This is a genomic window from Mycobacterium sp. E1214, assembly GCF_001666755.1.
In the GTDB taxonomy this organism is placed as follows: Bacteria; Actinomycetota; Actinomycetes; order Mycobacteriales; family Mycobacteriaceae; genus Mycobacterium.
In genome coordinates this window covers 57,672-114,441 of record NZ_LZJC01000165.1, presented here as the reverse complement: position 1 = coordinate 114,441, position 56,770 = coordinate 57,672, and the positions used below count along the sequence as shown (strand labels likewise).

Annotated in this window: 55 protein-coding genes and 3 pseudogenes (2 of these 58 only partly in view); 39 read left to right on the top strand and 19 right to left on the bottom strand. The window is 70.7% G+C overall.

Going from position 1 to position 56,770, the window contains the following annotated elements:
• Positions 1-2,466 carry the 3' portion of a fumarate reductase/succinate dehydrogenase flavoprotein subunit gene (locus tag A5700_RS23755; RefSeq protein ID WP_068064773.1) on the top strand. 231 nt of this gene lie to the left of the window's left edge, so 2,466 of the gene's 2,697 nt are visible here — the last part of the coding sequence; its start codon lies off the left edge, out of view; it ends in the stop codon at positions 2,464-2,466.
• Between the two features lies 1 nt (position 2,467).
• Here A5700_RS23755 and A5700_RS23750 read toward each other — a convergent pair whose 3' ends face one another.
• Genes A5700_RS23750 through A5700_RS23735 form a run of 4 tightly spaced genes read right to left on the bottom strand, consistent with a single transcriptional unit; the run spans position 2,468 to position 5,958 of the window.
• Positions 2,468-3,007 (bottom strand): GNAT family N-acetyltransferase, encoded by a 540-nt coding sequence (locus tag A5700_RS23750; protein ID WP_068064776.1) that lies wholly within the window; start codon positions 3,005-3,007, stop codon positions 2,468-2,470.
• 2 nt (positions 3,008-3,009) lie between these two features.
• Positions 3,010-4,215, bottom strand: coding sequence for a serine hydrolase (locus A5700_RS23745; RefSeq protein WP_068064779.1), 1,206 nt, complete (start codon positions 4,213-4,215; stop codon positions 3,010-3,012).
• A 42-nt stretch (positions 4,216-4,257) separates the two neighbouring features.
• Entirely contained in the window at positions 4,258-5,445 is a 1,188-nt protein-coding gene (locus A5700_RS23740; RefSeq protein WP_068064782.1) for a zinc-dependent alcohol dehydrogenase, read from the bottom strand.
• A gap of 12 nt (positions 5,446-5,457) precedes the next feature.
• On the bottom strand, positions 5,458-5,958 hold the full coding sequence (locus tag A5700_RS23735) for a hypothetical protein (RefSeq protein WP_068205069.1): 501 nt from the start codon (positions 5,956-5,958) through the stop codon (positions 5,458-5,460).
• A 334-nt stretch (positions 5,959-6,292) separates the two neighbouring features.
• Between A5700_RS23735 and A5700_RS26685 the strand changes: the two genes are divergently transcribed.
• Complete coding sequence (locus tag A5700_RS26685) at positions 6,293-6,547, top strand: hypothetical protein (RefSeq protein ID WP_197504171.1); 255 nt, start codon at positions 6,293-6,295, stop codon at positions 6,545-6,547.
• A 73-nt stretch (positions 6,548-6,620) separates the two neighbouring features.
• Here A5700_RS26685 and A5700_RS23730 read toward each other — a convergent pair.
• Positions 6,621-7,276 (bottom strand): annotated as a pseudogene (locus A5700_RS23730) (HNH endonuclease signature motif containing protein); the annotation flags it as partial.
• Positions 7,277-7,506: 230 nt separating this feature from the next.
• Here A5700_RS23730 and A5700_RS26395 point away from each other — a divergent pair.
• Positions 7,507-8,376 (top strand): hypothetical protein, encoded by an 870-nt coding sequence (locus A5700_RS26395; RefSeq protein ID WP_156671410.1) that lies wholly within the window; start codon positions 7,507-7,509, stop codon positions 8,374-8,376.
• Positions 8,377-8,520: 144 nt separating this feature from the next.
• On the opposite strand, the pseudogene A5700_RS26390 reads toward A5700_RS26395, so the two are convergent.
• A pseudogene (locus A5700_RS26390) lies at positions 8,521-8,825 on the bottom strand (hypothetical protein); the annotation flags it as partial.
• Between the two features lie 75 nt (positions 8,826-8,900).
• Between A5700_RS26390 and A5700_RS23715 the strand changes: the two are divergent.
• The 15 genes from A5700_RS23715 to metK all read left to right on the top strand — a co-directional run bounded on the left by A5700_RS23715 (position 8,901) and on the right by metK (position 23,682).
• Positions 8,901-9,611 carry a GntR family transcriptional regulator gene (locus tag A5700_RS23715; RefSeq protein WP_082959769.1) on the top strand — a complete coding sequence of 237 codons (711 nt, stop codon included), beginning with the start codon at positions 8,901-8,903 and terminating at the stop codon, positions 9,609-9,611.
• Entirely contained in the window at positions 9,608-9,850 is a 243-nt protein-coding gene (locus A5700_RS23710; RefSeq protein WP_068065998.1) for a sigma factor-like helix-turn-helix DNA-binding protein, read from the top strand. Before A5700_RS23715 ends, A5700_RS23710 begins: the two co-directional genes overlap by 4 nt.
• Positions 9,851-9,946: 96 nt before the next feature.
• Positions 9,947-10,372 (top strand): cellulose-binding domain-containing protein, encoded by a 426-nt coding sequence (locus A5700_RS23705; protein WP_068066000.1) that lies wholly within the window; start codon positions 9,947-9,949, stop codon positions 10,370-10,372.
• 129 nt (positions 10,373-10,501) lie between these two features.
• A complete protein-coding gene (pyrR, locus tag A5700_RS23700; RefSeq protein WP_068205065.1) occupies positions 10,502-11,086 on the top strand; it encodes a bifunctional pyr operon transcriptional regulator/uracil phosphoribosyltransferase PyrR in 585 nt (194 codons plus the stop codon).
• On the top strand, positions 11,083-12,042 hold the full coding sequence (locus A5700_RS23695) for an aspartate carbamoyltransferase catalytic subunit (RefSeq protein WP_068067144.1): 960 nt from the start codon (positions 11,083-11,085) through the stop codon (positions 12,040-12,042). The genes pyrR and A5700_RS23695 overlap by 4 nt, the downstream gene beginning before the upstream one ends.
• Positions 12,039-13,343, top strand: a complete 1,305-nt coding sequence (locus tag A5700_RS23690; RefSeq protein ID WP_068205063.1) for a dihydroorotase — start codon at positions 12,039-12,041, stop codon at positions 13,341-13,343. Before A5700_RS23695 ends, A5700_RS23690 begins: the two co-directional genes overlap by 4 nt.
• The gene (locus A5700_RS23685; protein ID WP_068067337.1) at positions 13,340-13,861 is read left to right on the top strand and encodes a transporter; all 522 of its coding nucleotides are present in this window, start codon (positions 13,340-13,342) and stop codon (positions 13,859-13,861) included. The genes A5700_RS23690 and A5700_RS23685 overlap by 4 nt, the downstream gene beginning before the upstream one ends.
• Positions 13,858-14,991: a glutamine-hydrolyzing carbamoyl-phosphate synthase small subunit gene (carA, locus tag A5700_RS23680; protein WP_068067150.1), complete on the top strand. Its 1,134-nt coding sequence runs from the start codon at positions 13,858-13,860 to the stop codon at positions 14,989-14,991. Before A5700_RS23685 ends, carA begins: the two co-directional genes overlap by 4 nt.
• Positions 14,991-18,368 (top strand): carbamoyl-phosphate synthase large subunit, encoded by a 3,378-nt coding sequence (carB, locus tag A5700_RS23675; RefSeq protein WP_068067152.1) that lies wholly within the window; start codon positions 14,991-14,993, stop codon positions 18,366-18,368. The genes carA and carB overlap by 1 nt, the downstream gene beginning before the upstream one ends.
• The gene (gene pyrF, locus A5700_RS23670; protein WP_068067155.1) at positions 18,365-19,192 is read left to right on the top strand and encodes an orotidine-5'-phosphate decarboxylase; all 828 of its coding nucleotides are present in this window, start codon (positions 18,365-18,367) and stop codon (positions 19,190-19,192) included. Before carB ends, pyrF begins: the two co-directional genes overlap by 4 nt.
• Before the next feature lie 452 nt (positions 19,193-19,644).
• Complete coding sequence (mihF, locus tag A5700_RS23665; protein ID WP_003872557.1) at positions 19,645-19,959, top strand: integration host factor, actinobacterial type; 315 nt, start codon at positions 19,645-19,647, stop codon at positions 19,957-19,959.
• An 88-nt stretch (positions 19,960-20,047) separates the two neighbouring features.
• Complete coding sequence (gmk, locus tag A5700_RS23660; RefSeq protein ID WP_082960378.1) at positions 20,048-20,719, top strand: guanylate kinase; 672 nt, start codon at positions 20,048-20,050, stop codon at positions 20,717-20,719.
• 66 nt (positions 20,720-20,785) lie between these two features.
• A complete protein-coding gene (rpoZ, locus tag A5700_RS23655) occupies positions 20,786-21,112 on the top strand; it encodes a DNA-directed RNA polymerase subunit omega (protein ID WP_068067161.1) in 327 nt (108 codons plus the stop codon).
• A 15-nt stretch (positions 21,113-21,127) separates the two neighbouring features.
• The gene (gene coaBC / locus A5700_RS23650) at positions 21,128-22,378 is read left to right on the top strand and encodes a bifunctional phosphopantothenoylcysteine decarboxylase/phosphopantothenate--cysteine ligase CoaBC (protein ID WP_068067163.1); all 1,251 of its coding nucleotides are present in this window, start codon (positions 21,128-21,130) and stop codon (positions 22,376-22,378) included.
• A 92-nt stretch (positions 22,379-22,470) separates the two neighbouring features.
• Positions 22,471-23,682: a methionine adenosyltransferase gene (metK, locus tag A5700_RS23645; protein WP_068067340.1), complete on the top strand. Its 1,212-nt coding sequence runs from the start codon at positions 22,471-22,473 to the stop codon at positions 23,680-23,682.
• A gap of 1 nt (position 23,683) precedes the next feature.
• On the opposite strand, the gene A5700_RS23640 is transcribed toward metK, so the two are convergent.
• From A5700_RS23640 to A5700_RS23625, 4 genes and pseudogenes are all read right to left on the bottom strand, one after another.
• Entirely contained in the window at positions 23,684-24,247 is a 564-nt protein-coding gene (locus tag A5700_RS23640; protein ID WP_068067170.1) for a pyridoxamine 5'-phosphate oxidase family protein, read from the bottom strand.
• An 8-nt stretch (positions 24,248-24,255) separates the two neighbouring features.
• Positions 24,256-25,752: an NAD(P)/FAD-dependent oxidoreductase gene (locus A5700_RS23635; RefSeq protein WP_068067173.1), complete on the bottom strand. Its 1,497-nt coding sequence runs from the start codon at positions 25,750-25,752 to the stop codon at positions 24,256-24,258.
• Between the two features lie 9 nt (positions 25,753-25,761).
• Positions 25,762-26,728 (bottom strand): annotated as a pseudogene (locus A5700_RS23630) (alpha/beta hydrolase).
• Positions 26,729-26,750: 22 nt separating this feature from the next.
• Complete coding sequence (locus A5700_RS23625) at positions 26,751-27,713, bottom strand: alpha/beta hydrolase (protein WP_068067176.1); 963 nt, start codon at positions 27,711-27,713, stop codon at positions 26,751-26,753.
• Between A5700_RS23625 and A5700_RS23620 the strand changes: the two genes are divergently transcribed.
• The 3 genes from A5700_RS23620 to A5700_RS23610 all read left to right on the top strand — a co-directional run bounded on the left by A5700_RS23620 (position 27,712) and on the right by A5700_RS23610 (position 31,126).
• Positions 27,712-28,434 carry a lysoplasmalogenase gene (locus tag A5700_RS23620; RefSeq protein WP_068067178.1) on the top strand — a complete coding sequence of 241 codons (723 nt, stop codon included), beginning with the start codon at positions 27,712-27,714 and terminating at the stop codon, positions 28,432-28,434. The two genes, A5700_RS23625 and A5700_RS23620, sit on opposite strands and share 2 nt — an antisense overlap.
• 134 nt (positions 28,435-28,568) lie before the next feature.
• The gene (locus A5700_RS23615; protein WP_068067342.1) at positions 28,569-30,512 is read left to right on the top strand and encodes a primosomal protein N'; all 1,944 of its coding nucleotides are present in this window, start codon (positions 28,569-28,571) and stop codon (positions 30,510-30,512) included.
• 125 nt (positions 30,513-30,637) lie between these two features.
• A complete protein-coding gene (locus A5700_RS23610) occupies positions 30,638-31,126 on the top strand; it encodes a MarR family winged helix-turn-helix transcriptional regulator (protein WP_068067184.1) in 489 nt (162 codons plus the stop codon).
• Positions 31,127-31,131: 5 nt separating this feature from the next.
• Here A5700_RS23610 and A5700_RS23605 read toward each other — a convergent pair whose 3' ends face one another.
• Positions 31,132-31,929, bottom strand: coding sequence for a class I SAM-dependent methyltransferase (locus A5700_RS23605; RefSeq protein ID WP_068067185.1), 798 nt, complete (start codon positions 31,927-31,929; stop codon positions 31,132-31,134).
• Between the two features lie 155 nt (positions 31,930-32,084).
• Here A5700_RS23605 and fmt point away from each other — a divergent pair, with 155 nt between their 5' ends.
• From fmt to ribD, 4 genes are read left to right on the top strand one after another with little or no spacing between them, the layout of a single operon-like run.
• Positions 32,085-33,014 carry a methionyl-tRNA formyltransferase gene (fmt, locus tag A5700_RS23600; protein WP_068067347.1) on the top strand — a complete coding sequence of 310 codons (930 nt, stop codon included), beginning with the start codon at positions 32,085-32,087 and terminating at the stop codon, positions 33,012-33,014.
• Positions 33,011-34,378: an RsmB/NOP family class I SAM-dependent RNA methyltransferase gene (locus A5700_RS23595; RefSeq protein ID WP_068067186.1), complete on the top strand. Its 1,368-nt coding sequence runs from the start codon at positions 33,011-33,013 to the stop codon at positions 34,376-34,378. The genes fmt and A5700_RS23595 overlap by 4 nt, the downstream gene beginning before the upstream one ends.
• A 23-nt stretch (positions 34,379-34,401) precedes the next feature.
• On the top strand, positions 34,402-35,100 hold the full coding sequence (gene rpe / locus A5700_RS23590) for a ribulose-phosphate 3-epimerase (protein ID WP_156671409.1): 699 nt from the start codon (positions 34,402-34,404) through the stop codon (positions 35,098-35,100).
• Positions 35,097-36,122: a bifunctional diaminohydroxyphosphoribosylaminopyrimidine deaminase/5-amino-6-(5-phosphoribosylamino)uracil reductase RibD gene (ribD, locus tag A5700_RS23585; protein ID WP_068205062.1), complete on the top strand. Its 1,026-nt coding sequence runs from the start codon at positions 35,097-35,099 to the stop codon at positions 36,120-36,122. Before rpe ends, ribD begins: the two co-directional genes overlap by 4 nt.
• Before the next feature lie 13 nt (positions 36,123-36,135).
• Here the strand turns inward: ribD and A5700_RS23580 are convergent, their stop codons facing one another.
• Complete coding sequence (locus A5700_RS23580; RefSeq protein ID WP_068067191.1) at positions 36,136-37,692, bottom strand: MFS transporter; 1,557 nt, start codon at positions 37,690-37,692, stop codon at positions 36,136-36,138.
• Positions 37,689-38,396 carry an LppX_LprAFG lipoprotein gene (locus tag A5700_RS23575; protein ID WP_068067194.1) on the bottom strand — a complete coding sequence of 236 codons (708 nt, stop codon included), beginning with the start codon at positions 38,394-38,396 and terminating at the stop codon, positions 37,689-37,691. The genes A5700_RS23580 and A5700_RS23575 overlap by 4 nt, the downstream gene beginning before the upstream one ends.
• Positions 38,397-38,513: 117 nt before the next feature.
• Between A5700_RS23575 and A5700_RS23570 the strand changes: the two genes are divergently transcribed.
• Positions 38,514-39,116 (top strand): riboflavin synthase, encoded by a 603-nt coding sequence (locus A5700_RS23570; protein WP_068205060.1) that lies wholly within the window; start codon positions 38,514-38,516, stop codon positions 39,114-39,116.
• A gap of 18 nt (positions 39,117-39,134) precedes the next feature.
• Here A5700_RS23570 and A5700_RS23565 read toward each other — a convergent pair whose 3' ends face one another.
• Positions 39,135-39,503 carry a hypothetical protein gene (locus A5700_RS23565; protein WP_068205058.1) on the bottom strand — a complete coding sequence of 123 codons (369 nt, stop codon included), beginning with the start codon at positions 39,501-39,503 and terminating at the stop codon, positions 39,135-39,137.
• Positions 39,504-39,650: 147 nt separating this feature from the next.
• Positions 39,651-40,277, bottom strand: coding sequence for a hypothetical protein (locus tag A5700_RS23560; protein WP_068067198.1), 627 nt, complete (start codon positions 40,275-40,277; stop codon positions 39,651-39,653).
• A gap of 242 nt (positions 40,278-40,519) precedes the next feature.
• Between A5700_RS23560 and A5700_RS23555 the strand changes: the two genes are divergently transcribed.
• The 4 genes from A5700_RS23555 to A5700_RS23540 are packed head-to-tail and all read left to right on the top strand — an operon-like array spanning position 40,520 to position 43,442.
• The gene (locus tag A5700_RS23555; RefSeq protein ID WP_068067207.1) at positions 40,520-41,797 is read left to right on the top strand and encodes a bifunctional 3,4-dihydroxy-2-butanone-4-phosphate synthase/GTP cyclohydrolase II; all 1,278 of its coding nucleotides are present in this window, start codon (positions 40,520-40,522) and stop codon (positions 41,795-41,797) included.
• Positions 41,794-42,276 (top strand): 6,7-dimethyl-8-ribityllumazine synthase, encoded by a 483-nt coding sequence (gene ribH / locus A5700_RS23550; RefSeq protein ID WP_068067209.1) that lies wholly within the window; start codon positions 41,794-41,796, stop codon positions 42,274-42,276. The genes A5700_RS23555 and ribH overlap by 4 nt, the downstream gene beginning before the upstream one ends.
• A complete protein-coding gene (locus A5700_RS23545; protein ID WP_068067211.1) occupies positions 42,273-42,740 on the top strand; it encodes a PH domain-containing protein in 468 nt (155 codons plus the stop codon). The genes ribH and A5700_RS23545 overlap by 4 nt, the downstream gene beginning before the upstream one ends.
• A gap of 18 nt (positions 42,741-42,758) precedes the next feature.
• Positions 42,759-43,442 carry a hypothetical protein gene (locus A5700_RS23540; protein ID WP_068067213.1) on the top strand — a complete coding sequence of 228 codons (684 nt, stop codon included), beginning with the start codon at positions 42,759-42,761 and terminating at the stop codon, positions 43,440-43,442.
• A 25-nt stretch (positions 43,443-43,467) separates the two neighbouring features.
• Here the strand turns inward: A5700_RS23540 and A5700_RS23535 are convergent, their stop codons facing one another.
• Entirely contained in the window at positions 43,468-43,806 is a 339-nt protein-coding gene (locus tag A5700_RS23535; protein WP_068067221.1) for a hemophore-related protein, read from the bottom strand.
• A gap of 110 nt (positions 43,807-43,916) precedes the next feature.
• Here A5700_RS23535 and uvrC point away from each other — a divergent pair, with 110 nt between their 5' ends.
• The 9 genes from uvrC to A5700_RS23490 all read left to right on the top strand — a co-directional run bounded on the left by uvrC (position 43,917) and on the right by A5700_RS23490 (position 55,047).
• On the top strand, positions 43,917-45,860 hold the full coding sequence (gene uvrC, locus A5700_RS23530) for an excinuclease ABC subunit UvrC (RefSeq protein ID WP_068067224.1): 1,944 nt from the start codon (positions 43,917-43,919) through the stop codon (positions 45,858-45,860).
• Complete coding sequence (gene rapZ, locus A5700_RS23525) at positions 45,857-46,768, top strand: RNase adapter RapZ (protein WP_068067227.1); 912 nt, start codon at positions 45,857-45,859, stop codon at positions 46,766-46,768. Before uvrC ends, rapZ begins: the two co-directional genes overlap by 4 nt.
• A complete protein-coding gene (yvcK, locus tag A5700_RS23520) occupies positions 46,765-47,835 on the top strand; it encodes a uridine diphosphate-N-acetylglucosamine-binding protein YvcK (RefSeq protein WP_068067231.1) in 1,071 nt (356 codons plus the stop codon). Before rapZ ends, yvcK begins: the two co-directional genes overlap by 4 nt.
• Entirely contained in the window at positions 47,832-48,809 is a 978-nt protein-coding gene (whiA, locus tag A5700_RS23515; RefSeq protein ID WP_068205076.1) for a DNA-binding protein WhiA, read from the top strand. The genes yvcK and whiA overlap by 4 nt, the downstream gene beginning before the upstream one ends.
• A gap of 748 nt (positions 48,810-49,557) precedes the next feature.
• The gene (locus A5700_RS23510) at positions 49,558-50,823 is read left to right on the top strand and encodes a PPE family protein (protein ID WP_068067234.1); all 1,266 of its coding nucleotides are present in this window, start codon (positions 49,558-49,560) and stop codon (positions 50,821-50,823) included.
• 11 nt (positions 50,824-50,834) lie between these two features.
• Positions 50,835-52,187, top strand: coding sequence for a PPE family protein (locus tag A5700_RS23505; RefSeq protein WP_068067237.1), 1,353 nt, complete (start codon positions 50,835-50,837; stop codon positions 52,185-52,187).
• A 31-nt stretch (positions 52,188-52,218) separates the two neighbouring features.
• Positions 52,219-52,581 (top strand): DUF732 domain-containing protein, encoded by a 363-nt coding sequence (locus A5700_RS23500; RefSeq protein ID WP_068067240.1) that lies wholly within the window; start codon positions 52,219-52,221, stop codon positions 52,579-52,581.
• Between the two features lie 4 nt (positions 52,582-52,585).
• Positions 52,586-53,545, top strand: a complete 960-nt coding sequence (locus tag A5700_RS23495) for a PPE family protein (protein ID WP_068067243.1) — start codon at positions 52,586-52,588, stop codon at positions 53,543-53,545.
• Positions 53,546-53,652: 107 nt separating this feature from the next.
• Positions 53,653-55,047, top strand: a complete 1,395-nt coding sequence (locus A5700_RS23490) for a wax ester/triacylglycerol synthase family O-acyltransferase (RefSeq protein WP_068067246.1) — start codon at positions 53,653-53,655, stop codon at positions 55,045-55,047.
• A 102-nt stretch (positions 55,048-55,149) separates the two neighbouring features.
• On the opposite strand, the gene A5700_RS23485 is transcribed toward A5700_RS23490, so the two are convergent.
• The 3 genes from A5700_RS23485 to A5700_RS23475 all read right to left on the bottom strand — a co-directional run.
• Positions 55,150-55,374, bottom strand: coding sequence for a hypothetical protein (locus A5700_RS23485; protein WP_068067357.1), 225 nt, complete (start codon positions 55,372-55,374; stop codon positions 55,150-55,152).
• Positions 55,375-55,385: 11 nt separating this feature from the next.
• Positions 55,386-55,862, bottom strand: coding sequence for a hypothetical protein (locus tag A5700_RS23480; protein WP_068067248.1), 477 nt, complete (start codon positions 55,860-55,862; stop codon positions 55,386-55,388).
• Between the two features lie 155 nt (positions 55,863-56,017).
• Positions 56,018-56,770: the 3' portion of an alpha/beta hydrolase gene (locus A5700_RS23475; RefSeq protein WP_068067250.1), read on the bottom strand. 537 nt of this gene lie beyond the right edge of the window; 753 of the gene's 1,290 nt are visible here — the last part of the coding sequence; its start codon lies beyond the right edge, outside the window; the stop codon is at positions 56,018-56,020.

The window sequence follows — 56,770 nt, the reverse complement described above, 5'->3', positions numbered from 1 at the left end:
GAGATCACCCGCGCCAACGACGGAATCGTCAACCAGCGCACCATCTACCAGACCGCGACCCGCGGGTTCGCGATGGTGCAGCGGCTCGAGCGTTACGGCGTGAAGTTCGAAAAGGACGAGCACGGCGAGTATGCGGTGCGCCGGGTACACCGCTCGGGCTCCTACGTGCTGCCCATGCCCGAAGGCAAGGACGTCAAAAAGGCGCTGTACCGAGTGCTGCGGCAACGCTCGATGCGGGAGAAGATCCAGATCGAAAACCGGCTGATGCCGGTGCGGGTGCTGGTCGACGGAGGCCGGGCCGTGGGCGCCGCGGCGCTGAACACGCGCACCGGCGAGTTCGTCACGGTGGGCGCCAAGGCGGTGATCCTGGCGACGGGGGCGTGCGGTCGGTTGGGCCTGCCCGCGTCGGGTTACCTGTACGGCACGTACGAGAACCCGACCAACGCCGGCGACGGGTATTCGATGGCCTACCACGCCGGGGCGGAGCTGTCGGGAATCGAGTGTTTCCAGGTCAATCCGCTGATCAAGGACTACAACGGGCCCGCCTGCGCCTACGTGGCCAACCCGTTCGGCGGGTATCAGGTCAACGCGGTGGGTGAGCGGTTCGTCGACTCCGACTACTGGTCGGGGCAGATGATGGCCGAGGTCAAGAGCGAGATCGACTCGGCCCGCGGGCCCATCTACCTGAAGGTCTCGCACCTGTCGGACGAGACGCTGACGTCGCTGGAAAACATCCTGCACACCACCGAGCGGCCCACCCGCGGCACGTTCCACGCCAACCGCGGCCATGACTACCGCACCCACGACATCGAGATGCACATCTCCGAGATCGGCCTGTGCAGTGGGCATTCGGCGTCGGGGGTGTGGGTCGACGAACACGCCCGCACCACGGTTCCCGGGCTGTACGCGGCGGGGGATTTGGCGTGCGTCCCGCACAACTACATGATCGGGGCGTTCGTCTTCGGTGACCTCGCCGGCACCCACGCCGCGGGCACGCTTGCCGAAGTGGCTGCGCCGCAACGCCTTCCGGAGGATCAGCTGCGCGCCGCGCACGAGCTGATCTACGCTCCGTTGCGGCATCCCGACGGCCCGCCGCAGCCGCAGGTCGAGTACAAGCTGCGCCGCTTCGTCAACGACTATGTGGCCCCGCCGAAGACGGCGGCCAAGCTGTCCATCGCGGTGCGCACGTTCGAGCGGATGCGCGCCGAAATCGACGAGATGGGCGCCCGCACGCCACACGAGTTGATGCGCGCGGTGGAAGTGTCGTTCATCCGGGACTGCGCCGAGATGGCGGCCCGTTCGTCGTTGACCCGCACCGAGTCTCGCTGGGGCCTTTACCATGACCGCGCCGATTTGCCCGGCCGCGACGACGTTCAGTGGGGCTACCACCTGAACCTGCGCAAGGGTGAGGGCGGCGACATGGTGTTCCTCAAGCGGCCGGTGGCGCCGTACCTGGTGTCGGTGCCGGAGTTCGACGGCCTGCCGCCGGTCGACCGGACGGTGCACCAGGTGGAGCAGCCGCCGCTGATCGGCGGCCAGGCGCCCGCAGGGTCGCCGATCGTCTCGCGCGCCCCGGCCGTCGAGCCGCCGTCGCCACGCATCGCCGAGGTGCTGGCGCTCGAGGAACCGTCGATCGACCAGCTGCGGCCGTACCTGGCCGACGAGGATCCGGGGGTGCGGCGTACCGCGGTGGCCACGCTCACCGAGCACATCCCCGACGGGTACGCACCCGCCCTGTTCGCGGCGCTGGACGACCCCGACGCCGCGGTCCGCCGCACCAGCGCCGAGGGCATCCGCGAGCTGGTCGAGGTGCTGCCCGATCCCGGCGGGGCGCAACCTTATCTGGAGTCCGCGGACACGGTGGTCCGCGCGGCCGCGGTGTATCTGTTGGCCGCGCGACGCGCCGGCGATAACGCCCAATACCGCCGGGCCGTGACCGATTCCGATCACCGGGTGCGGATCGAGGCGGTGCGGGCGCTGGTCTCGGTCGACGACGTCGACGGCGTGGTCGCGGCGGCCCGCGACGAGAACCGCGAGGTGCGGATCGCGGCCGCGGCCGGGTTGGCGACGCTGGGCGGCGGCGCCGACGCCGTGCGCGCTCTGATCACCGACCCGGACCCCCTGGTGCGCGCGGCGGCGCTCGCCGCGCTGGGCGCATTGGGTTGTGGCGACGGCGATGTCGCGGCGATCAAGCAGGCGCTGCGGGCGCCGGCCTGGCAGATCCGGGAGGGCGCGGCGCGGGCGCTGGCCGGCGCCGCGGCGGACGTGGCGGTGCCGCTGCTGGCCGAGTCGCTGGTCGACGCGCACCTCGACGTGCGCAAGGCCTCGGTGCTCAGCCTGACCAAGTGGGCCGGCGAGCCCGCGGCGCGCGACGCGCTCGGGATCGCGCTCAAGGACAGCGATGCCGACGTGCGCGCCTACGCGCGCCGGGCGCTCGACGAGGCCGCGTTCGCCGACAACCGGTGAGTCAGCGCAGGATCTTGGCGTAGAGCAGGCTGTCCTGCGGTTCGGGCCCCATGGTGGGGTAGACGGCGTGCCGGGCCAGCCGGCCCTCGAGGAAGAAGCCGGCGCGCTCGAGCAGCCGCGCGGAGCGCGTGTTATCGACGCTGCAGGTGGCCCAGACGCGGTACACGTCGCGGTCGGCGTCCAGGGCGGTGAGAAGCATGTCCAGCACCTCGGCCATCAGCCCCTTGCCCCACCAGCGGCGGCCCAGGCAATACCCGATCTCGACGGAGTGCGCGGCGCTGCGCCGGCAGCTCGCCAGCCCGACGACCTCGCCGCGGTGCCGCGACTCGATGACCCAGGTCCGCTCGTCCGCGCTGGCGTTGAGCTTCTCGGTGATCACCCGCCGGGTCGCCGCGACGTCGGGGTGCGGGGCCCAGAGCAGGTACTTGGTGACCTGCGGGTCGCGGGCCACCCGCTGAAACAGCGCGCCGGCGTCTTCGAGCGTGGGCGGCCGCAGCAGCAGCCGCGGCCCGGTGATGCGTTCCGGCGGGTAGTCGGGCACGGCTACAGGCCGAGCGCTTGGTAGGTGCGGCGGACAAATTTCGGTTGAGCCGTGCGCAGTTTCGCCAGTGACGTATTGCCCGCGACGGCCGTGGCCGCGTCGACGGTCAGGTCGGGAAGGTTCTGGATCAGATACAGCAGGATCAGGTCCGCGCCCGGATCGGCCTGCCACCACGTCCCGTAGGCGCCGGGCCAGCTGAACGTTCCCAGGCCGCCCGGCCCGAACAGCGGCCCGCTCTTGACGGGGTCGGTGACCACCGAGAGGTTCAGCCCGAAGCCGCGGCCCACCCAGTACGGGGCGCCCAGGAAGTTGTGCCGCTTCTGCTCGTCGGTGAGGCGGTCGGTGCGCATCAGGCGGACGGATTCTTCGGACAGCACCCGCACGCCGTCGACGGTCCCGCCGCCGAGGAGCATCCGGACGAATCGCAGATAGTCGTCGGCGGTCGACCACAGGCCGCCGCCGGCGTTGCAGAACGCCGGCGGGGTGATGTGGGGCGGCCCCATGACGCCGTGGTGCAGGCGGCTCTGCTCGTCCAACGAATACATGGTCGCCGCGCGGCGGCGCGCCTCGGGGGAGACGTAGAAGCCGGTGTCGGGCATGCCGGCCGGACCCAGGACCCGCTCGTCGAGGACTTCGTGGAACGGCTTGCCCTCGATGCGGGACGCGATGACACCCAGCAGGTCGATGGAGTGGCTGTAGGTGACGCGCTCGCCCGGTTGATGCACCAGCGGCAGCCGGGCCAGCTCGGCCACCCAGGCGTCGGGGCCCTGGTTGAACGGCAGCCGCAGGTAGGCCTTGGAGATCGGGCCGGACACCGAGAAGCCGTAGGCCAGCCCGCTGGTATGGGTGAGCAGGTCCTCGATCAGGATGGTGCGCGCCGCGGGATGGGTGCGGTCCAGCGGACCGAGCGGGTCGTCGAGCACGCGCAGGTCGGCCAGTTCCGGCGCCCAGCGTGTCACCGGGTCCTTCAGCGTCAGTTTGCCGTCGTCGACCAGGCTCATCACCACCGCCACGGTGATCGGCTTCGTCATCGACGCGATCCGGAACAGCGTGTCCCGCTGCATCGGCAGCCCCGCTTCGACGTCGCGGTAGCCGATCTCGTTGACCTGCAGCATTTCTCCGCGCTGCCAGACCGCCGTCACCGCTCCGGCGAGGAAGCCGGCGTCGCACACTTCGCGGATGGACGCCTGGTTGAGGTCCAGATTCACCCGGTTCAGGTTAGTGGGCGTCCCGGACGGGGCGGCGGGGAGTCAACGGGTGGCGCGGGCGCCGGGCCGCATCGCGACCCGGATGCAGTTGTCCTCTTTGTTCTTGAACAGGTCGTACGCACGCACACCGTCCTCGAGCGAAAGGTCGTGGGTGATCAGCTTGGCGGGGTCGAGGTCGCCCTGCTCGACGTAGTCGAAGAGCCGCTGCATGTAGCGCTGACCGTGCTGCTGCGCGGTTTTCATCGTCAGGCCCTTGTTGGTCAGCACTCCCATGGGGAACTTGTCGGTCAGCCCATACACCCCGAGCACCGACACCACCCCGCCCTTGCGGCACGCCAGGACGGCCTCACGCAACGCGGTGGCACGGTCGGTCTCCAGACGCAGCATCTGCTTGGCCCTGTCGTAGAGCTGCTGGACGCCGGTGCCGTGCCCCTCCATGCCGACCGCGTCGATGCAGGCGTCGGGCCCGCGGCCGCCCGTCAGCTCGCGCAGCGTCTCGTGCACGCTGTCGACCGCCTCGTAGTTCACGGTTTCGAGGCCGAACTCGTTGCGCGCCAAGGCCAATCGCTCCGGGATTCGGTCGATGACGATGGCCCGGTCGGCGCCGAGCAGCAACGCGCTGCGCGCGGCCATCAGGCCGACGCCGCCGGCGCCCCACACCGCGACGGTGTCGCCGCCCGCGATGTCGCAGAAGTCGGCGCCCATGAAGCCGGTGGGCACCGCGTCGGACAAAAACAGCGCCTGTTCGTCGGTGATGTCGCCGGGGATCGCGAAGCAGTTCGCGTCCCCGAACGGCACCCGCACGTATTCGGCGTGCGAGCCCGCGTACCCGCCGAAGGGATGTGTGTAGCCGTAGATCCCGCCGGAGGGGTAGCCCAGCAGCGGCTGCTGCAGTTCGGCGTTCGGATTGGTGGTGTCGCAGCACGAATAGAGTTCGTGCTCGCAATACCAGCAGCGGTCGCAGGCGATGAACGACGGCACCACCACGCGGTCGCCCACCTTGGTGTCGCGCACCTCGGCGCCGGTTTCGGTGACCACACCCATAAACTCGTGACCGAACACGTCGCCTTCGCGCATGCCGGGCAGGTAGCCATCGATGAAGTGCAGGTCCGACCCGCAGGTGGTGGTGAGCCGGACCTCGACGATGACGTCGTGGGGATTGAGGATCTTCGGGTCGTCGACGGTCTGGACCGAGAGGTCGTTGACGCCGTTCCAGCACAGTGCGCGCATGGTTGCCTTTCGTTACCGCGCGGAGGCCCGCGCGCTCGGGTTGGACCGCAGGGTCGGCACCTCGCCGGTCTGCATGAGCGCGCGCAGCCGGTAGAGCACCTTGTAGGCAGCCGCCCCGGCCAGCAGGCCGGGGGCGGGCGTCGTGGCGCGCAGGGTGACCTCGGTGCCCAGGTCGTGCGGCGCGGCCCGGTAGCTGATGGTGAGTTCGCTGCCGTCACCGACGAAGCCGACGCCGTCCTCCCGGGTCACCATGCGCGACTCCCAGGTGGCGTCGGGGCCTTCGAGCAGCCGCCAGCGGTACCGGTCGTCGCCGGACGCCTCGACCTCCGCGATGTCGCCCAACACCACCGACAGCTGCAGCGGATCACGCCAGAACTGCGCGATCCGGTCGACCGGGCAGGCGATGGTGACCGTCTGCGCGGTCGCCCGGGGCGGTTGGGCGTCCACTACCTTCTTCGCGGCCTCCTTGACCGAGCCCACGACTTTGTCCCTCGCGACGTCTAGATAGCCCACGCTTACTCCCTCCGTCGGGGCAGGCGGTACCCGGGCGCGCAACGGTCAAACGGCGCCTCGGGGAGTCGTCGTCTCCTGGCCGGTCAATCGGCCCTGCCGCCCCGAGGTGGGCCCCTGCTAACAGCGCGAAAAATTTGTTTTCGCCCGTGTTAATGCCGTCGGCGTCAGTGGTCGCGAGTCGACGCTTGCCGGGCGGCCTGGGGTGCGCCCCAACACCCGCGAAACCGCCTGCGCCACAGCCGATCTCGGGGATTCGCCGCTTCCCGTCGGCAAAGGTTGGGGAACGCGACGTGCCGCAAGCGTCCGTCAACCGGAGCGACTACAGTATCGAGTTGTGACTAAGCGACAAGCCAAGCCCGCGGCCGCGTGGTGCGCCTGCGTGTCCGCGCTGGTTTTCGCTGTGGGCGGCGTCACGGCGGTGCTGACGGCGACCGATGCCGCCGCGGCCCAACCCGTTATCTGCTTCATCGGCGTCAACTGCGGGTGTACGCGAAACTGCAACCCGCCGCACACGTTTGCCCCGGGCAGCGTCGAGGCCCCGCCACCTCCGGCGCCCGCCCCCGCGCTGCCCCCGTCGCCGAACCCCTAGCCGGCGTCGCCCGCAGCGGCGGCCATGACGTGGTGATCAACGCCCGCGGAGCTCCCGACTGACAACCCCGGCCGGCGATCGCAATACCGATACCGGTTTCCGGCTCGCTAACGTGCACCACGAGCCGTCCGGGTGTCGGTGGCGCCCCGGAGTGCTAGTGCGCCCCGGTGGGTGTCACGATTGCGCTGTATGGCAACCGGTGTCGTCGGTCGTTGTGATGACTCGCCAGCCGGGCGCTTCCTTGGCGTAGTTGCAATACACGCACAAGCCCAGCCCATTGACCGCGCTCGTCGGGCCGCCCCGGCCGCGCGGCCGGGCGTGGTCGTGATGGCGGATCGGGGCGTCGCAGTACGGCGTGCGGCAGCGTTGGTCGCGTACGTCGATGAAAGCGGCCAGTCCCGCGGGGAAGCGGCGCGCCCTCGACTCCATGGCCACCAGCGCCCCTGTGCGCGGATGCCGGTAGAACCGGCGCAGCGTCGCACGCGACCGGGTATCGCCAACCCCGCGGCCGACCAGGCGGCGGGCCACGGGCGCGGGGATCGGTCCGTACCCGCCCACCACGGCCGCGTGCGCGCCGCCACCTAGCAGCGTCTCGTCGGAGACCAGCAGGTTGACCGCGATCGGCTCCGCGGACCCCGCGGGCCGGCCCGTGACGCGCTCGACCAGGCCGTCGGCCATCACGTGGCCTCGCGGCCGCCCGTCGAAGGTGGTGTCGGCGGCCCGCCTCAAGACTGTCGAGTTTGTGCACTTATGCACTCCAGCCGTGTCGGCACCCGCAGATACCGTCACCCCGTGATCGTCAAACGCGTTACATAGGTAGCACTGACCCAAACTACTGAGCCCACCCGCAGCGATCACACGTCGTTCCCCGGCACCCAGCTTTTCCGGGTCGAGTGGACGGAACTGCGGAACGGGAAACCGACCGAACTGCGGCAGTCCCACTACACCGAGGCCGCAGCGTGCAGGCATGTAGATGGGTTGCTGGCGATGTTGACAGAAGGCGCGAATACCGGCTGCCCGGCAAGGGGCGGCCGGTAACCTTCAACCCGCAAGCGCACGATCAGACGGGGGGCCTGCCGGTGCCTGCTACAACCGTTGTCGCTCCGCCTTGGATCGCCGACCTGCCGACGGAGGACCGAGGCTTCCACCTCCCGGCTGAGGTCGGCTGGGTAGATGGAAAACCTCGAATCGACCAGAACGACCCCGTGCGGTCGTTCTGTCTGATGATCGGAAAGGCCTGTGCCGTATGCGGCCATCCCCTGGAACCGGGCGGACTGGTCTACCGCGTATGGGGCGACCATGACGCGAAACACATCAGAGACGCCGAGCGCGACCGATCGCACGACGATGCAGGTCCCGTGCACTGGTCATGCATCGTGTATTCGGCCATGGTCTGTCCGCATATGAGTAGCGATAGATCCAGGCTCCGTAAAGGCAACACCATGAACCCCGGTGTCGAGCGTGGACGCGAAGCAGTCATCATCGGCTTTCAACAAACCGGCATCCTCTTCCCAACAAGGCCGACAGCGGGGCCGGGCCCCCAACCCATGGGCATCTTCAACGGACTGAAAAAGTATTGGCCCTACAAGAACGGCCGCGAGCTCGAAAATCTCTATGCGAAAGCAGTCGAACACGACACGGGTTTCATAGACGCGTCGCAGCCACGGCTGTTCTGGACGGACGCCGCGAATGACGTAGCCGACCTTCGGCAGCGATTCGTCGACGGGCAGCAGCAGCTATCGCAGCGGGCACCCGACTACCGAATCAACGTTCAACGCACCGCGCCCGGTTCACCTAACGCGGGTCTGTACTCGGCGTACCTTCTGTAACTCAACCGTCAGCTATTCGCTTGGCAGCAGCCGGTCGTCGGCGGTCAGCACCAACAGATCGTTGGGCTCACCGGCCCAGTACACGGGATGCCAGTCAGGCAACTCCCACCGATACAACCTATACGCCTGCTCCTGGGCCAGCAGATCAAGCGCGGCCAGGGTGTGCGGCATCTCGTACACCAACGCCTTGGCGAACCCCAGATGCCGGCTGCCGCGCGCCGGGAAATCCCGCCGCGCCAGCGCGATCTCGCTGGCCACGCCCCGACCGCACTGGGCGGCCGGCACGCCGGCGTTGCTCTCGTCCCGTCGCCGCGAGGCATCCAGCGCCGCAGCAGCCCGCGCCTGCCCGCGGCGGCGGACTTCACCCGCTTCAGCTCCGCGGTCCGCCCGGTCAGCGCCGCCTCGTGCGCTCGCGGCGGTTCATCGGACGTGGCGCTGCCTCCCGACAACGCGCGTAGCTACATGTCTCGCCGTCGCGGCGCTAGGCATATACAATCGCTCCAACCGGTATACAGGATGGTGCGATGGCATACGGAACTGCGGCGGAACGGGTGGCGGCGCAGCTGCGCTCGGAGATTCTGCACGGCGGCTTGGCGCCCGGGGCAAAGCTCTCCCAGCACAGCCTGGCCGCCCGGTTCTCGGTGAGCCGCATTCCGGTTCGTGACGCGCTGCAGATCCTCGCCGGTGAAGGCCTGGTGGATCCGACGTCCAACGCGACCGCGGCTGTGCGGGGAATGTCGGTGGCGGAGTTGCAGGAGCTCTACGAGCTGCGCGAGGCGGTTGAGCCGCTCGCCACCCAGATCGCCGTCCCGAACGTCGGCCGGGCGGACCTGCTGACCATGCGCAGGCAGCTCGAGATCATGGAGGAGTATGCCGACGCGCGCACCTGGCTGACCGCCAACGCGGACTTCCACGCGGCGGTGTACCAGCGCGCGAACCGCCCGCGAATGATCGAGCTCGTCGAACGATTACGCGGGCTGACCGACCGCTACCTCTACGTCCACCTCGAGGTGATCGGGCAGACCGAGCACCTGGTGCGAGAACACCTGGACATCCTGGCGGCCGTCGAGGCCGGCGACGCCGCGTTGGCCGCCCGCCTGGTCCGCGAGCACCTGGCGACGTCGCACGACTTCATCCTCGGCTACCTGCTGGAAAAGGAGGTCGGGCACGCCGGTAACTCGCTGGCGGTGACGGCCGGCGTCGACGGCCACCGCACGACGGACGTGCCCTCGTGAAAGCCCAGGGGATCGACGCGTTGGGTGCGCTGTTCGACCGCGCGGCGGTGTCGGAGGCACTCGATCGCCTGGAGCAGTCGCATCGCGAGGTCTTCGTGCGGGCATACTGCCTGCGCTGGACGACGCGCCGGATCGCGGCCGACCTGAACATCACCGAACCGGTGGTGAAGTGTCGCCTGCACCATGCCCTGCACGCCTTGCGCCGGGACCTCGACTACTTGCTGCCGCATCGACGCTAGCCCGGATTTCGTGACGGTTGCGGTTACGCAAAGGTCCGGCAGCGCACCCGCGCCGCGGGGGTGAGTTCACAAAGCCGGGCTCTAGTCTTGGGTGCTATGGCCGGACTGAACATCTCCGTGAAACGCTGGCGCGCAGCGCTTCCCGTGATCGTCTCGGCGGCGATCACCGCCACCGCGGGGCTCGCTATCGCCCCGGCGGCTCACGCGGCCGCGGTTACGGCGACGCTGTCGGTGTCCCACGCGTGGCAGGACGGCTTCATCGCCCACTTCACCGTCACCAACGCCAGTGCGGCGACGCTGCCCGATTGGAAGCTCGAGTTCGACCTGCCGGCCAACGAGTCCGTCCTGCACACCTGGAACAGCACCGTCACCCAGTCCGGCACTCACTACATCCTCACGCCCGCCAACTGGAATCACTCCATCGCGCCCGGGAGCTCGGCCACCGGCGGTTTCCGGGGCGTGGTCACCGGCACCTACGCGCCACCGACGAACTGTCTGCTCAACGGGCAGTACTGCGCTTAGCGACGCCGGCGTGCCGGTGTTTGCCGACACGCCGCCGCGACCTCGCGTGAAGAGATGCTAGGCTGCCGGGCAGTCGACATCCTTTAACGATCCGTCCGGAGAGGCGGAGAAGGAGGTCAAGGTTTTCGCATGGGTGCTGCGGGCGACGCCGGCTCTGCCGGTATCAAGGGCGGCGAGTCCCGGGAGTTGATGTCGGCGGCCGACGTGGGCCGCACCATCTCCCGTATCGCGCATCAGATCATCGAAAAGACCGCGTTGGACGCGCCGGATGCGCCGCGCGTGGTGCTGTTGGGCATCCCGACCCGCGGGGTCATCCTCGCCAACCGGCTGGCCGCTCACATCGGCGAATACAGCGGCGTGCAGGTCGGGCACGGCGCCCTGGACATCACGCTGTACCGCGACGACCTGATGCAGAAGCCGCCCCGTCCGCTGGAGGCCACCGCGATCCCGGCGGGCGGCATCGACGGCGCCCTGGTGATCCTGGTCGACGACGTCCTGTACTCCGGCCGCTCGGTGCGTTCCGCGCTCGACGCGCTGCGCGACGTCGGCCGCCCCCGGGTGGTGCAGCTGGCGGTGCTGGTGGACCGCGGCCACCGCGAGCTGCCGCTGCGCGCCGACTACGTCGGCAAGAACGTCCCCACCTCGCGCACCGAGAGCGTGCACGTCCTGCTGAGCGAGCACGACGACCGCGACGGGGTGGTGATTTCCCGATGACCCGCCACCTTCTCGCCGCCGGTGACCTGACCCGCGACGACGCCACCGCCATCCTCGACGACGCCGACCGGTTCTCCCAGGCGCTGGTGGGCCGCGAGATCAAGAAGCTGCCGACGCTGCGCGGCCGCACGATCATCACGATGTTCTACGAGAACTCCACCCGCACCCGGGTGTCGTTCGAGGTGGCCGGCAAATGGATGAGCGCCGACGTCATCAACGTCAGCGCGACGGGGTCGTCCGTCGGCAAGGGGGAGTCGCTGCGCGACACCGCCCTGACCCTGCGCGCGGCCGGCGCCGACGCGCTCATCATTCGCCACCCGGCCTCTGGGGCGGCTCACCTACTCGCCGACTGGACTGCGGCGCAGGAGAATTCGGGTCCGTCGGTGATCAACGCCGGCGACGGCACGCACGAGCACCCGACCCAGGCGCTGCTGGACGCGTTGACCATCCGCCAGCGGCTGGGTGGCATCGAGGGTCGGCGCGTCGTGATCGTCGGCGACATCCTGCACAGCCGGGTCGCGCGCTCGAACGTGATGCTGCTGCACACCCTGGGCGCGGAGGTAGTGCTGGTCGCCCCGCCGACGCTGCTGCCGGTGGGGGTCGACGGCTGGCCCGTCACCGTCACCGGGGACCTCGACGCCGAGCTGCCCGCCGCCGACGCGGTGCTGATGCTGCGGGTGCAGGCCGAGCGGATGAACGGCGGCTTCTTCCCGTCGGTGCGCGAATACTCCGCCCGCTACGGGCTCTCCGATCGGCGCCAGGCGCTGCTGCCCGGTCACGCCGTGGTGCTGCACCCCGGCCCGATGCTGCGCGGCATGGAGATCGCCTCCTCGGTGGCCGACTCCTCGCAATCGGCAGTGCTGCAACAGGTTTCCAACGGTGTGCACGTGCGGATGGCGGTGCTGTTCCACGTGCTGGTCGGCACCGAGTCCGCCGGGGAGGTGGGTGTGGCGTGACGGTGCTGATCCGCGGCGTGCGGTTGTACGGGGAGGGCGACCCCGTCGACGTGCTCGTCGACGTTCCCGGCTTCGAGGGTCAGATCGCCCGGATCGGGACCGGCCTCGACGTCCCCGACACGGCCGACGTGCTCGACGCGGCCGGGCAGGTGTTGCTGCCCGGGTTCGTCGACCTGCACACCCACCTGCGCGAGCCGGGCCGCGAATACGCCGAGGACATCGAAACCGGCTCGGCCGCAGCGGCGTTGGGCGGCTACACCGCGGTCTTCGCGATGGCCAACACCAACCCGGTCGCCGACAGCCCGGTGGTCACCGACCACGTATGGCACCGCGGTCAGCAGGTCGGCCTCGTCGATGTGCACCCCGTGGGAGCCGTCACCGTCGGCCTGGCCGGCACCGAACTCACCGAGATGGGCATGATGGCCGCCGGTGCCGCCCAGGTCCGGATGTTCTCCGACGACGGTGTCTGCGTGCACGACCCGCTGGTGATGCGTCGCGCCCTGGAATACGCCACCGGCCTCGGTGTGCTGGTCGCGCAGCACGCCGAGGAGCCCCGGTTGACCGTCGGTGCGGTCGCCCACGAGGGACCCACCGCCGCGCGCCTCGGCTTGTCGGGGTGGCCGCGGGCGGCCGAGGAGTCGATCGTCGCGCGCGACGCGCTGCTGGCGCGTGACGCCGGCGCCCGGGTGCACATCTGCCACGCCTCCACCGCCGGCACCGTCGAGTTGCTGAAATGGGCTAAGGCGCAAGGAATTTCGATCACTGCCGAGGTCACCCCGCACCACCTGATGCTCGACGACGGCAGGCTGGCCAGCTACGAAGGGGTGAATCGCGTCAACCCGCCGCTGCGGGAGGCCACCGACGCCGCGGCGCTGCGCGAGGCGCTGGCCGCCGGCGTCATCGACTGCGTGGCCACCGATCACGCGCCGCACGCCGAGCACGAGAAGTGCTGCGAGTTCTCCGCCGCGCGGCCCGGCATGCTGGGGCTGCAGACGGCGCTGTCGGTCGTGGTGCAGACCATGGTGGTGCCGGGGCTGTTGGATTGGCGCGGCGTGGCCCGGGTGATGAGCGAGAACCCCGCGCGCATCGTCGGGTTGCCGGACCAGGGCCGGCCGCTAGAGGTCGGCGAACCGGCCAACCTCACGGTCGTCGACCCGGACGCCACCTGGACCGTCGCCGGGTCCGGCTTGGCCAGCCGGTCGGCCAACACGCCGTTCGAGGCGATGACCCTGCCCGCCACCGTGACCGCCACCCTGTTGCGCGGCACGGTGACCGCGCGAGAAGGGAAGTGCCCGGCATGAATTCCGGCACCTTGGTCGGGTCGCTCATCTTCGCGGCCGTGCTGGTGGTGGTCATCGCCGTGGTGATTCAGCTGATGATGCGCGGCTGGCGACACCGCGCGCAGCGGCAGACGGAGCTCATCGGTGAACTGCCCGACGTGCCCGACACCGTCGGCGCCGCGATCGCCACCATCCCGGGCGTCTATGTCGGCTGCACGCTGGCACCGGCGTGGAACGACCGGATCACGGCCGGCGACCTGGGATACCGCAGCAAGGCGGTGTTGACCCGATACTCCGCGGGCATCCTGCTCGAGCGCATCCGCGCCAACCCCATCTGGATTCCGCAGGAAGCGATTTCGGCCGTCCGCACGGAGCGCGGCATGGCCGGCAAGGTCGCCGGCAAGAACTCGATCCTGGCGATTCGCTGGCGGCTGCCCTCGGGCGTCGAGATCGACACCGGATTTCGGGGCAACGACCGCCACGACTATGACGGGTGGCTGGAAGACCGGCGGGACGGCCGGGAGGAAGAGGTAGCGTGAGCAAGGCGCAGTTGGTTCTCGAAGACGGCCGCGTCTTCACCGGCACGGCGTTCGGCAAGGTCGGTCAAACGCTGGGCGAGGCGGTGTTTTCCACCGGCATGTCCGGCTACCAGGAGACGCTGACCGACCCGAGCTATCACCGCCAGATCGTGGTGGCCACCGCCCCGCAGATCGGCAACACCGGCTGGAACTCCGAGGACGCCGAGAGCCGCGGCGACAAGATCTGGGTGGCCGGGTACGCGGTGCGCGATCCGTCGCCGCGGGTGTCGAACTGGCGCGCCAACGGCACCCTGGAGGACGAGCTGGTCCGTCAGCAGATCGTCGGGATCGCCGGCATCGACACCCGCGCGGTGGTGCGGCACCTGCGCACCCGCGGGTCCATGAAGGCCGGGGTGTTCTCCGGCGACGCGCTCGCCGACCCGCAGGAACTGGTGCGACGCGTGCGGGAGCAGCCCTCGATGCTGGGTGCCGACCTCGCGGGGGAGGTCACCACGCCCGACGCTTACGTCGTGGATCCCGAAGGGCCGCAACGGTTCACCGTCGCCGCCCTGGACCTGGGCATCAAGACCAACACGCCGCGCAACTTCGCCCGGCGCGGCATCCGCACCCACGTCCTGCCGTCGTCGGCGACGTTCGAGCGGATCGCCGACCTGCAACCCGACGGCGTCTTCTTGTCCAACGGCCCCGGCGATCCGGCGACCGCCGACCATGTGGTCGCGCTCACCCGCGAGGTGCTGGGCGCCGGGATCCCGCTGTTCGGCATCTGCTTCGGCAACCAGATTCTGGGCCGCGCGCTGGGACTGTCCACCTACAAGATGGTCTTCGGGCACCGCGGCATCAACATCCCGGTGATCGACCACGTGACCGGCCGGGTGGCCGTCACCTCCCAGAACCACGGCTTCGCGCTGGAGGGGGAGGCCGGCCAGCGGTTCGACACCCCGTTCGGCCCGGCGGTCGTGAGCCACACCTGCGCCAACGACGGGGTGGTCGAGGGCGTCAAACTCGTTGACGGACCCGCGTTTTCGGTGCAGTACCATCCCGAGGCCGCGGGCGGGCCGCACGATGCGGAGTACCTGTTCGACCAGTTCATCGATCTGATGGCGGAGCAACATCGCGGAAAGGGGCGCTAGTGCCGCGTCGCACCGACCTCAAGCACGTGCTGGTGATCGGCTCCGGGCCGATCGTGATCGGCCAGGCCGCCGAATTCGACTATTCGGGCACCCAGGCCTGCCGGGTGCTGCGCGCCGAGGGCCTGCAGGTCAGCCTGATCAACTCCAACCCGGCGACCATCATGACCGACCCGGAATACGCCGACTTCACCTACGTCGAGCCGATCACCCCGGCCTTCGTCGAACGGGTGATCGCCCAGCAGGCCCAGCGCGGCAACAAGATCGACGCGGTGCTGGCCACCCTCGGCGGGCAGACGGCGCTCAATACCGCGGTCGCGCTGTACGAGAACGGGGCGCTGGAGCGCTACGGCGTCGAGCTGATCGGCGCCGATTTCGACGCCATCCAGCGCGGCGAGGACCGGCAGCGGTTCAAAGACATCGTCGCCAAGGTCGGCGGTGAATCCGCCCGCAGCCGCGTGTGTTTCACCATGGACGAGGTCCGCGAGACCGTCGCCGAGCTGGGCCTGCCGGTGGTGGTCCGGCCCAGCTTCACCATGGGTGGGCTGGGGTCGGGCATGGCCGACTCCGCCGAGGCCGTCGAGCGGATGGCCGGCGCCGGCCTGGCCGCCTCGCCCAGCGCCAACGTCCTGATCGAGGAATCCATCTACGGCTGGAAGGAATACGAACTCGAGCTGATGCGCGACGGCCGCGACAACGTGGTGGTCGTGTGCTCGATCGAGAACGTCGACCCGATGGGCGTGCACACCGGCGACTCGGTCACCGTCGCGCCGGCCATGACGCTGACCGACCGCGAATACCAGCGGATGCGCGACCTCGGCATCGCCATCCTGCGCGAGGTCGGCGTCGACACCGGCGGCTGCAACATCCAATTCGCGATCGACCCGAGCGACGGCCGGCTGATCGTCATCGAGATGAACCCGCGGGTGTCGCGCTCGAGCGCGTTGGCGTCCAAGGCCACCGGCTTCCCAATCGCCAAGATCGCCGCCAAGCTGGCCATCGGTTACACGCTGGACGAGATCGTCAACGACATCACCAAGGAGACGCCCGCCTGCTTCGAGCCCACCCTGGACTACGTCGTGGTCAAGGCGCCGCGGTTCGCGTTCGAGAAGTTTCCCGGCGCCGACCCCACCCTGACCACCACGATGAAGTCGGTCGGCGAGGCGATGGCGTTGGGCCGCAACTTCGTCGAGGCGCTCGGCAAGGTGATGCGGTCCCTGGAGACCACCCGCGCCGGGTTCTGGACCAAACCCGATGATCCGGCGGCGGCCGAAAACGGGCCGGCCGAGGTGCTGGCCCGGCTGCGCACGCCCACCGAGGGCCGGCTCTACGACATCGAGCTGGCGCTGCGGCTGGGTGCCTCGATCGAGGACGTCGCGCAGGCCAGCGGCGTCGATCCGTGGTTCGTCGCGCAGATCGCCGAGCTCGGCAGGCTGCGCAGCGAACTGATCGACGCGCCCGTCCTCGACGCGGACCTGCTGCGCAGGGCCAAGCACAGCGGCCTTTCCGACCGCCAGATCGCCGCGCTGCGGCCCGAGCTGGCGGGGGAGAACGGGGTGCGGTCGCTGCGCGAGCGCCTCGGCGTCCACCCGGTCTACAAGACGGTGGACACCTGCGCGGCGGAATTCGAGGCCAAGACGCCGTACCACTACAGCGCCTACGAACTCGACCCGGCGGCCGAGACCGAGGTGGCCCCGCAGACCGAGAGGCCCAAGGTGCTGATCCTGGGCTCGGGTCCCAACCGCATCGGCCAGGGCATCGAGTTCGACTACAGCTGCGTGCACGCGGCAAAGACGTTGTCCCAGGCCGGGTTCGAGACCGTGATGGTGAACTGCAACCCGGAGACGGTGTCCACCGACTACGACACCGCCGACCGGCTGTACTTCGAGCCGCTGACGTTCGAGGACGTGCTCGAGGTCTTCCACGCCGAGGCGCAGTCCGGCGCGGGCGGCCCCGGCGTCGTCGGGGTGATCGTGCAACTCGGCGGGCAAACCCCGCTCGGCCTGGCGCAGCGCCTGGCCGACGCGGGGGTGCCCATCGTGGGCACGCCGCCGGAAGCCATCGACCTGGCCGAGGACCGGGGCGCCTTCGGCGACGTGCTCGCCACCGCGGGCCTGCCGGCGCCGAAATACGGCATGGCCACGACGTTCGCGCAGGCCCGCCGGATCGCCGAGGACATCGGCTACCCGGTCCTGGTGCGGCCGTCGTACGTGCTCGGCGGGCGTGGCATGGAGATCGTCTACGACCAGGACACGCTGCGCGACTACATCACCCGCGCCACCGAGCTGTCCCCGGAGCATCCGGTGCTCGTCGACCGCTTCCTCGAGGACGCGGTGGAGATCGACGTCGACGCGCTGTGCGACGGCACCGAGGTCTACATCGGCGGGATCATGGAGCACATCGAGGAAGCCGGCATCCACTCCGGTGACTCGGCGTGCGCGCTGCCGCCGGTGACGCTGGGGCGCAGCGACATCGAGAAGGTGCGCCGCGCGACCGAGGCCATCGCGCACGGCATCGGCGTGGTGGGGCTGCTCAACGTGCAGTACGCGCTCAAGGACGACGTCCTCTACGTCCTGGAGGCCAACCCGCGCGCCAGCCGCACGGTGCCGTTCGTGTCGAAGGCCACCGCGGTGCCCCTCGCCAAGGCGTGCGCGCGAGTCATGTTGGGCGCCAGCATCGCGACGCTGCGCGAGGAAGGGATGTTGGCCGCGTCGGGGGACGGCGCCCACGCCGCGCACGACGCGCCCATCGCGGTCAAGGAGGCCGTGCTGCCGTTCCACCGGTTCCGCCGCGTCGACGGGGCCGCCATCGACTCGCTGCTCGGCCCGGAGATGAAGTCCACCGGTGAGGTGATGGGCATCGACCGCGACTTCGGCACCGCCTTCGCCAAGAGCCAGACCGCGGCCTACGGATCGTTGCCGGCGCAGGGCACGGTGTTCGTCTCGGTCGCCAACCGCGACAAGCGGTCGCTGGTGTTCCCCGTCAAGCGCCTGGCCGACTTGGGATTTCGGGTGCTGGCCACCGAGGGGACCGCGGAAACCTTGCGCCGCAATGGGATTCCGTGCGACGAGGTGCGCAAGCACTTCGAGCCCCCGCAGCCGGGGCGCCCGACGGCCTCGGCGGTGGACGCCATCAGGGCCGGCGAGGTCGACATGGTGATCAACACCCCCTACGGCAACTCCGGCCCCCGCGTCGACGGCTACGAGATCCGTTCGGCCGCGGTGTCGGTCAACATCCCGTGCGTCACCACGGTGCAGGGCGCCTCGGCGGCCATCCAGGGCATCGAGGCGGGCATCCGCGGCGACATCGGGGTGCGCTGCCTGCAGGAGCTGCACAGCCAGCTCGGCACCGGGGCCGCCGTGGGGGACGAGGCGCCGTGACCGGGTTCGGCGCCCGGTTGGCCGCGGCCAAAGCCAGCCGCGGGCCGCTGTGCCTGGGCATCGACCCGCACACCGAGCTGCTGCGGGCCTGGGGCCTGCCCACCAGCGCCGACGGGCTGGCGGCCTTCAGCGACATCTGCGTCGAGGCGTTCGCCGGATTCGCCGTCGTCAAACCGCAGGTGGCGTTCTTCGAGGCGTACGGCGCGGCGGGCTTCGCCGTGCTCGAACGCACCATCGCCGCGCTGCGGGCGGCCGGCGTGCTGGTGCTCGCCGACGCCAAGCGCGGTGACATCGGCACGACCATGGCCGCCTACGCCACGGCGTGGGCGGGCGACTCCCCGCTGGCCGCGGACGCCGTGACGGCCGCCCCCTACCTCGGGTTCGGCTCCCTGCGGCCGCTGCTCGAGACCGCCGCGGCCAACGACCGCGGGGTGTTCGTGCTGGCCGCCACCTCCAACCCGGAGGGCGCGACGGTGCAGCGCGCCGCGTTCGACGGCCGCACGGTCGCGCAGCTGGTCGTCGACCAGGCCGCCGTGGTGAACCGGTCGGCCGCCCCGTTCGGGCCCGGCTACGTCGGCGTCGTGGTCGGCGCGACGGTCCTCACGCCGCCCGACCTGAGCGCGCTGGGCGGCCCGGTCCTGGTGCCCGGCCTCGGCGTGCAGGGCGGCCGGCCCGAGGGGCTGGCCGGGCTCGGCGGGGCCGACCCCGGGCAGCTGCTGCCCGCGGTGGCCCGCGAGGTGCTGCGCGCCGGCCCGAACGTGGCGGACCTGCGGGCCGCCGCCGAACGGATGCTGGACGCCGTGTCCTACCTGCAGTCGCTCTAGCCAGACGCCGCCGCGGCGCCCGCGCAGGGGCGCCGACCTGCAGCGACCGCCGGCGCGACACGCGCGACACGGCACGAAAAATGCGTGATCCGCCGCACCGGGCGCGCCGGGTTCGCGCCGGCGCCCCGCCGCGGCGGCCCGCCGCAACGCCTCCGGCGGCGCGCACTGCCCGCTCCGACACGGCATAACCGCTGTTCAGAGCCCTGTAAGCGGAATCCGCGACGGCCGGGTGAGGGGCCCTGCCGGTCGGTGCGCGGGGGTTCGCCGCGCCGGTTGGGGCGCCGCGCGTGACCGCGCCGCACCCCCGGTCATGCTGGGCGTTTGTCCCCGTAACCAGGGGGGCGGGTTAGATTTCGTCAGGAGGCCGCAGTACGGTCGTTCCCGCTGGCTGAAGTACCCGGCAGAGACACAAAGAGATCGATTGCGATTGATTGATCAGATACGGAGGAATCGTGGCCCTTCCCCAGTTGACCGACGAGCAGCGCGCGGCCGCGTTGGAGAAGGCGGCTGCCGCACGTCGAGCGCGCGCGGAGCTCAAGGACCGGCTGAAGCGCGGCGGCACCAACCTGAGCCAGGTGCTCAAGGACGCCGAGACCGACGAGGTCTTGGGCAAGATGAAGGTTTCGGCGCTGCTGGAGGCGTTGCCCAAGGTGGGCAAGGTCAAGGCGCAGGAGATCATGACCGAGCTGGAGATCGCCCCCACCCGCCGCCTGCGTGGCCTCGGTGATCGGCAGCGCAAGGCCCTGCTGGAAAAGTTCGGCTCCTAACCCGTCCGCCGACGATGCAGGCCGCCGCATGGCCTGACGAGGCGGACGATCGAGCCTGTCCTGCGGGCGTACCGACCGCGGGGCGCCGATGAGCGCTGGCGGGGGACCGGACACCGAGCACGGGGCACGTCCCGACCGATCAGGTCAGGGACGGGTGGTCGTGCTGTCCGGTCCCTCCGCGGTCGGTAAATCGACCGTGGTTCGCTGCCTGCGCGAGCGCATCCCGGACCTGCACTTCTCCGTCTCGGCCACGACGCGCGCGCCCCGGCCCGGCGAGGTGGACGGCGTCGACTACCACTTCGTCAGCCCCGGGCAATTTCAGCAGCTCATCGACGAGGGCGCGCTGCTCGAGTGGGCCGAGATCCACGGCGGCCTGCAGCGGTCCGGCACCCTGGCCGAGCCGGTCCGGGCCGCCACCGCCGGCGGCTTCCCCGTCCTCATCGAGGTCGACCTGGCCGGGGCCCGGGCGGTCAAGCGGGCGATGCCCGAGGCCCTGACCGTGTTCCTGGCGCCGCCCAGCTGGGACGACCTGCAGGCCAGGCTGATCGGCCGCGGCACCGAAACCCCGGAGGCGATCGAGCGCCGGCTCGAGACCGCCCGCATCGAAATGGCCGCTCAGGACGACTTCGACCGCGTGGTGGTCAACAGTCGATTGGAGTCTGCCTGCGCCGAATTGGTATCCTTGCTGGTGGGAACTGCGCCGAGCCCGCACCACCAGGCCGGTCAGGCCACCCGGCAGACCCCATCCGAGCACGAGTGAACACCGAGTTTCTTAGCGGCCCGCGCGCCGTTTCGGGGCTCTAGCCCGCCAAGGAGATTGACCTTCGTGAGTATTTCCCAGCCCGACGCGACGCTGTCCGCCGTCCCCGACCAGTTCGACCCGGCCGCCGGCGGCCAGAGCGCCTACGACACGCCGTTGGGCATCACCAACCCGCCGATCGACGAGCTGCTGGACCGCGTGTCCAGCAAGTACGCCCTGGTGATCTACGCCGCCAAGCGGGCCCGCCAGATCAACGACTACTACAACCAGCTCGGCGAGGGCATCCTCGAGTACGTGGGCCCGCTGGTCGAGCCCGGCCTGCAGGAAAAGCCGCTGTCCATCGCGATGCGCGAGATCCACGCCGACCTGCTCGAGCACACCGAGGGCGAGTAATAGGCCGGGCGCGCTGTGGACCGTAAACGGGTCGTCGTCGGGGTAGCCGGCGGTATCGCCGCCTACAAGGCGTGCACCGTCGTCCGTCAGCTCTCCGAGGCCGGCCACTCGGTCCGCGTCATCCCCACCGAATCGGCGCTGCGTTTCGTCGGCGCCGCGACCTTCGAGGCGCTCTCCGGCCAGCCCGTGCGCACCGGGGTCTTCGACGACGTCCCCGAGGTGCCGCACGTCCAGCTCGGCAAGCAGGCCGACCTGGTCGTCGTTGCCCCGGCCACCGCGGACCTGCTGGCCCGCGCCGTGGCCGGCCGCGCCGATGACCTGCTGACCGCGACCCTGCTGACCGCCCGGTGCCCGGTGCTGTTCGCGCCGGCCATGCACACCGAGATGTGGCTGCACCCTGCGACCGTGGACAACGTCGCCACGCTGCGCCGCCGCGGCGCGGTGGTCCTCGAGCCCGCCGCGGGGCGGCTCACCGGCTCGGACAGCGGGTCGGGGCGGCTGCCCGAGGCCGAGGAGATCACCACCCTGGCCGAGCTGCTGCTGGAGCGCCACGACGCGCTGCCCTACGACCTGGCCGGCTGCCGGGTGCTGGTCACCGCCGGCGGCACCCGCGAACCCATCGACCCGGTGCGCTTCGTCGGCAACCGCAGCTCGGGCAAGCAGGGTTACGCCGTCGCGCGGGTGGCCGCCCAGCGCGGCGCCCAGGTCACCCTGATCGCCGGCCACACCGCCGGGCTGGTCGACCCCGCCGGTGTCGACGTCGTGCACGTCAGCTCCGCCGAACAGCTCGGCAACGCGGTGTCCAAGCACGCGCCCGAGGCCGACGTGCTGGTGATGGCCGCCGCGGTCGCCGACTTCCGGCCCGCCCACGTTGCCGCCGCCAAGATTAAAAAAAGCCCGGACGCCTCCGACGCGGCCCCGACGATCGACCTGATCCGCAACGACGACGTGCTGGCCGGCGTGGTGCGCTCCCGCGCGCACGGCGAGCTGCCCAACATGCACGCCATCGTGGGGTTCGCCGCCGAGACCGGTGACGCCGCCGGCGACGTGCTGTTTCACGCCCGCGCCAAATTGCGCAGGAAGGGCTGCGACCTGCTGGTCGTCAACGCCGTCGGCGAGGGCCGCGCGTTCGAGGTGGACAGCAACGACGGCTGGTTGCTGGCGTCCGACGGGACCGAGGCGGCGCTGCAGCACGGCTCCAAGACGCTGATGGCCAGTCGTATCGTGGATGCGATCGCCGCGTTCCTGCACGGCGGCACCGCATAGGACGTCCGTCGCCCCGGCACCGGGACGGGTGCCGGGCGCCCGCCGCAGACCGATATAATTCGGCTTACTAACTAATTGGAAGGATTGTGATTGTGAGCGAAAAGGGTCGCCTGTTTACCAGCGAGTCGGTGACCGAGGGGCATCCGGACAAGATCTGTGACGCGATCAGCGACTCGGTCCTCGACGCGCTGCTGGCGGGGGACCCGCGTTCACGTGTGGCCGTCGAGACGGCCGTCACGACCGGTCAGGTGCACGTCATCGGTGAGGTCACCACGGCCGCCAAGGAGGCGTTCGCCGACATTCCCAACATCGTCCGGCAGCGGATCCTCGACATCGGCTACGACTCGTCCGACAAGGGTTTCGACGGCGAGACCGCCGGCGTCAACATCGGCATCGGCCGCCAGTCACCCGACATCGCGCAGGGCGTGGACACGGCGCACGAGACGCGTGTCGAGGGCGCCGCGGACCCGCTGGACTCCCAGGGCGCCGGCGACCAGGGCCTGATGTTCGGCTACGCGATCAGCGACACCCCGGAACTGATGCCGCTGCCGATCGCGCTGGCGCACCGGCTGGCGCGCAAGCTGACCGAGGTCCGCAAGAACGGCACGCTGCCCTACCTGCGCCCCGACGGCAAGACGCAGGTCACCATCGGGTACGAGGACAACGTCCCGGTGCGGCTGGACACCGTGGTGGTCTCCACGCAGCACGCCGACGGGATCGACCTGGAGAAGACGCTGGATCCCGACATCCGCAAGCACGTCCTGGAGACCGTCCTGACGGAATTGGCGCACGAGACGCTGGACTCGTCGTCCACTCGCGTCCTGATCAACCCGACCGGCAAGTTCGTCATCGGCGGCCCGCAGGGCGACGCCGGCCTGACCGGGCGCAAGATCATCGTCGACACCTACGGTGGCTGGGCCCGCCACGGCGGCGGCGCCTTCTCCGGCAAGGACCCGTCCAAGGTGGACCGCTCGGCGGCGTACGCGATGCGGTGGGTGGCCAAGAACATCGTCGCCGCCGGCCTGGCGGAGCGGGTAGAGGTGCAGGTGGCCTACGCCATCGGCAAGGCCGCCCCGGTCGGGCTGTTCATCGAGACGTTCGGCACCGCCACCGTCGACCCGGTCAAGATCGAGAAGATCGTGCCCGAGGTGTTCGACCTGCGGCCCGGCGCGATCGTGCGCGACCTGGACCTGCTGCGCCCGATCTACGCGCCGACCGCCGCGTACGGCCACTTCGGCCGCACCGACATCGAGCTGCCGTGGGAGCAGCTGAACAAGGTCGACGACCTCAAGCGCGCCATCTGAGCTAGCGCGGCGCCGGGTGGTCGGCGTCGAGGCCGGGCAGCCCGTCGATGCTGCGTTGGTTGCGCGCGACGGCGCCGGCCCACGTGCGGTCGGTGGCCTTGGCGTGCGCTTTGTCGAGCACCGGCCGCTCGTCGACGAGCTCGTAGTAGGGCACCGCGAAGCCGCAGGCGTCGGCGATGCGCTCGACGGCGATCACGATGACGCTGCGCACCCCGGCGTGCCGATCGCCGAAATGCGCTGCCAGGGAGGCGAACTCGACGTCGTCCGGGCGCACCACGCGCCCGGTGCCGAACAGCCGCAGGATCCGCGAGCTGCGGGTGAACGAGCAGAACATGACGGTGATCCGGCCGTTGTCGCGCAGGTGCGCGACAGTCTCGACGCCGCTGCCGAACAGGTCCAGATACGCGACGGTGTGGTCGTCGAGCACCGCGAAGGTATCGCCGTAACCCTTGGGCGACAGGTTGATCCGGCCACCTTCGGAAGGGGCGGTAGCCACGAAGAACACGGCCTGCTCGCCGATGAAGTCCCGCAGCGAATCGTCGAGGCGGTCGAATTCCTTGGCCACGCCGTCTCCTAGGCGGTGAATCGGTAGTCGTCGAGGTCGAAGCGGCGGCTGCGCCAGTAGGCCTCGAGCGTGGTGGTGGGTCGCAACGGCACGTCGCCGTTCTTGTCGAAGTAGTAGCTGTTGGCCAGCCGGCAGCTGTCCTGCCAGAAGATCTGGCGGTGCCGCTTGCGCATCATCTCGGCGAAGAACCGGTCGTTGGCCGCCGCGGTCACCTCGACGCGCGTCGCGCCGCCGCGCCGGGCGCGCGTGAGGCACCGGACGATGTGGTGCGTCTGCGTCTCGATCAGCGCGAAATACGAGGAGCCGACGTACCCATAGGGGCCCATGATGCTGAACATGTTGGGAAAGCCGGGGACGCTGACGCCCTCGTAGGCCTGCAACCGGTGGGAGTTCCAGAACTCGCTGAGCGTCGTGCCGCCGCTGCCCGTGATCGCGAACGTGGGCATGCTGTCGGGGTCCATCACCTTGAAGCCGGTGGCCAGGATCAGCACGTCGACCTCGTGGGCCGCGCCGTCGGTCGTCGCCACCGCCGAGGGCGTGATCTTGTCGATCGCCGTGGTGACCAGCCGCACGTTGTCCCGGTTGAAGGTGGCCAGGTAGCCGTTGTGGAAGCCGGGCCGTTTGCACCCCACCGCGTAGCGCGGCGTGAGCTGGTCGCGCACCGCCGGGTCGCGGACCTGCTGTCGCAGATACGCCCTGGCGGCCCCCTCCATGCGGTTGGCCAGCGGCAGCACCGTGAAGTAGTGCGCCGAGATCGGGAAGGTCACCTCCACGAAGGCCTGGCTGAGCAGCCGCTGCGCCCTCTTGGCGCCGGGGACCCGCATCGCCCAGCGCGCGGGCACCGGCAGTGGGACGTCGAACTTGGGGAAGCACCAGATCGGGGTGCGCTGAAAGACGGTGAGCTGGGCCACGATCGGCGCGATCTCCGGAATGACCTGCACGGCCGAGGCGCCGGTGCCGATGACGGCGACGCGCTTGCCGGTCAGGTCCTGGGCGTGGTCCCAGCGGGCGGTGTGCATGGTGAGGCCGGCGAACGAGTCCACGCCGTCGATGTCGGGCAGATTCGGCACCGTCAGCACGCCGCTGGCGCTGATCAGAAACCGGGCGGTCAGCTCGTCACCGCGGTCGGTCCGGACCCGCCACAGCGCGTGGTCGTCGTCGAACTCGGCGCCGATCACCTTGGTGTTGAACCGGATTCGCGAGCGGATGCCGTACTTGTCGACGCAGTGTTCGGCATACGCCTTCAGCTCGCGACCCTTGGCGTAGGTGCGCGACCAACGCGGGTTCTGCTCGAAGGAGAACTGGTAGGAGAACGACGGAATGTCCACGGCGATTCCGGGGTAGGTGTTCCAGTGCCACGTCCCGCCGACGCCGTCACCGGCCTCGATCACCAGGTAGTCGGTCATACCCGCTTTGTCGAGCTTGATCGCGGCCCCGATGCCGGAGAAGCCGGCGCCGACGATGACGACGTCGTGGTCCGGGCTCGCCGGCACGGGTGAGCTCATGGGGCCTCCCTAGGGGTGCAGCGCCTTACGCAACGCGACGAGGCCGCGTTCGGTGGCCTCCGCGGCGGCCGGAATGGCCAACGCGAAGCTGACATAGCCGTGAACCAGGATCGGCTCCCTGACCAGCTCGACCGGAACCCCTGCGGCGCTGAGCAATTCGGCATAGCGGGCCCCGTCGTCGCGCAGCGGGTCGTGTTCGGCGATGCCGATGTAGGCTGGTGGCAGCCCGGCGAAGTCGGCGGCGTTCGCCGGCGCCAGTGTCAGCGGCAGCACCGTCGGGTCGCTGATGTCGGTGTCGGGCAGATACCAGGACAGGAAGGCGTCGATGACGTCGCGGGTTCAACAGGGGCGCGTCGGCGTTCTCGGTGAAGGACGGCAGCGACAGGTCGGCGGCCGCCACCGGGTACCACAACAACTGGAACGCCAGGGCGGGGCCGCCGTTGTCGACGGCCAGGCGGGCCATCACCGCGGCCAGGTTGCCGCCGGCGGAGTCGCCGGCCACGGCGATCCGGCTGGGGTCGCCGCCCAGTTCGGCGGCGTGCTCGGCGACCCAGCGCAGCGCCGCCCAGCTGTCGTCGACCCCGGCCGGGAACGGGTGTTCGGGCGCCAGCCGGTAGCCGACGGACACCACGATGGCCTCGGCGCCGACGGCGTGCGCGCGGGCCACGGGGTCGTGGGTGTCCAAGTCGCCCAAGCAGAATCCGCCGCCGTGGTAGAAGACCACCACCGGCAACGGGTCGGCGGCGGTGTCGGTCGGCCAGTAGATGCGCACGGGAATGTCGCCTTGGTCGCCGTGCGCGACGGTGCGGTCCTCGGTGCGCAGCTGCGGCAGCAGCTCCGGCGGCACCTTGAGCAGCTTCAGCCGCGACCGGGCGGCCTGCACGCCGTCGGACGCCCGGAACGTCAGGGGGAAGGCGTCGAGAACCGCCTTCAACGCCGGGTCGATTGCGGGTCGCGTGGTGCTCGGCTCGCTCATGGATTCACCGTACGCGACGGCCTCAGCCGTGCAGGGCGGTTCGCAACGCGCCCATCGCGCGGTCGAGCGCGGCCGTGGCGGCCGGGACGACGCCCGCGTAGCCGAGGTAGCCGTGCACCAGCGTCTCGGCGTTGTGCACCTCGGTGGCGACGCCGGCGGCGGCCAGCAGCTGGCCGTAACGGATGCCGTCGTCGCGCAGCGGGTCGTACCCGGCGACGGCGATGTAGGCCGGCGCCAACCCGCTGAGGTCGTCGGCGCGGCCGGGCGCCATGCCCGGCGGCGGGTTGGACAGGTCGGCCTCGCCGGCGTACCAGCGCGAAAACTCCGCCACCGCTTCGACGTCCAGGATCGGCGCCGCCGCGTTCTCGGTGAACGACGGCAGCCGCGCGTCCCACATCGTGGAGGGGTACCAGAGCAGCTGGAAGGCGACCGGCGGTGCGCCGTTGTCACGGGCGCGCTGCGCCATCACCGCGGCCAGGGTGCCACCGGCCGAGTCGCCGGCCACCGCGAGCCGGTTCGGGTCCACCCCCAGCTCCTCGGCGTGCTCGACCACCCAAAGCGTTGCGGCCCATGCATCTTCGACGGCGGCGGGGTAGGGGTGCTCGGGCGCCAGCCGGTAGTCGACGGACACCACGACGGCATCCGCGCCGACCGCGTGCTGGCGAGCCGTGCCGTCGTGGGTGTCCAGGTCGCCCACCACGAAACCGCCGCCGTGGAAGAACATCACCACGGGCGCCGGTTCGTCGACGGAATGGGTTGCGGGCCAATAAATCCGGATGCCGACACCGCCCGCCGGGCCCGCGATGGTGCGGTCCTCGACCCGCAGTTCGGGGTGCAGCGGCCGACGCGGCAGGTCGCGGAACCGTTGCCGCGCGGCGTCGATGCCGTCCTCGGTCGATAGCCGGAAGGGAACCGCGTCCAGTACCTTCTGCAGGATGGGGTCGATCCCGGGCCGTTCGTCGGCGGTGTTGTCGAAGCTGGGCATGGAGGTACCGTACGCACCTCGCCTGGTGGCGGGCGGCTGGGTGCTGGCCGGCTGGCTGGCGCTGGGCTACGGCGTGTACCTGACGGTGCTGGCGCTGAACTCGGTACCGGGCACGGAGCTCACCGGGCACTGGGTGTTGCAGCCGGCGTTCAAGGCCTCGATGGCGCTGCTGTTGACGTTGGCCGCGGCGGGGCACGCCGACGTCCGCGAGCGCCGGTGGCTGATGCCCGCGCTGCTGTTATCGGCCGTCGGCGACTGGGCGCTGGCGATCCCGTGGTGGGCGCCGTCGTTCGTCGTGGGCCTGGCCGCATTCCTGTTGGCGCACTTGTGTTTTCTCGGCGCGCTGCTCCCGCTGCGCGCCCGTCCGTCGAAACCGCGGCTGGTCGCGGTGGTCTCGATGTGCGTGGTGGCCGCCGCGCAGTTGGTCTGGTTGTGGCCGCGGCTGGGCGCGCAACAGCCGGCGGTCACGGTCTACATCGGTGTGCTGACCGCCATGGTGTGCGCGGCCCTGTCGGCGCGGCTGCCCACGATCTGGACCGCGGTGGGCGCGGTGTGCTTCGCGGCGTCGGACTCGATGATCGCCATCGGCCGCTTCGTCCTGGGCAACGAGGCGCTGGCCGTGCCGGTTTGGTGGTCGTACGCCGCGGCGCAGATCCTGATCACCGCGGGATTCTTCTTCGGCCGCGGGCGCCCCGCGCCGGACGACCCCGCGGAGACCTGACTGTCGACGATCGCCGGTACGGTGTGCCCGGGCGGTGACACTGTGCACATCACTACGATTCGACTTCCGGCGGCGCCGTGACCGAGGTCGCGCGCACCCCCGTCGAGGTCGAGCCGATCGCCCGGGTCCTGCCCATGCTGTCGGTGCCGCACCTGGACCGGGAGTTCGACTACCTGGTGTCGGCCGAACAGTCCGACGACGCCCAGCCCGGGGTGCGGGTGCGGGTGCGGTTTCACGGCCGGCTGGTCGACGCCTTCGTGCTGGAACGCCGCAACGACACCGACCACGCGGGCAAGCTCGGCTGGTTGGACCGCGTGGTGTCGCCCGAGCCCGTGCTGACCCCCGAGATCCGGCGGCTGGTCGACGCGGTGGCCGCGCGCTACGCCGGGACCCGCCCCGACGTGCTGCGCTTGGCGGTGCCGGCCCGGCACGCCCGCGCCGAACGGGAGCCGGCCGCGTCCGGCCCGGTGCCCGTCCCGGCGCCCGTCGACCCGTCGGGCTGGCAGGCCTACGGCCGCGGCGGTCAGTTCCTGGCCGCCCTGGCCGAGTCGCGGGCCGCCCGGGCCGTCTGGCATGCGCTGCCCGGGGAGTCGTGGCCCGAGCGGCTGGCCGAGGCGGCCGCGCAGACCGTCCGGGCCGGCCGGTCGGCCCTGGCGATCGTGCCGGACCAGCGCGACCTGGACGCGCTGGGGCAGGCCGCGACCGGCCTGATCGACGAATCGGCGGTGGTGGCGCTGTCGGCGGGCCTGGGGCCCGCGGCCCGGTACCGGCGCTGGCTCGCCGCGCTGCGGGGCACCGCGCGGCTGGTCATCGGCACCCGCAGCGCGGTGTTCGCGCCGCTCGCCGACCTGGGGCTGGTCATGGTGTGGTCGGACGCCGACGACAGCCTCGCCGAGCCGCGGGCGCCCTACCCGCACGCCCGCGAGGTGGCGATGTTGCGCGCCCATCAGGCCCGGTGCGCGGCGCTGATCGGCGGCTACGCGCGCACGGCGGAGGCGCACGCGCTGGTGCGCAGCGGCTGGGCGCACGACGTCGTCGCGGCGCGGCCGGTGGTGCGCGCCCGCAGCCCGCGGGTGGTCGCCCTCGACGACACCGGTTACGCCGACGAACGGGACCCGGCCGCGCGGACCGCGCGCCTCCCGTCCGTCGCGCTGCGGGCGGCCCGAACGTCATTGCAGGCCGACGCGCCGGTGCTGGTGCAGGTGCCGCGCCGCGGGTACGTGCCGTCGCTGGCGTGCGCCCGCTGCCGCGCGATCGCCCGGTGCCGGCAGTGCACGGGCCCGCTGTCGCTGCAGGACGGCGGCCAGGCGCTGGTGTGCCGCTGGTGTGGGCGCCTCGACCCGACGCGGCGCTGCGCCCGGTGTGGCTCGGACGCGGTGCGCGCCGTCGTGGTCGGCGCCCGCCGCACCGCGGAGGAACTGGGCCGCGCGTTCCCCGGGACACCGGTGATCACGTCGTCGGGCGACGGGGTGGTGTCCGGGATCGGCGCCGGACCGGCCCTGGTGATCGCCACCCCGGGCGCGGAGCCGCGCGCGCCTGGCGGTTACGGGGCGGCGTTGCTGTTGGACACCTGGGCGCTGCTGGGCCGCCAGGACCTACGCGCCGCCGAGGACGCGTTGTGGCGCTGGATGAGCGCCGCCGCGCTGGTCCGCCCCCGCGGTGCCGGCGGCGTCGTGCTGGCGGTCGCCGACTCGACGATCCCGACGGTGCAGTCGCTGATCCGCTGGGACCCGGTCGGCCACGCCGAAGCCGAGTGGGCCGCGCGCGCCGAGCTGGGCCTGCCGCCCTGCGTGCATATGGCCGCCGTGGACGGCACACCTGCCGCGGTGCGCGAACTGCTCGAGGAGGCGCAGCTGCCTCCGGAGGCCGACCTGCTAGGCCCGGTGGACCTGCCGGCCGGCGTGCGCCGCCCGGCCGGGATAGCCGCCGACGCGCCGGTGACCCGGATGCTGGTGCGCGTCCCGCGGCCGCAGGGCCTGGCGCTGGCGGCCGCGCTGCGCCGGGGGATCGGCGTCGTCAGCGCGCGACAGACCGGCGAGCCCGCGCGCGTGCAGATCGATCCCCTGCACATCGGCTAGCTCAGCACCATAGCCGGGGGGCATTGTGCGCGTAGTCAACAATCACTGTCTACGATATTGGAAGGTTGCTACACTTTCTCTCTTCAGCCGCCGACAACCCGGACGCGATCGTCGAGGAGGGCCACATGGCAGCGGACAATCCGGCCACGGTCGACGAGTCACTGGACGTCATCACCGATTCCCTGTTGACGGCTTCCCGGTTGCTGATGGCGATGTCGGCGCGCTCCATCGGTCAGGTCGACGACACCATCACCATTCCGCAGTTCCGCACGCTGGTGATCCTGTCGAACCGGGGGCCGGTCAACCTGGCGACCCTGGCGGGTTTGCTCGGGGTGCAACCATCGGCGACCGGCCGGATGGTCGACCGTCTGGTGGCCGCCGGGCTGATCGACCGGTTACCGCACCCGACCTCGCGGCGCGAGCTGCTCGCCGCGCTCACGCCGCGCGGCCGCGAGGTGGTGCGGCAGGTCACCGCCCACCGGCGGGCCGAGATCGCCGGGATCGTGGAGAAGATGCCGCCCGCCGAACGCCACGGGCTGGTCCGCGCCCTGACGGCGTTCACCGCCGCCGGCGGCGAGCCCGACGTGCACCTCGACGCCGATTTCGACCTGTAGGCCGCTCAGCGTTTCTCGGCCGTCACCAACACGAACTCCCACTGCATGGCGCCGTCGACGAGGTACTCCTCGGCGAGTTCGACCAGCTGGGCGTCCAGCTCGTCGGCCAGCACCCGGTTGTGCCCGATGTTGGCGTAGGCCTCGATCGTCGGCCCGTAATTGCTCTTGAAGTAGCGGTGGACGGCCTCGGCGCTGGCGAACCGGTCGACGGTCAACAGGCCGAACGCGGCGCGGAATTCGCGCACGCGGTCACCGAACAAGGCGGCGACGTAGCCGGGGCGCCCCCACAACGTCGCGGGCGGCGTCGCCTGGGACAGGCTGGGCCGGTAGGGCCGGATGGTGGCGAGCATCCGGCCGAAGAAGCCGCCCGGCGTCCAGCTGATCACGGCGATGGTGCCACCCGGGCGGCAGACCCGGACCAGCTCGTCGGCGGCGCGCTGCTGGTCCGGGGCGAACTGCACCCCGATCGCCGAGACCACGATGTCGAACTCGCCGTTGCCGAACGGCAGCGCGTGGGCGTTGGCTTCGCGGTAGTCGAGGGTCAGGCCGCGGGCGTCGGCGCGGGCCTGCGACCTGGCCAACAGCTCGGGCGTCAGGTCGCTGGACACCACCTCGGCGCCCGCGGCGGCGGCCGGCAGCGAGATGTTGCCGGAACCGGCGGCGACGTCGAGCACCCGCGTGCCGGGGCCGATGCCGGCCGCCTCGACCAGAACCGGGCCGAGTGGCGCCATCACCTCCTCGGCCATCAGGGCGTAATCGCCCAGCGCCCACACCGTGCGGTTGGTAGCGGCGTCGATGGTCATCGAACCTCCTGGGGTGAAGTGGGGCCGGCTGCCGACATCGTCGTCATGGGCTGACGCCATAACAGTAAGTAGTAGCAACAATGTGTATAAGCAACAATATACACGCGCAAGACGGCATCGCCTGAGCGCCTTCGCCCGCTCCCTACACTGTGCCGGTGCGTCTTGTTTTCGCCGGCACCCCCGAACCCGCGCTCCCAGCGCTGCGTCGCCTCATCGAATCGCCGCGGCACGAGGTGATCGCGGTGCTGACCCGTCCCGACGCCGCCGCCGGCCGGCGCGGCAGGCCCGAGCCGTCGCCGGTGGCCCGCGAGGCGCTCGACCATGGCATCCCGCTGCTGCGGCCCGCGCGCCCCAACAGCGCGGAGTTCGTCGCCGAGCTGGCGGAGCTGGCGCCGGACTGTTGCGCGGTGGTCGCCTACGGCGCCCTGTTGCGGGACGGCCTGCTGGCGGTGCCGCCGCACGGGTGGATCAACCTGCACTTCTCCTTGCTGCCCGCGTGGCGGGGCGCGGCGCCGGTCCAGGCGGCGATCGCGGCGGGCGATTCCCTCACCGGCGCCACCACCTTCTTGATCGAACCGAGTTTGGATTCGGGGCCGGTCTACGGCGTGGTCACCGAGACCATCCGGCCCACCGACACCGCCGGGGACCTGCTGAACCGGCTGGCCGTCTCGGGCGCGGCGTTGCTGTCGACGACGCTCGACGGCATCGCCGACCAGACGCTGACGCCGCGGCCGCAGCCGACCGAGGGGGTCAGCGTGGCGCCGAAGATCACCGTCGAGGAGGCCAGGGTGCGTTGGGACCTGCCGGCGTTGGTGGTCGAGCGCCGCGTGCGGGCCGTCACGCCCAACCCGGGCGCGTGGACCATGATCGGTGACCTGCGCGTCAAGCTGGGGCCGGTGCACCTGGACGAGGCGCCGATCCCGTTGACGCCCGGCGCGATTCACGTCGGCCGCAACAGCGTGTGGGTTGGCACGGGATCGCAGCCCGTGCGGCTGGGCCACCTGCAGCCGCCCGGCAAGAGGCCGATGGACGCCACCGACTGGGCCCGCGGAGCCCGGCTGGACCCGCAGGCGCGGGCGTCGTGAGCGCGGCACCGCGCCGCCGGCGCCGGCCCCTCGACCCGGCGCGCGCCGCCGCGCTCGACGTGCTGCGCGCGGTGAGCGAGCGCGACGCCTACGCGAACCTGGCGTTGCCGGCGCTGCTGCGGGAGCGCGGCATCACCGGCCGCGACGCGGCGTTCGCCACCGAACTCACCTACGGGACCTGCCGCAGCCGCGGGCTGCTCGACGCGATCATCGGTGCGGCCGCCAAGCGCGCGCCGGAGGCGATCGACCCGAAGCTGCTCGACCTGCTGCGGCTCGGGGCCTATCAACTGCTGCGCACCCGCGTGGACGCGCATGCCGCCGTCTCCACCACCGTCGAGCAGGCGGGCATCGAATTCGATTCGGCCCGAGCGGGTTTCGTCAACGGGGTGCTGCGCACCATCTCGGGGCGGGACGAGGCGTCGTGGGTCGCCGAGCTCGCCCCCGACGCGGCGCGCGACCCGATCGGGCACGCCGCCTTCACGCGGGCCCATCCGCGCTGGGTCGCGCAGGCGTTCGCCGACGCGCTGGGCGCAGCCGCGGGCGAACTACCGGCGATCCTGGCCAGCGACGACGAGCGGCCGCAGGTCCACCTGGCGGCCCGCCCGACCGCCGTGAGCGCCGCCGAGCTGGCCGACGCGGTGGGGGGCACCGTCGGGCGGTATTCCCCGTACGCGGTGTACCTGCCCGGCGGGGACCCGGGGCAACTGACGCCGGTGCGCGACGGTGCCGCCCTGGTGCAGGACGAGGGCAGCCAGCTGGTCGCCCGGGCGTTGACGCTGGCCCCGGTCGACGCCGACGCGGGCCGGTGGCTCGACCTGTGCGCCGGACCGGGCGGCAAGACGGCGCTGCTGGCGGCGCTGGGCGTCGGCTCAGGGGCGCGCGTCACCGCGGTGGAGCCCGCCCCGCGCCGCGCCGACCTGGTGGCCGAGAACACCCGCGGGTTGCCGGTCGACGTCGTGCGGGTCGACGGTCGCGAGAGTGGGCTGGAGCCCGGCTTCGACCGGGTGCTCGTCGACGCCCCCTGCACGGGGCTGGGGGCGCTGCGCCGCCGGCCGGAGGCGCGGTGGCGGCGGCAGCCCAGCGACGTGCCGCCGCTGGCCAAGCTGCAACGCGAGCTGCTGGCCGCCGCGATCGCGCTGACCCGCCCGGGCGGTGTGGTGCTGTACGCCACCTGTTCGCCGCACCTGGCCGAGACCGTCGGCGTGGTCGCCGACGCGCTGCGCCGTCACCCGGTGTCCGCGCTGGACACCCGGCCGCTGTTCGACGGCGTCGACCGGCTGGGCGCCGGGCCGTACGTGCAGCTGTGGCCGCACCGCCACGGCACCGATGCGATGTTCGCCGCCGCGTTGCGCCGCGAGGCGTGAAGCCCTCATCGGGGCTCAGTAAGGTGGCGCTCATGGCTGGCAATTCCGGGAGACCGCTGATCGCGCCCTCGATCCTGTCCGCAGATTTCGCGCGGCTCGCCGACGAGGCCGCCGCGGTGACCGGCGCCGACTGGCTGCACGTCGACGTGATGGACAACCACTTTGTGCCGAACCTGACCCTCGGCCTGCCGGTGGTAGAGAGCCTGCTGGCGGCGACGAAGATCCCGATGGACTGCCACCTGATGATCGAGGACCCGGACCGCTGGGCGCCGCCCTACGCCGAGGCCGGGGCCTACAACGTCACCTTCCACGCCGAGGCCACCGACAACCCGATCGGGGTCGCCCGCGACATCCGCGCGGCGGGCGCCAAGGCGGGCATCAGCGTCAAGCCGGCAACTCCGCTGGAGCCTTACCTGGAGGTGCTGACGCATTTCGACACGCTGCTCATCATGTCGGTGGAGCCGGGCTTCGGCGGCCAGAGCTTCATCCCCGACGTGCTGGGCAAGGTCCGCGCCGCGCGCAAGCTGATCGAGGCGGGGGAGCTGACGATCCTGGTCGAGATCGACGGCGGCATCAACTCCGACACCATCGAGCAGGCGGCCGAGGCCGGCGTCGACTGCTTCGTGGCCGGGTCGGCCGTGTACGGCGCGCAGGACCCGGAGGCCGCGGTCGAGGCGCTGCGGCGCCAGGCCGCCGCGGCGTCGCCACACCTGCGCGGATGACCGTGCCCGACAACGGCATCGAGGCGGCCATGCGCCTGGCCATCGAGCAGTCGATGCACGTGAAAGGCACGACCTACCCGAACCCGCCGGTGGGCGCAGTGATCCTGGACCCTGGCGGTGAGGTGGTCGGCGTCGGCGGCACCGAGCCGGCCGGCGGCCCCCCCGCCGAGGTGCTGGCGCTGCGCCGTGCCGGCGAGTTGGCGACCGGCGGCACGGCGGTGGTGACGCTCGAGCCGTGCAACCACCACGGCAAGACCCCGCCCTGCGTCGACGCGTTGTTGACCGCGAACCTGGCGGCGGTGGTCTACGCCGTCGCGGACCCCAACCCGGTCGCGGCCGGGGGAGCGGCCCGGCTCGAGGAAGCGGGGGTGCGGGTGCGCGCCGGCGTGCTGGCCGACGAGGTCGCCGGCGGTCCGCTGCGGGAGTGGCTGCACAAGCAGCGGACCGGCCGGCCGCATGTCACGTGGAAATACGCGAGCAGCGTCGACGGCCGCAGCGCCGCCGCCGACGGCTCCAGCCAGTGGATCTCCAGCGAGGCCTCGCGGCATGATGTGCACCGGCGCCGGGCCATGGCCGACGCGATCGTGGTGGGCACGGGCACCGTGCTGGCCGACGACCCGGCGTTGACCGCGCGGCTGCCCGACGGCTCACTGGCCGAGCGGCAACCGCTGCGGGTGGTGGTCGGCGAGCGCGAAATCCCCTCGGAGGCAAGGGTTCTCAACGACGACTCGCGGACCATGGTGATCCGCACCCGCGACCCGGCCGAGGTGATCAAGGCGCTGTCGGACCGCACCGACGTGCTGCTCGAGGGTGGCCCCACGCTGGCGGGTGCGTTCCTGCGGGCGGGCGCCGTCGACCGGATCCTGAGCTACGTGGCGCCGATCCTGTTGGGCGGGCCCGTCACCGCGGTCGACGACGTCGGCGTCTCGACCATGGCCCGGGCGTCGCGCTGGCAGTTCGACGCCGTCGAACGGGTGGGGCCCGACCTGGTGCTCAGCCTGGTGCCCCGCCCCGGCCACTGACCGGGCGGCGCGCCTACCGCTCGCCCAGGGAAACGGTCTGCGGCTCAACCGGTTCCGGCTCGTCGGCGTGCTCCTTGCGGCCGCCGATCAACAGGCCCAGCAGCGCACCCAGGATGCAGATGACCACCGTCGCGCTGAAGATGTCGCCGTACATCAAGGCGAATGCCTTGAGATACATCGAACCCTGCGCGGCGATCCGTTCGAGCAGCCCAGCGTCGGGCGGGATGGCGGCCGTCAGGTTGGCCACGATCTGGTTGAACCGGTACAGGCCCCACGCGCTGAGCGCGGCGACACCGATCAACATGCCCGTCATCCGGGCCACCACCACCGCGGCCGAGGCGATGCCGTGCTGCGCCGACGGCACCACCCGCAACGCGGCGGAGGTCAACGGCCCGATCACCAGGCCGAGGCCGATACCGGCGACCAGCAGGTCGGTGTGCAAGACGGGCAGCTGGAACAGCCCGAACACGTTGTGCTTGTGGCTCAACACGTCCTGCCGCCAGAAGTGGACCAGCCAGTAGCCGTACGCGGCGATCAGCAGGCCGACGAAGGCCATGATGCGGTCCCCGATCCGGGTGGCGATCCACCCGCCCAGCACCGCCCCGATCGGCAACGCGATGAGGAACCACAGCAGCAGGCCGGCGGCCTGCGTCTGGTCCATCTGCAAGACCCCCTGGCCGAACAGCTCCACGTCGACCAGCGTCACCATCAGCGCCGCGCCCGCGCACAGGGACGCGCCCAGCGCGGCCAGGAACGGGCGGAAGTGCACACCCGCCGGCTCGATCAGCCGGGTACGCGAGAAGCGCTCCCACAGCAGGAACAGCACCGTGACCACGACCGCGCCGATGACCAGCGGCAACCCGTAGCTCGGCAGGATCGTCTTGCCGTCGGGCTGCGGGTTGTACAGGCCGATGACCGCCAGGCCCAGGGCCAGCGCCAGCAGCGCGCCGCCCACCAGGTCGATCTTCTCCGGGTTCTCCACCCGGTCGTGCGATGGCAGGCTGAACTGGATCATCACCATCGCGATCAGGGTCAGCGGGACGTTGATCCAGAACACGTAGCGCCAGTCGTGAGTCAGGTAGACGATGAAGATCCCGTACAGCGGGCCCAGCACGCTGCCAAGCTCCTGCGCGGCGCCGATGCCGCCCAGCACGCCGGCGCGGTTGCGTTGCGCCCACAGGTCGGCGCCGAGGGCCAGCGTGACGGGCAGCAGCGCCCCACTGGCGACGCCCTGCACGGTGCGGCCGGCGATCAGCAGGTGGAAGTCGCCCCAGTGCCCGGCCAGCGCCGTGATCACCGAGCCGACGATGAACAGCGCCAGGCTGACCTGCAACACCAACTTGCGGCCGAACCGGTCGGACGCGCGGCCCAGCAGCGGCATGGCGGCGATGTAACCGAGCAGGTACATCGTGATGATCCAGGTGATGCGCTGCAGCTGGTTGATCGGGATGTGGACGTCGGTCATGATGTCGCGCATGATCGTCACGACGACGTAGGCGTCCAAGGCGCCCAGCAGCACCGCCAGGCTGCCCGCGCTGATCGCGACCCGGCGTCCGGTTTGAGCGGTCACTGGCTCACCTGGGGCTTGGTGACCTGAACCTGCTCGCCCCAGTTGGACAGCGTGATCTGCACGGAGTTGCCCTCGCTCTTCTGCAGGTTGGCCTGCACCAGCTCGTGGTCGCCGCCCTCCTGGATCCACACGGTGCTGGGCACCGTGCCGCTGGCGGCGATCTGTGGCGCCAGCTTGTTCACCGCGTCAGCGGAAACGTTGCCGCTGATGCGCACCGTGTTCTGGCCGTTGATGGTTTCGCGGCCCTCGGCCTTGGCGTTGCTGAAGTTGGCCAGCGCGTTGCCGAGGCCGGTGTCGGGGTTCAGCAGCAGCGAGACGTCGTAGATGTCGGACGCCTTGCCGTAGTCGCCCCATTTGTTCGGCGTCATGGCCGCGTACAGCTTGCCGTCGACCACGATGAAGTTGGCGTCGATGTCCGACCCGCCGAGGATGATCGTGGCGTTGCCCGACGCCGCGGTTGCCGGGGCGGTGGTGAGGTCACCGGTCAGCGTCTTGATGGGCAGGCTGGGGATCTTGCCCTGGACGCTCAACGCGATGTGCGCGCTCTTGACGGCCTTGGTGGCGTCGGCCGACTGCTTGACCAGCGTGGTCGCGTCGGGCAACGGCCCGCCGCTCTGCTTCGAGCCCGAGGAGCAGCCGGCGACGACGGCGGTGGCGAGGGATAGGGATGCGAGGACGGCCAATAGACGGCGGCGGGTCTGCATACTCTGCATCGTAAAGGGTCCGGGCGACCGCCCTGGTGGGCGCTGCGCGGTGGTGGCGCGCGACGCCGCCCGTTTGGCCAGCTCATCGGCGGGGCGCTCGTTGACTAGCCTTAGAGAATGTTCACCGGAATTGTCGAGGAACTCGGCGAGATCACGGCCAGGGAGGTGCTGGCAGACGCCGCGCGGCTGACCATCCGCGGACCGGTCGTGACCTCCGACGCGGGCCATGGCGACTCGATCGCCGTCAACGGCGTGTGCCTCACCGTCGCCGAGCTGCGGCCCGACGGTCAGTTCACCGCCGACGTCATGGCCGAGAGCCTCAACCGGTCCAACCTGGGCGAGCTGCGGGTCGGCAGCCGCGTCAACTTGGAGCGCGCCGCGGCGGTGAACAGCCGGCTGGGCGGGCACATCGTGCAGGGCCACGTCGACGGCACCGGGCGCGTGGTGTCGCGCACGCCGTCCGAGCACTGGGAGGTGGTGCGCATCGAGGTCCCGGACACGGTCGCCCGCTACATCGTCGAGAAGGGGTCGATCACCGTCGACGGGATCTCCCTGACGGTGTCGGCCCTCGGTGACGACCCCCGCGACTGGTTCGAGGTGTCGCTGATCCCGACGACCCGCGAGCTCACCACGTTGGGCACCGCCCCGGTCGGCGCGCAGGTCAACCTCGAGGTCGACGTCATCGCCAAGTACGTCGAGCGGCTGCTGGCCGACCAGTAGCCGCTCGACGGTCGCTGGTTACAGCGGGATCCAGACGGGACCGTTCCAGTAGCCCCAGCCGTTGGCCTGCGCGTTCCACACCACCTGCGCCCACGGCGCCCAGATCGGCGGGGGCGGCGGCGGGGGAGCCCACGTCGGCGCGCCGCCGTAGCCGGCCGGGCCGTAGTTGTCGTCCCAGTCGTTGCAGTTGTTCCAGTTCGGGTTCGGCCCCCAGCCGGGGTCCCATTGCTCGCCGGGGCACCAGTGGTGGTGATAAAGGGGTGCGGGCGGCGGCGCCGCCGTGGCGGTGCCCGACGCCAGTCCCAACGCGGTGGCGGCCAGGCCGCCGGTCGCCAACGCCGCGGTGCACAGGCGCACCCACGGCCGTGATGATGAAGTGGTATTCATGGCACTGGTCATTCCCTTCGGAAAGCCCTGTGAAACGCTTTGCCCTGCGCAAATGGTGCGCACAGCGGGCGCCTAGCCGGCGCTTAGCTCAAGGTCCGCGTCCCCGCCGCTCACAGACGTTTTTATTGTCGCGCTGGTCAAATTCGCTTAACTTGGCAAGCCATTCTTGACGGCCGCATCCTGTTTGCGGGCGATGTCCAGGACGAAATCCGGCGAGGTCGGGCTGCCGGCCGCGGTTTTGAATATCAGGTTCACGGTGGTCCTGCCCTCGGCGAACAGAACTTCGGTGACCGCGTTCTGTTTGTCGGGCGACGTCCCCGTCGCGATCTTGCCCTGCTGGCCCACCGGGAAGGGCTGCGGCGCGGGCTGATCGACGCTGGGAAACGGGTGGCCCGCGATGGCCTGTGCGGCCGCTGCCGGGTCCGCGAAGACGGTGACCCCGTCGACGATCACGCGGCTGGTGTCGGCGGTGTTGAAGCTCAGCCCCACCCCGGGCACCCCGTTGGGGTTCTGGGTGGGCGCGCCGTAGGCTGTGAAATCCGGCCCGACGTCGGCCGCGCTGATCAGCAACGCCGTGTAGTCACCGGGCTGGCCCAGCGCGGGCGCGACGGCGTTGGGCGGGGCGGGGTTCGACGCGGCCGGCCCGGGCGACGGGGAGGTGGGGCTCGACGAGGTGGGTGACGGCGCGGCGGGCTGACGGTCGCCGCCGCAGCCCGCGAGCGCCAGCGTGGCGGTGGCCGTCAACGCGACCGCGAACGTGTGCGCCGGACCCATGAGGCGTCTCCTTCGATGCGCGCGCCAACCGCCTCATGTCTACCCGGGCCGATTGGCCACCCGCAGGCCAACGCCGCAAACTCCCTCCTCGGGCTTGCAGACGGCCGGGGACGAAGCTCACAAGAAGCGGGAAATAACCGCGATGCCGCCGTGGTCCATACTGAATGCAACACGTGGGGCATTCCGAGGGTGCCGTTTCAACTGTGTTCCCGCCTGACCGCGGGAACGGCGAGGTAGCAACGATGACGAGGCTGGACTCCGTCGAGAGGGCGGTTGCCGACATTGCGGCCGGCAAGGCCGTCGTCGTCATTGACGACGAGGAGCGCGAGAACGAGGGGGACCTGATCTTCGCCGCCGAGAAGGCGACGCCGGAGCTGGTCGCGTTCATGGTGCGCTACACCTCGGGTTACCTGTGCGTGCCCCTGGACGGGGAGATCTGCGACCGGCTGGGGCTGCTGCCGATGTACGCGGTGAACCAGGACAAGCACGGAACCGCCTACACCGTGACCGTCGACGCCAAATACGGTGTCGGCACCGGGATTTCGGCGTCGGACCGGGCCACCACGATGCGCCTGCTGGCCGACCCCGACAGCGTCGCCAACGACTTCACCCGGCCCGGGCACGTCGTCCCGCTGCGGGCCAAGGACGGCGGGGTGCTGCGCCGCCCCGGACACACCGAGGCGGCCGTCGACCTGGCCCGGATGGCGGGCCTGCAGCCCGCGGGCGCCATCTGCGAAATCGTCAGCCAGAAGGACGAGGGCGCGATGGCGCAGACCGACGAGCTGCGGGTCTTCGCCGATGAGCACGACCTCGCGCTGATCACCATCGCCGACCTGATCGAGTGGCGGCGCAAGCACGAGAAGCACATCGCCCGCATCGCCGAGGCGCGCATCCCGACCCGGCACGGCGAGTTCCAGGCCATCGGCTACGCCAGCATCTACGAGGACGTCGAGCACGTCGCGCTGGTGCGCGGCGAGATCGACGGGGCCAACTTCGACGGGCACGACGTGCTGGTGCGCGTGCACTCCGAGTGCCTGACCGGTGACGTGTTCGGCTCGCGCCGCTGCGACTGCGGTCCGCAGCTCGACGCGGCGATGGCGATGGTCGCGCGTGAGGGCCGCGGGGTGGTGCTCTACATGCGCGGCCACGAGGGCCGCGGCATCGGGCTGATGCACAAGCTGCAGGCCTACCAGTTGCAGGACGCCGGCGAGGACACCGTCGATGCCAACCTCAAACTCGGATTACCGGCCGACGCACGGGATTACGGTATCGGCGCGCAGATCCTGGTCGATTTGGGCGTGCGCTCGATGCGGCTGCTGACCAACAATCCGGCCAAGCGTGTCGGCCTGGACGGCTACGGCCTGCACATCATCGAGCGGGTGCCGCTTCCGGTGCGCGCCAACGCCGAGAACATCCGCTACCTGTTGACCAAGCGCGACAAGATGGGGCACGACTTGGCCGGGCTCGACGAGTTCCACGAATCCTTTCATCTGCCAGGCGAATTCGGCGGTGCTTTGTGAGCCCTGCCGCCGGTGTGCCGCAGACGGCTCCGGTCGACGCGTCCGGGTTGCGGCTGGGCATCGTCGCCAGCACCTGGCACGGCCCGATCTGTGACGCCCTGCTCGACGGTGCCCGCAGGGTCGCGGCCGAGTCGGGCGTCGACGAGCCGACCGTGGTCCGGGTGATCGGCGCCATCGAACTCGCGGTGGTGGCGCAGCAGCTCGCCACCAACCACGACGCGGTGGTCGCGCTGGGTGTGGTGATACGCGGCGAGACACCGCATTTCGACTACGTCTGCGACTCGGTGACCCAGGGGCTGACCCGCGTCGCGTTGGACGCCTCGACGCCGGTGGCCAACGGCGTGCTGACCACCAACACCGAGGAGCAGGCGCTGGCGCGCGCCGGGTTGCCCTCCTCGGCCGAGGACAAAGGGGCGCAGGCGACCGAGGCGGCCTTGACGGCCGCGCTGACGCTGCGTGAGCTGCGCGCCCGGTCGTGACGTCGCCGAACCGCGAGACCTGGGACGTCGTGCTGCGTCCCCACCGCACCCCGGTGTTCGTGTACGCGGCCGCCTTCGTCATCGCCGCGGTGCACATCGCCGTGGGCTTCCTGCTCAAGATCCGATCGAGCGGGGTGGTGTTCCAGACCGCCGACCAGGTGGCGATGGCGGTGCTCGGGGTGATCCTCGCCGGTCTGGTGCTGCTGTTCGCGCGGCCACGCCTACGTGTCGGGCCGACGGGTCTGTGCGTGCGGAACCTGTTGGGCGACAAGCTGATCGGCTGGTCGGAAATCGTCGGCGTCTCCTTCCCCGCGGGGCACCGCTGGGCGCGCATCGACCTGCCCGACGACGAGTACGTGCCGGTGCTGGCCATCCAGGCCGTCGACAAGGGCCGGGCGGTGGACGCGATGGACACGGTGCGGTCGCTGCTGGCGCGTTACCGACCGGACTTGCAGACCGCCTGATCGCGCTACCATCAGCCGATGGGGCGTCAGGTGCGGACGGCCGTCGCGGCGGTCGTGGCGGTGACCCTGCTGGGAGCCTGTTCGACGTCGGTGCCGGGCCGGGCGGTGCGCGCGCCGGGATCGTCGGGCGGGCCGCCCGCCACGGTCAACACGCCCGGGGTGCGCGCCCGCGACCTGCTGTTGAAGTCGGGCGACTCCGTGCCGTTCGGCGCGGCCACCCAGATTCCCTTCGGCGACAACTACTTCACGCGCGCGGACCCGGCGGACTGCGAGGCCGCGGCGGTGGTGCAGGACTCCCCGCTGCTGCCGCCCGGCGCGACGGACCGGGCCGACTCCGCGTACCGCTTCAGCGGCGCGCAGACCTACAGCGAGTCGCTCGGCCTTTACGACGCCGGGTTCGACGACGAGCACGTGGTCTTGCACGCGTTTCTCAACGTCGCGCAGTGCTTCGTGAGCGCTCACCGCGGCTTCACGGCCGTGTCGCGTGACGGCAAATCCTGGCCCGTCCAGCTGGACGGCTTCGACCAGTCGGCGCACGCCATGACATGGACGCTGACCCAACCGAACTGGATCTGCGCTTTCGGCCTGGGATCCGGGCCGCGCGTCGCATTGCTGGTCTCGGCGTGCGACGCGCAGCCCGCGTTTCCGATGGAGGACTGGCTCTACAAGCGCCTGGCCCAGATCACCGGACACCCCGTCTAGCGGAGGTGGGGGTAGTCCCGGCGAATCAGTACCTGGTGCAGTCCGTCATCATTTGCTGGAAGATGGGCAGCGCCTGCTGCGCGCCCTGGTTGTGCTCGATCGCGTGCAGCAGGTTGACCCGCTGATCCGGCGACGACGCCAGGTACTGCTGGAGGAACTGCTGGTTCGGCGGCGACTGGTCCAGGTACTGAGCGGCCATCGGATTCTCCGCGTGCACCGCCCGCATCGCCTGGTCGTAGCTACAGGTGGTGTGGATCATCGGACCGTAATCGGGGTCGGCAGCGGCGACCCCGGCCCCAGCGGTCGACGCCAATGCCAGACCGCCGAACGTGACGGCCAGTTTGGCCCACGAGCGCTTCATCATTTACGGACTCCCTCCATTGCTCTGCCCCCACTCTAACGATGAGCTGGAAGGTTGGTAGCCGGATCGGAAGCCACCCAAACCGCCGCCGGGGTGACTACTAGCCTGGATGGGTGCCTGATCCCGCCACCTACCGCCCCCCGCCCGGGTCCATTCCGGTCGAGCCGGGCGTCTACCGATTCCGGGACCAGCACGGCCGCGTCATCTACGTCGGCAAGGCCAAGAGCCTGCGCAGCCGGTTGACGTCCTACTTCGCCGACATCGCCAGCCTGCATCCGCGCACCCGGCAGATGGTGACCACCGCCGCGAAGGTCGAGTGGACGGTGGTCAACACCGAAGTCGAGGCGCTGCAGCTCGAATACAACTGGATCAAAGAGTTCGACCCCCGTTTCAACGTGCGCTACCGCGACGACAAGTCCTACCCGGTGCTCGCGGTGACGCTCAACGAGGAATTTCCACGGCTGATGGTCTACCGCGGGCCGCGTCGCAAGGGCGTGCGCTACTTCGGGCCCTACTCCCACGCCTGGGCCATCCGGGAGACGCTCGACCTGCTCACCCGGGTGTTCCCGGCTCGCACCTGCTCGGCCGGGGTGTTCAAGCGGCACCACCAGATCGACCGGCCCTGCCTGCTGGGCTACATCGACAAGTGCTCGGCGCCGTGCGTCGGCCGGGTCAGCGCGGATCAGCATCGCCAGATCGTCGACGACTTCTGCGACTTCCTGTCCGGCAAGACGGATCGGTTCGCCCGCGAACTGGAGCAGCAGATGAACGCCGCGGCGGAGGAACTCGACTTCGAGCGCGCGGCCCGGCTGCGCGACGACCTGGGCGCGCTGCGGAGGGCGATGGAGAAACAGGCAGTGGTGTTCGGCGACGGCACCGACGCCGACGTGGTGGCCTTCGCCGACGACGAGCTCGAGGCGGCGGTGCAGGTGTTCCACGTCCGCGGCGGCCGGGTCCGCGGCCAGCGCGGCTGGATCGTCGAAAAGTCCGCGGAGGCCGGCGATTCCGGCGAAGAACAACTCGTGGAGCAGTTCCTCACCCAGTTCTACGGCGAGCAGGCCGAGTTGGGGGGCGCCGCCGACGAGGCCGCCAACCCGGTGCCCCGCGAGGTGCTGGTGCCGTGCCTGCCGTCCAACGCCGAGGAGCTGGCCAGTTGGCTGACCGGGTTGCGCGGCAGCCGGGTCGCGCTGCGGGTGCCGCGGCGCGGCGACAAGCGCGCGCTGGCCGAAACCGTGCAGCGCAACGCGAAAGACGCGCTGCAGCAACATAAGCTGAAGCGGGCCGGCGACTTCAACGCCAGATCGGCTGCGCTGCAGAACATTCAGGATGCGCTGGGCCTGCCCGAGGCGCCGCTGCGCATTGAATGCGTCGACATCAGCCACGTGCAGGGCACCGACGTGGTGGGCTCCCTGGTGGTCTTCGAAGACGGGCTGCCGCGCAAGTCCGACTACCGCCATTTCGGGATCCGCGAAGCGGCCGGCCAAGGGCGTTCCGACGACGTCGCCTCGATCGCCGAGGTGACCCGGCGGCGGTTCCAGCGGCACCTCGCCGACCAGGCCGACCCGAATGTGCTTTCCCCGGAAGGAAAGTCTCGTCGGTTCGCCTACCCGCCGAACCTTTACGTCGTCGACGGCGGTGCGCCCCAGGTCAACGCGGCCAGCGCGGTGCTCGAGGAACTCGGCATCAGCGACGTCGCGGTGATCGGGCTGGCGAAGCGGCTGGAGGAGGTGTGGGTGCCCTCGGAGCCGGACCCCATCATCATGCCGCGCAACAGCGAGGGCCTGTATCTGTTGCAACGGGTCCGTGACGAGGCGCACCGGTTCGCCATCGCCTACCATCGCAGCAAGCGATCCAAGCGAATGACGGCGTCGGTGCTCGATACGGTGCCGGGACTGGGGGAGCATCGCCGCAAGGCGCTGGTCACCCACTTCGGATCCATAGCCCGCCTCAAGGAGGCCACCGTCGACCAGATCACCGCCGTTCCCGGCATCGGTGTGGCCACCGCGGCTGCCGTCCTCGAAGCGCTGCGGCCCGAGCAACAGGGCGCCGACGGATGACCGGCCAGGGTGAGGTCGATCAGGGCCGCCCGGTCAGCGCGTCGGCCGGTATCGACGTCGTGCTCGTGACCGGCCTCTCGGGGGCGGGCCGGGGCACCGCGGCCAAGGTGCTCGAGGACCTCGGCTGGTACGTCGCCGATAACCTGCCGCCGCAATTGATCACCCGGATGGTCGACTTCGGCATGGACGCGGGCTCGCGGATCACCCAGCTCGCGGTGGTGATGGACGTGCGTTCGCGCGGCTTCACCGGCGACCTGGACTCGGTGCGCACCGAGTTGGCCACCCGCAACATCAACCCGAGGGTGGTGTTCATGGAGGCCTCCGACGACATGCTGGTGCGCCGCTACGAACAGAACCGCCGCAGCCACCCGCTGCAGGGCGACCAGACACTGGCCGAGGGCATCGCGGCGGAGCGCCGGATGCTGGCCCCGGTGCGCGCGACCGCCGACCTGATCATCGACACCTCGACGCTCTCGGTGCGGGGCCTGCGGGAGAGCATCGAGCGCGCGTTCGGCGGCGACGCGAGCACGACGACCAGCGTCACCGTCGAGTCGTTCGGCTTCAAGTACGGGCTGCCGATGGACGCCGACATGGTGATGGACGTGCGATTCCTGCCGAACCCGCACTGGGTCGACGAATTGCGGCCCCGCACCGGGCAGGACCCGGCGGTCAGCGAGTACGTGTTGAGCCAGCCGGGCGCGAGAGACTTCCTGGACGCCTACCATCGACTGCTATCTCTGGTCGTCGACGGCTACCGCCGGGAGGGCAAGCGTTACATGACGGTGGCCATCGGCTGCACCGGCGGCAAGCATCGCAGCGTCGCGATCGCCGAGGCGTTGATGGGCCTGCTCAAGGCCGACCCGCAGCTGTCGGTGCGGGTGCTGCACCGGGATCTGGGCCGCGAATGACCCCATCGGACCTGCCCCTGCCCAACCAGGGCATCGTCGCGCTGGGCGGCGGGCACGGCCTGTACGCGACGCTGTCCGCGGCGCGCCGGCTGACGCCCTACGTCACCGCGGTGGTCACGGTCGCCGATGACGGCGGGTCCTCGGGCCGGCTGCGCGGCGAACTGGACGTGGTGCCGCCGGGCGACCTGCGAATGGCGTTGGCGGCGTTGGCATCCGACAGCCCGCACGGCCGGCTGTGGGCGACCATTCTGCAGCACCGGTTCGGCGGCACCGGCGCCCTGGCCGGGCACCCGATCGGCAACCTGTTGCTGGCCGGGCTGTCCGAGGTGCTGGCCGACCCGGTGGCGGCCCTGGACGAGTTGGGCCGCATCCTCGGGGTCAAGGGACGGGTGCTGCCGATGTGCCCGATCGCGCTGCAGATCGAGGCCGACGTGTCGGGTCTGGAGTCGGATCCCCGGATGTTCCGGCAGCTCCGCGGCCAGGTGGCGATCGCCACCACGCCGGGCAAGGTGCGAAGGGTGCGGCTGCTGCCTGCCGACCCACCCGCGACGCGGCAGGCGGTCGACGCGATCATGGGCGCGGACCTGGTCGTGCTAGGCCCCGGCTCGTGGTTCACCAGCGTCATCCCGCACGTGCTGGTGCCGGGGCTGGCGGCCGCGCTGCGGGCGACCACCGCCCGGCGCGCCCTCGTGCTCAACCTCGTGGCCGAGCCGGGGGAGACGGCCGGCTTCTCGGTGGAGCGGCACCTGCACGTGCTGGCCCAGCACGCGCCTGGATTCACGGTGCACGACATCATCATCGACGCGGACCGGGTGCCCAGCGAGCGGGAGCGCGACCAACTGCGCCGCACCGCGACGCTGCTCTCGGCCGAGGTCCACTTCGCTGACGTGGCCAGACCTGGTACACCTTTACATGATCCGGGCAAGCTCGCGGCGGCCCTGGACGGGGTCCGCGCAGCGCGTCCGGTCACGGCCACCGCGGAGATTCGGGTCGACGGTGCAAGTCCACAGACTGGTGGGATCGGACCGGCTGGCAGCGGACCAAGGGGTGACGACGCGTGGCGATGACGACCGAAGTCAAGGACGAACTCAGCCGCCTGGTCGTGAAATCGGTCAGCGCGCGCCGCGCCGAGGTCACGTCCCTGCTGAGGTTCGCGGGCGGACTGCATATCGTCGGCGGCCGGGTCGTCGTCGAGGCCGAGGTCGACCTCGGCAACGTCGCCCGCCGGCTGCGTAAGGACATCTTCGAGCTCTACGGGTACAACGCCGTCGTACATGTCTTGTCGGCCAGCGGGATTCGCAAGAGCACCCGCTACGTGTTACGGGTGGCCAACGACGGCGAGGCGCTGGCCCGCCAGACCGGGCTGCTCGACAACCGCGGCCGCCCGGTGCGTGGCCTGCCGGCCCAGGTGGTGGGCGGCAGCGTCGGCGACGCCGAGGCCGCGTGGCGGGGGGCCTTCCTGGCGCACGGGTCGCTGACCGAGCCCGGGCGTTCGTCTGCGCTGGAGGTCAGCTGCCCCGGCCCCGAGGCGGCGCTGGCGTTGGTGGGTGCGGCGCGCCGGCTGGGCGTCAGCGCGAAGGCCCGCGAGGTGCGGGGCGCCGACCGGGTGGTGGTGCGCGACGGTGAGGCGATCGGCGCGCTGCTCACGCGGATGGGTGCCCAGGACACCCGGCTGGTGTGGGAGGAACGCCGGATGCGGCGCGAGGTGCGGGCGACGGCCAACCGGCTCGCCAACTTCGACGACGCGAACCTGCGCCGCTCGGCGCGGGCGGCGGTCGCGGCGGCGGCCCGGGTGGAACGGGCGCTGGAGATTCTCGGTGACACCGTCCCCGACCACCTGGCCACCGCCGGCAAGCTGCGCGTCGAACACCGGCAGGCCTCCCTGGAGGAGCTGGGTCGCCTCGCCGACCCGCCGATGACGAAAGACGCTGTGGCGGGCCGCATTCGGCGGCTGCTGTCGATGGCCGATCGCAAGGCCAAGATCGACGGGATCCCCGACACCGAGTCGGCGGTCACCCCGGACCTGCTGGAAGACGCCTGACGCGTACCTTCCCCGGCCGACCGAGCAAAGCCTGAAGGCGACGCGCGGTGGCGTCGATGCGTCGAGAAAACTACCCGCTCGGCACCGGGCAATCGTCACGGCGCGGTCGTAATTGCGCGGAACTGGCGATCAAATGTATCGGCACATTTCATGTGAGAAATATATGCGCCGAGCCAAATCAAGCGTTGCCAGTACGAATGGATGCGATTTTAGGCTCGAAAGAATAGAACGGCGAGTGCCGGCATGGGAGACGCATTGTCAACGTTCATAGAAAGTACCTACTTCCTATGAGAGGCATGGGTACGAGCGCGCGTGGTTACCGGACGCTCGAGTCGCCATACTTACTGGGAAAACCGGGCCGAGCAGCGGGGTTTGGCTCGCGCGAGCGTGCCGTCCCGTCGTGGCGGTGCGTTCCATTGGGCCGGCCGCCGAACGCGACCGCATTATTCGTCGAGAGATTTTTATTCCGGTCCTCGCGTTTGATAGCGGGCACCTCGACCCTTTTTCTGCAGTGCGCACCCGGTCGTTTGCCGTGTTTTAACGAGGTAAAAGGGCTGCCGACGCGGAGAATCTTGTACCGCTGAATCGCAGCGTCCGACCGGCGAGTGCGGCCACCGCGGGCGGTTCACCCGATTGCGGTGAAACGCGCGCACGGCAGAGCTGGCTAGTCTCCTGTCCACGAGACGACCGACCGGCCGCCAGCAAACTCGGCTGACAGTCGGTGCACTGCCGGGGGCGGAGGAAGCCAGTGGATTTCGCAGCATTACCACCGGAGATCAACTCCGGAAGGATCTATTCGGGGCCGGGATCGGCACCGCTGCTGTCGGCCGCGACCGCATGGGATGTGTTGGCCGCCGAACTACTAGCCGCGGCAGCCTCTTTCGGTTCCGCGGTCACAGAGCTCAGCACCGTTTGGCGAGGCCCCTCGTCGACAGCGATGGCAGCCGCGGCCGCCGCCTACATCGCGTGGCTCGACAGCAGTGCCGTGCGGGCCGAGCAGACTTCGGCGCAGGCCAGGGCGGCGGCCGCGGCGTACGACACCGTTTTTGCGGCGACGGTCCCACCACCCGTAATCGCCGCCAACCGGACCCTGCTGGCATCGCTGATCGCGACCAACGTTCTGGGACAGAACGCTCCGGCGATCGCGGCCACCGAGGCTCAGTACGGCGAGATGTGGGCCCAGGACGCCGCTGCGATGTACGCGTATGCCGGTGCATCGGCGGCGGCGACGCAGTTGACGCCCTTCAGCGCGCCACCGATCACTGTCGACGGCAACGGCGAGGGTGACCAGTCGGCCGCGGTCACCGCCGCCCTCGAGCAGTCGACCGCGTCCGGCGTGGAATCCGGTTTGTCGCAGGCGGCCTCGCAGGTCTCGGCGCCAATGCAAGACCTCGCAGTCAACGCGAGCGCGGTGACGTCGTCCGCGGCCGGGCTGCCACTGGGCCTGACGGACATCACGGGAATCCTGAAGACCTTCAACAGCGTCATGGGCACAATCTCCGGGCCGTACACCCCGCTCGGGGTCGCCAATCTGGCGAAGAACTGGTACCAGATCGCCCTGAGCATCCCGAGTGTCGGGACGGGCATCCAGGGCATCGGACCGCTGCTGCACCCCAAGGCGCTCACCGGGGTCCTGGCACCGCTGTTGCGCAGCGAGCTGCTCACCGGCTCGGCCGCCCTGGCCAGTGGGGGGACGGTTTCGGCGGTGCCGGGCGGTGCCGGCTCGGTGGGGGCGTTGTCGGTACCCACGAGCTGGGCCTCGGCCGTTCCGGCGGTCAGAACCATCGCCGCGGAGTTGCCGGAAACCGTGGTCCAAGCCGCTCCCGCAGCGGCCGTCAATGGCCAGCAAGGCATGTTCGGCCCGACGGCCCTGTCGAGCCTGGCCGGCCGTGCCGTCGGCGCAACCGCGAATCGCGTTGTCGCCGGGCCCACCGTTCGGGTGCCCGGGGCTGTGGCCGTCGACGACATCGCGACGACGTCCACCGTCATCGTCATTCCGCCTAACACGAAATAGGGTATACGACAATGGTTTTGAGCGATTTCGCGGCGCTGCCACCCGAGGTCATCTCCACCCAGATCTATACCGGACCGGGCGCCGGTCCGCTGCTGAACGCCGCCGCGGCCTGGGACGGGCTGGCCGCCGAGCTGCATTCCACCGCGGCCTCCTACGGCTCGGTCATTGCAGAGCTGGTCGGCGAGTCGTGGCAGGGTCCGGCGTCAGAGTCCATGGCGGCCGCGGCGGCACCGTATGTGGCGTGGCTATCGGTCACGGCAGGGCGGGCCGAGGAGACCGCCTCGCAGGCCCGCGCCGCCGCCGGCGCGTACGAAGCCGCCCTCGCCGCCACCGTGCCGCCCGCGCTCGTCGCGGCCAACCGGAGTCAGTTGGCGGCACTGCTGCAGACAAACATCCTGGGCCGCAACGACGCGGCGATTGCCGCGACCGAAGAAGAGTACGGCCAGATGTGGGCACAAGATGTCGCCGCCATGTTCAGCTACGCCAGCGCGTCGGAGTCCGCCGGTGAGTTGACCGCCTTCGAGCAGGCGCCGGCCACCACCAGTGGCACCGGGCAGGCGGGCGCCGCGGCCACGTCGCAGGCGCAGTCGTTGTCGTCGTGGCTCAAACAGATCGAGGATTACCTCACCTCGCTGACCGGCCAATACACCAAATTCTGGCAACAGTTGATCGGAGGAGTCACGGGGAGCCCGGATGTGGCGCCCCTCTGGGAAGCGTTGTATTCGAGCATTTCTCAGATCGGCACTCAGGCGACGTGGACCAACGTGACCAACGCCAGCATCGGCCTGGGCGTCTCGCAGTGGAAGAACTTCTTCGTCTACGCGCCGTGGAGCGCCGCGATGGCGAAGACGTCGCTGGGCGCCGGTCTGGCGTCCCCGGGGCACGCCGCCGGCATCGCGGCCACGCCGGTGTCGGCGGTGCTCGGGGACGCGCCTACGGTGGGCAAGTTGTCGGTGCCGCCTAGCTGGGCAACCGCCACCCCGGCGATCAGGCTCGCCGCCACCGCCCTACCGGCCGTCGGCGCCGCGGCCGCGGCAGCCGACATCCCCGCCGGCCTGGTCAACGAGGCGACCCTGGGCAGCCTGGCGGGCGGTGCCCTGGGCGCCCCCACCTCGCGCGTGGTCAGATCGACCGGCGTACAGACCCGCGCAATCACCGGGGAGCGGCGCGCGGCCCCGGTCAAGCTCGACCGCATCATCACCCAGCTGCAGGAGATGCCCGACCAGGTCCAGCACTGGAACGTCGACGAGGCCGGCCTCGATGAGCTGGTCGCCCGTCTGAGAACAACGCCCGGCGTGCACGCCGTGCACGTGAGTGACGGCACGGAGGTTGCGGTGGGTGAACACGAATCGAAGCTGGGCTAATCCGATGCGGCACAACAACTGTGGAGGACGGGTGCGACCGCTTCTCGCGCTTCTGGGCGTGTCGTTGGCGATCGTTTACGGGGCCCCCGCGCACGCCATCCCCGGCGAGGATGAAGAGGCCACCGACGAGAACAACGAGGCCTTCATCGCCGACTTGACCAGGGTGGGCATCAGCTTTCAGGACCCCGTCCAGGCGGTGAGAGCGGGAAAGGCGGTATGCGGCTTGATTTCTCGCGGCGTGTCCGGCCTGCAGCTCCTCAACGATCTGCGCGACAACAACCCCGCGCTGACCACCAGCGGTGCTGCCCAGTTCGCCACGATATCGGCGAAGTCCTACTGCCCGAGGCAGCTCGAGTCGTCCGCGGGATCGAGCGTCAAAGGCAGCGGCGGCTGACCGGATGATCTTCGCCATCCCGCCGCCGGAGTACACCTCGCGGCAGCTACATTCGGGTCCCGGCTCGGGGTCGCTCAGCGAGGCCGCCGAGGCGTGGGCTTCGCTGGGCGCGCAACTCGATGACCTCGCAACGACCTACCGGGCGGCGACGTCCGCGCTGGGTTCCGGGCGATCGAGCGTTGCGAGGCTCGTCGGCGGGATGAGGCCGTACGTGGCGTGGCTCGACGCGACGGCCGCGCGGGTTCGTCACACGGCCGTTCAGGCGAGGGCGGCCGCTCGGGCCTATGGATCGACGATGGCATTGGTGCCGGCGCCGCAGGTGGTCGACGCAAACCGGCTGCGGCGGATCACACTGGCCGCGACGAACCACCTCGGTCGCAGCGGTCCGGCCATTGCCGACGCCGACGCCGAATACGAGAACATGTGGGCGCGAGGTGCCGCCGCCATGCACGCCTACGCGCGGGCGTCGGCCGCCGCGGCGACGCTCCTACCGTTCGCTGCGCCGCCGCCCGTGGACGGTCTGCGCGAGCCGGTGCACCGTGGTGCGCGGGTCACTCGATCTCGGGCTTGGCGCCTGACGGTTGCTCCGGAAACCATAGAAACGGGCTGCGCGGTGATCGCGGCGATTCCCGAGGCGCTCGGGGCGCTGGCCGCCGCGCCGCCGACGGCGTTCGATGCGTCGTTGATGTCGGTCACGGCGCCGCTGTCGAAGCTGAGTTCATTGTCCGCCCCGAGCGACGTTGCGCTCAGTCACCTGAATCTCCTCAACAAGGCGGCCGCGCTGCACAGGGCGGCGACCCTGCGGTTCCCCGACGTCGGTTGCCCCGACCATGCGGTGCTGAAGGCGAGCGTGGGTGCGGCGGCGTCGGTCGGAGCGCTATCGGTGCCCGAGGCGTGGCCGCGATCGCTGCCGCCCCCGGCGTGGCACGGTTCGACGGCGGGTCCCCTAGACCGGAGTCAATAGCGCGGGAGATAGCACTCCCGGTGGGCGACGCCGCCACCCCCCGAGGCCGAAGATAGTTTGTTCGCCATAGCCACGCGGCGGGAACAGGGGAGGGCTACGGTCGGGGCATGAAACGGCTTTCGAGTGTTGATGCGGCGTTCTGGTCGGCCGAGACGGCGGGCTGGCACATGCACGTCGGAGCGCTCGCCATCTGCTCCCTGCGCGACGCGCCGGACTACAGCTTCGCCCGGGTGCGGGAACTGCTCATCGAGCGGTTGCCGGAGGTGCCGCAGCTGCGCTGGCGGGTGACCGGGGCGCCGCTCGGGCTGGACCGGCCGTGGTTCGTCGAGGACGAGGACCTCGACGTCGACTTCCATCTGCGCCGCATCGGGGTGCCCGCGCCCGGCGGTCGCGCCGAGCTGGAGGAACTGGTCGGCCGGCTGATGTCCTACAAGCTGGACCGCTCGCGGCCGCTGTGGGAGATGTGGGTGATCGAGGGTGTGCAGGGCGGGCGGATGGCCACCCTGACCAAGATGCACCACGCCATCGTCGACGGCGTGTCCGGCGCGGGCCTGGGTGAGATCCTCTTCGACGCCGCACCGGAACCCCGTGCGCCGCAACAGGAGACGGTCGGGTCGCTGGTCGGAACGAGCATCCCGGGCCTGGAGCGGCGCGCGATCGGGGCGCTGATCAACGTCGGGGTCAAGACGCCGTTTCGCATCGCCCGGTTGCTGGAGCAGACGGTGCGCCAGCAGATCGCCACGCTGGGCATCAGCAGTAAGCCGCCGGGTTACTTCGAGGCGCCCACCACCCGGTTCAATGCGCCGGTGTCACCGCACCGGCGCATCACCGGCTGCCGCGTCGAGCTCAGCCGGGCCAAGGCCGTGAAAGACGCCTACGGCGTCAAGCTCAACGACGTGGTGTTGGCGCTGGTGGCCGGCGCCGCCCGCGATTACCTGCACGAGCACGGCGAGCTGCCCGCCAAACCGCTGATCGCGCAGATCCCCGTCTCCACGCGGACCGACGAGAACAAGGACGACGTCGGCAGCAAGGTGGGCTCGATGACGGTGTCGCTGGCCACCGACATCAAGGACCCGGCCGAGCGGCTGCGGGCCATCCACGACAGCACCCAGAGCGCGAAGCTGATGGCCAAGGCGCTGTCGGCGCACCAGATCATGGGGCTGACCGAGACCACGCCGCCGGGGCTGCTGCAGTTGGCGGCGCGCGCCTATACCGCCAGCGGGTTGTCGCGCAATCTGGCGCCCGTCAACCTCGTGGTCTCCAACGTCCCGGGGCCGCCGTTTCCGTTGTATATGGCCGGGGCCAAACTGGATTCGCTGGTCCCGCTGGGCCCGCCCGTCATGGACGTCGGCCTGAACATCACCTGCTTCTCCTACACCGACTACCTGGACTTCGGTTTCGTCACGACTCCGGAGGTCGCCAACGACATCGACTTGATGGCCGACCGCATCGAGCCGGCGCTGACCGAACTGGAGAAGGCCGCCAAGCTCGGCGACGGGTAGTCCCGACCCGCCTCGTCGGTTCGCCGCCTGGCGTACCGAAGGCGGATGTCACACAAGGGTTTACGGCCGGTCCGGGGGAGGTTGGGCGCCGCGCGTGCGCCGTCATCGTATTCGCAACGCCAGTAGGCCCCCGATGCCGGGTAACAACGCCGCGCACCAGATCCGGTGCCTGCCCTCGCACAGCAGGATGGCCGCGATCACCGTCGCGAGGTAGGCCAAGCCGTGCAGGGGCCCGACGACTCGGGCGAACTCGCGGTGGCCAACGGTGGCGAGGTTGGACATCAGCAGCACGAAGGTGCCGAGCTCCAGCCCCGCCAGTGCGCCCATGACGCGCCGGTTCACAGTCCGACTCCCGTCGTCGAGCCCGGCCGGAGCACCATGAGCACGACCACGACCACCCAGAGCAGGTTGAAGACGCCGGTCCGCATCGCAAGGCGGCGCGCCAGGAGGCGTGTCGTCGCGGCGCCGACGGACGCGGGATCGATCGCATCGAGAAGCACCCGCTGGGCGGGAAGGATCAGCGCGATCAGGACCGCGGCCGCGGCAGCGGTCAACGCGATCGACGCCAGCAGCCACGCCGAACCGAGGACCCGAAGGCTGACGGCGGTCGCCAGCCCGAAGCACGGCACCGCCACGCCGATCACGGTGTACACCTTCGTGATTCGGTACAGAAGCCGTGGCGTGGCAGCCCCCAGCGGGTCGTCGGCGGCCGCCGCGGCTCGGGCCGCCGGGGGAAACATGCTGGCGGCGACCGCGATGGGGCCGACGGCGAGGATGGCGGCCACCAGGTGGACCGACAACAGGAAGGCGCTCATCGGATCAGTCGCCGACCGGCCGGGTGCCCGTCGCGGGCATCGTGCAGGACTCGATGATTACACGTCGTGCGCCCACGTTCGCCAATGCTGGCAGGGCGCACGCCTGACAACTAGCGGCGGAACGGACGCGGCGCGCCGGTATCTTGCCAAGCCGGCTAGTCGCGGTCCGGCGGATTCGTCGCGTACACCCAGGACAGGAACCGGGCCACGGCCTCGGCGGAGCGATGCGCCCGCGGCGAGCTGAAGATGTCGAAAGCGTGCTGCGCGTGCGGCAATTCGGCGTAGGCGACGGGGGACTTGGACACCCCGCGGAGCTGTTCGACGAACTCCTGGGCCTCGCCGACCGGAATCAGCGAATCGTCGTGGCCGTGCAGCACGAAGAACGGCGGCGCGTCGGCGCGTAGCTGCCGGATCGGGGAGGCGTCCAGGTACACGTCGCGGTGGGTCTCGAAATCCTGCTTGACGACGAGCTTTTCGAGCAGTTCGACGAATTCGCGACGGCCTTCGCCCTCGGTGGTGAACCAGTCGTAGCGGCCGTAGACGGGGACGGCGGCGACGACCGAGGTGTCGGCGTCCTCGAAGCCGGGCTGGAACGCCGGGTCGCCCGGAGTCAGGGCCGCCAACGCGCACAGGTGACCGCCGGCGGAGCCGCCGGTGATGGCGACGAATTCCGGATCCCCGCCGTAGTCCGCGATGTTCTCCTTGACCCAGGCCAGCGCCCGCTTGACGTCCACGATGTGGTCCGGCCAGGTGTGCCGGGGGGACACCCGGTAGCCGATCGACACGCACACCCAGCCGCGGGCGGCGAGGTGGCTCATCAGGGGATAGGCCTGCGGGCGGCGCATCCCGATCACCCACGCGCCGCCGGGCACCTGCAGCAGCACGGGGGCCTTGCCGTCGCGCGGCAG

What these genes read in the sequence shown, in the direction of transcription:
- A5700_RS23740 (WP_068064782.1), bottom strand. Translation starts at nt 5,445, where the DNA reads ATGCGCGCACTGTGCTGGAACGGCGTCAACGACCTCTCGGTCCAGACC.
- A5700_RS23715 (WP_082959769.1), top strand. Translation starts at nt 8,901, where the DNA reads ATGGCATACGGAACTGCGGCGGAACGGGTGGCGGCGCAGCTGCGCTCG.
- A5700_RS23705 (WP_068066000.1), top strand. Translation starts at nt 9,947, where the DNA reads ATGGCCGGACTGAACATCTCCGTGAAACGCTGGCGCGCAGCGCTTCCC.
- pyrR (WP_068205065.1), top strand. Translation starts at nt 10,502, where the DNA reads ATGGGTGCTGCGGGCGACGCCGGCTCTGCCGGTATCAAGGGCGGCGAG.
- A5700_RS23695 (WP_068067144.1), top strand. Translation starts at nt 11,083, where the DNA reads ATGACCCGCCACCTTCTCGCCGCCGGTGACCTGACCCGCGACGACGCC.
- A5700_RS23685 (WP_068067337.1), top strand. Translation starts at nt 13,340, where the DNA reads ATGAATTCCGGCACCTTGGTCGGGTCGCTCATCTTCGCGGCCGTGCTG.
- gmk (WP_082960378.1), top strand. Translation starts at nt 20,048, where the DNA reads ATGAGCGCTGGCGGGGGACCGGACACCGAGCACGGGGCACGTCCCGAC.
- A5700_RS23635 (WP_068067173.1), bottom strand. Translation starts at nt 25,752, where the DNA reads ATGAGCTCACCCGTGCCGGCGAGCCCGGACCACGACGTCGTCATCGTC.
- A5700_RS23620 (WP_068067178.1), top strand. Translation starts at nt 27,712, where the DNA reads ATGGAGGTACCGTACGCACCTCGCCTGGTGGCGGGCGGCTGGGTGCTG.
- A5700_RS23625 (WP_068067176.1), bottom strand. Translation starts at nt 27,713, where the DNA reads ATGCCCAGCTTCGACAACACCGCCGACGAACGGCCCGGGATCGACCCC.
- A5700_RS23615 (WP_068067342.1), top strand. Translation starts at nt 28,569, where the DNA reads ATGCTGTCGGTGCCGCACCTGGACCGGGAGTTCGACTACCTGGTGTCG.
- A5700_RS23610 (WP_068067184.1), top strand. Translation starts at nt 30,638, where the DNA reads ATGGCAGCGGACAATCCGGCCACGGTCGACGAGTCACTGGACGTCATC.
- A5700_RS23605 (WP_068067185.1), bottom strand. Translation starts at nt 31,929, where the DNA reads ATGACCATCGACGCCGCTACCAACCGCACGGTGTGGGCGCTGGGCGAT.
- ribD (WP_068205062.1), top strand. Translation starts at nt 35,097, where the DNA reads ATGACCGTGCCCGACAACGGCATCGAGGCGGCCATGCGCCTGGCCATC.
- A5700_RS23575 (WP_068067194.1), bottom strand. Translation starts at nt 38,396, where the DNA reads ATGCAGACCCGCCGCCGTCTATTGGCCGTCCTCGCATCCCTATCCCTC.
- A5700_RS23570 (WP_068205060.1), top strand. Translation starts at nt 38,514, where the DNA reads ATGTTCACCGGAATTGTCGAGGAACTCGGCGAGATCACGGCCAGGGAG.
- A5700_RS23565 (WP_068205058.1), bottom strand. Translation starts at nt 39,503, where the DNA reads ATGAATACCACTTCATCATCACGGCCGTGGGTGCGCCTGTGCACCGCG.
- A5700_RS23560 (WP_068067198.1), bottom strand. Translation starts at nt 40,277, where the DNA reads ATGGGTCCGGCGCACACGTTCGCGGTCGCGTTGACGGCCACCGCCACG.
- A5700_RS23555 (WP_068067207.1), top strand. Translation starts at nt 40,520, where the DNA reads ATGACGAGGCTGGACTCCGTCGAGAGGGCGGTTGCCGACATTGCGGCC.
- A5700_RS23540 (WP_068067213.1), top strand. Translation starts at nt 42,759, where the DNA reads ATGGGGCGTCAGGTGCGGACGGCCGTCGCGGCGGTCGTGGCGGTGACC.
- A5700_RS23535 (WP_068067221.1), bottom strand. Translation starts at nt 43,806, where the DNA reads ATGATGAAGCGCTCGTGGGCCAAACTGGCCGTCACGTTCGGCGGTCTG.
- rapZ (WP_068067227.1), top strand. Translation starts at nt 45,857, where the DNA reads ATGACCGGCCAGGGTGAGGTCGATCAGGGCCGCCCGGTCAGCGCGTCG.
- yvcK (WP_068067231.1), top strand. Translation starts at nt 46,765, where the DNA reads ATGACCCCATCGGACCTGCCCCTGCCCAACCAGGGCATCGTCGCGCTG.
- whiA (WP_068205076.1), top strand. Translation starts at nt 47,832, where the DNA reads ATGACGACCGAAGTCAAGGACGAACTCAGCCGCCTGGTCGTGAAATCG.
- A5700_RS23505 (WP_068067237.1), top strand. Translation starts at nt 50,835, where the DNA reads ATGGTTTTGAGCGATTTCGCGGCGCTGCCACCCGAGGTCATCTCCACC.
- A5700_RS23495 (WP_068067243.1), top strand. Translation starts at nt 52,586, where the DNA reads ATGATCTTCGCCATCCCGCCGCCGGAGTACACCTCGCGGCAGCTACAT.
- A5700_RS23490 (WP_068067246.1), top strand. Translation starts at nt 53,653, where the DNA reads ATGAAACGGCTTTCGAGTGTTGATGCGGCGTTCTGGTCGGCCGAGACG.
- A5700_RS23485 (WP_068067357.1), bottom strand. Translation starts at nt 55,374, where the DNA reads ATGGGCGCACTGGCGGGGCTGGAGCTCGGCACCTTCGTGCTGCTGATG.
- A5700_RS23480 (WP_068067248.1), bottom strand. Translation starts at nt 55,862, where the DNA reads ATGAGCGCCTTCCTGTTGTCGGTCCACCTGGTGGCCGCCATCCTCGCC.